57 protein-coding genes and 1 riboswitch (2 of these 58 cut by a window edge) are annotated in these 56,295 nt (G+C 59.6%); of the genes, 41 read left to right on the top strand and 16 right to left on the bottom strand.

The window, feature by feature from the left end:
* The 3 genes in view from polA to Q0899_RS11245 are tightly spaced (each overlapping or abutting the next) and all read left to right on the top strand, a layout consistent with a single transcriptional unit that may run on beyond the window.
* Positions 1-2,006, top strand: the 3' portion of a protein-coding gene (gene polA, locus Q0899_RS11255; RefSeq protein WP_299192874.1) for a DNA polymerase I. It extends 778 nt beyond the left edge of the window; only the last 2,006 of its 2,784 coding nucleotides appear in the window; its start codon lies beyond the left edge, outside the window; the stop codon is at positions 2,004-2,006.
* Entirely contained in the window at positions 2,006-2,185 is a 180-nt protein-coding gene (locus tag Q0899_RS11250) for a hypothetical protein (protein WP_299192872.1), read from the top strand. The genes polA and Q0899_RS11250 overlap by 1 nt, the downstream gene beginning before the upstream one ends.
* Positions 2,179-2,352: a hypothetical protein gene (locus Q0899_RS11245; protein ID WP_299192871.1), complete on the top strand. Its 174-nt coding sequence runs from the start codon at positions 2,179-2,181 to the stop codon at positions 2,350-2,352. The genes Q0899_RS11250 and Q0899_RS11245 overlap by 7 nt, the downstream gene beginning before the upstream one ends.
* A 7-nt stretch (positions 2,353-2,359) precedes the next feature.
* On the opposite strand, the gene Q0899_RS11240 is transcribed toward Q0899_RS11245, so the two are convergent.
* The 4 genes from Q0899_RS11240 to Q0899_RS11225 all read right to left on the bottom strand — a co-directional run bounded on the left by Q0899_RS11240 (position 2,360) and on the right by Q0899_RS11225 (position 4,553).
* Entirely contained in the window at positions 2,360-2,626 is a 267-nt protein-coding gene (locus tag Q0899_RS11240; RefSeq protein WP_298293812.1) for a DUF2798 domain-containing protein, read from the bottom strand.
* Positions 2,627-2,762: 136 nt separating this feature from the next.
* The gene (locus Q0899_RS11235) at positions 2,763-3,488 is read right to left on the bottom strand and encodes a YafY family protein (protein WP_299192868.1); all 726 of its coding nucleotides are present in this window, start codon (positions 3,486-3,488) and stop codon (positions 2,763-2,765) included.
* Positions 3,489-3,866 carry a VOC family protein gene (locus Q0899_RS11230; protein WP_298293807.1) on the bottom strand — a complete coding sequence of 126 codons (378 nt, stop codon included), beginning with the start codon at positions 3,864-3,866 and terminating at the stop codon, positions 3,489-3,491.
* Between the two features lie 90 nt (positions 3,867-3,956).
* A complete protein-coding gene (locus tag Q0899_RS11225; RefSeq protein WP_298293803.1) occupies positions 3,957-4,553 on the bottom strand; it encodes a DUF1285 domain-containing protein in 597 nt (198 codons plus the stop codon).
* Between the two features lie 61 nt (positions 4,554-4,614).
* On the opposite strand from Q0899_RS11225, the gene Q0899_RS11220 reads away from it, so the two are divergent.
* The 4 genes from Q0899_RS11220 to Q0899_RS11205 are packed head-to-tail and all read left to right on the top strand — an operon-like array spanning position 4,615 to position 11,321.
* Positions 4,615-5,622, top strand: coding sequence for a MoxR family ATPase (locus tag Q0899_RS11220; protein ID WP_299192864.1), 1,008 nt, complete (start codon positions 4,615-4,617; stop codon positions 5,620-5,622).
* Positions 5,619-6,509, top strand: a complete 891-nt coding sequence (locus tag Q0899_RS11215) for a DUF58 domain-containing protein (RefSeq protein ID WP_299192862.1) — start codon at positions 5,619-5,621, stop codon at positions 6,507-6,509. The genes Q0899_RS11220 and Q0899_RS11215 overlap by 4 nt, the downstream gene beginning before the upstream one ends.
* Positions 6,506-9,253 carry a DUF4159 domain-containing protein gene (locus Q0899_RS11210; RefSeq protein WP_299192860.1) on the top strand — a complete coding sequence of 916 codons (2,748 nt, stop codon included), beginning with the start codon at positions 6,506-6,508 and terminating at the stop codon, positions 9,251-9,253. The genes Q0899_RS11215 and Q0899_RS11210 overlap by 4 nt, the downstream gene beginning before the upstream one ends.
* A gap of 1 nt (position 9,254) precedes the next feature.
* Entirely contained in the window at positions 9,255-11,321 is a 2,067-nt protein-coding gene (locus Q0899_RS11205) for a hypothetical protein (protein ID WP_299192858.1), read from the top strand.
* Between the two features lie 120 nt (positions 11,322-11,441).
* Here the strand turns inward: Q0899_RS11205 and Q0899_RS11200 are convergent, their stop codons facing one another.
* Positions 11,442-11,798 carry a hypothetical protein gene (locus Q0899_RS11200; RefSeq protein WP_298293789.1) on the bottom strand — a complete coding sequence of 119 codons (357 nt, stop codon included), beginning with the start codon at positions 11,796-11,798 and terminating at the stop codon, positions 11,442-11,444.
* A gap of 1 nt (position 11,799) precedes the next feature.
* Entirely contained in the window at positions 11,800-12,501 is a 702-nt protein-coding gene (locus tag Q0899_RS11195; protein WP_366942104.1) for a DUF599 domain-containing protein, read from the bottom strand.
* A gap of 100 nt (positions 12,502-12,601) precedes the next feature.
* Here Q0899_RS11195 and Q0899_RS11190 point away from each other — a divergent pair, with 100 nt between their 5' ends.
* The 6 genes from Q0899_RS11190 to rsgA all read left to right on the top strand — a co-directional run bounded on the left by Q0899_RS11190 (position 12,602) and on the right by rsgA (position 19,345).
* A complete protein-coding gene (locus Q0899_RS11190) occupies positions 12,602-14,035 on the top strand; it encodes an FAD-linked oxidase C-terminal domain-containing protein (RefSeq protein WP_299192853.1) in 1,434 nt (477 codons plus the stop codon).
* Positions 14,036-14,056: 21 nt separating this feature from the next.
* Complete coding sequence (locus tag Q0899_RS11185) at positions 14,057-15,202, top strand: FAD-binding protein (RefSeq protein WP_366942103.1); 1,146 nt, start codon at positions 14,057-14,059, stop codon at positions 15,200-15,202.
* Between the two features lie 4 nt (positions 15,203-15,206).
* Positions 15,207-16,526 carry a glycolate oxidase subunit GlcF gene (glcF, locus tag Q0899_RS11180; RefSeq protein WP_299192851.1) on the top strand — a complete coding sequence of 440 codons (1,320 nt, stop codon included), beginning with the start codon at positions 15,207-15,209 and terminating at the stop codon, positions 16,524-16,526.
* Between the two features lie 68 nt (positions 16,527-16,594).
* Positions 16,595-17,422: a trypsin-like peptidase domain-containing protein gene (locus Q0899_RS11175; RefSeq protein ID WP_299192849.1), complete on the top strand. Its 828-nt coding sequence runs from the start codon at positions 16,595-16,597 to the stop codon at positions 17,420-17,422.
* A gap of 152 nt (positions 17,423-17,574) precedes the next feature.
* Positions 17,575-18,048 (top strand): Hsp20 family protein, encoded by a 474-nt coding sequence (locus Q0899_RS11170; protein WP_299192847.1) that lies wholly within the window; start codon positions 17,575-17,577, stop codon positions 18,046-18,048.
* Between the two features lie 223 nt (positions 18,049-18,271).
* Positions 18,272-19,345, top strand: coding sequence for a ribosome small subunit-dependent GTPase A (gene rsgA / locus Q0899_RS11165; protein WP_298293774.1), 1,074 nt, complete (start codon positions 18,272-18,274; stop codon positions 19,343-19,345).
* Positions 19,346-19,359: 14 nt separating this feature from the next.
* Here the strand turns inward: rsgA and Q0899_RS11160 are convergent, their stop codons facing one another.
* Positions 19,360-20,265, bottom strand: a complete 906-nt coding sequence (locus Q0899_RS11160; RefSeq protein ID WP_366941490.1) for a hypothetical protein — start codon at positions 20,263-20,265, stop codon at positions 19,360-19,362.
* Positions 20,266-20,334: 69 nt separating this feature from the next.
* On the opposite strand from Q0899_RS11160, the gene miaB reads away from it, so the two are divergent.
* The 14 genes from miaB (at position 20,335) to Q0899_RS11090 (ending at position 32,530) form a co-directional block, all read left to right on the top strand.
* On the top strand, positions 20,335-21,648 hold the full coding sequence (gene miaB / locus Q0899_RS11155; RefSeq protein WP_299192845.1) for a tRNA (N6-isopentenyl adenosine(37)-C2)-methylthiotransferase MiaB: 1,314 nt from the start codon (positions 20,335-20,337) through the stop codon (positions 21,646-21,648).
* 270 nt (positions 21,649-21,918) lie between these two features.
* The gene (locus tag Q0899_RS11150) at positions 21,919-22,506 is read left to right on the top strand and encodes an OmpA family protein (protein ID WP_299192843.1); all 588 of its coding nucleotides are present in this window, start codon (positions 21,919-21,921) and stop codon (positions 22,504-22,506) included.
* 20 nt (positions 22,507-22,526) lie between these two features.
* Positions 22,527-22,829 (top strand): hypothetical protein, encoded by a 303-nt coding sequence (locus Q0899_RS11145; RefSeq protein WP_298293768.1) that lies wholly within the window; start codon positions 22,527-22,529, stop codon positions 22,827-22,829.
* Positions 22,830-22,973: 144 nt separating this feature from the next.
* On the top strand, positions 22,974-23,987 hold the full coding sequence (locus Q0899_RS11140; RefSeq protein ID WP_298293766.1) for a PhoH family protein: 1,014 nt from the start codon (positions 22,974-22,976) through the stop codon (positions 23,985-23,987).
* 120 nt (positions 23,988-24,107) lie between these two features.
* The gene (locus tag Q0899_RS11135) at positions 24,108-24,242 is read left to right on the top strand and encodes a hypothetical protein (protein ID WP_298293764.1); all 135 of its coding nucleotides are present in this window, start codon (positions 24,108-24,110) and stop codon (positions 24,240-24,242) included.
* Between the two features lie 290 nt (positions 24,243-24,532).
* Complete coding sequence (gene ybeY / locus Q0899_RS11130; RefSeq protein WP_299195354.1) at positions 24,533-25,018, top strand: rRNA maturation RNase YbeY; 486 nt, start codon at positions 24,533-24,535, stop codon at positions 25,016-25,018.
* Positions 25,019-25,059: 41 nt separating this feature from the next.
* Positions 25,060-25,962: a transporter associated domain-containing protein gene (locus tag Q0899_RS11125; protein ID WP_299192840.1), complete on the top strand. Its 903-nt coding sequence runs from the start codon at positions 25,060-25,062 to the stop codon at positions 25,960-25,962.
* Positions 25,959-27,449, top strand: a complete 1,491-nt coding sequence (gene lnt / locus Q0899_RS11120) for an apolipoprotein N-acyltransferase (RefSeq protein WP_366941489.1) — start codon at positions 25,959-25,961, stop codon at positions 27,447-27,449. Before Q0899_RS11125 ends, lnt begins: the two co-directional genes overlap by 4 nt.
* Before the next feature lie 34 nt (positions 27,450-27,483).
* Positions 27,484-27,533, top strand: a riboswitch (SAM-SAH riboswitch).
* Between the two features lie 6 nt (positions 27,534-27,539).
* Positions 27,540-28,706, top strand: a complete 1,167-nt coding sequence (metK, locus tag Q0899_RS11115) for a methionine adenosyltransferase (protein ID WP_298361993.1) — start codon at positions 27,540-27,542, stop codon at positions 28,704-28,706.
* A gap of 66 nt (positions 28,707-28,772) precedes the next feature.
* A complete protein-coding gene (locus tag Q0899_RS11110) occupies positions 28,773-29,495 on the top strand; it encodes a tRNA (guanosine(46)-N(7))-methyltransferase TrmB (protein ID WP_299192837.1) in 723 nt (240 codons plus the stop codon).
* 181 nt (positions 29,496-29,676) lie between these two features.
* Positions 29,677-31,023 (top strand): 3-phosphoshikimate 1-carboxyvinyltransferase, encoded by a 1,347-nt coding sequence (aroA, locus tag Q0899_RS11105; RefSeq protein WP_299192833.1) that lies wholly within the window; start codon positions 29,677-29,679, stop codon positions 31,021-31,023.
* Positions 31,024-31,518 carry a hypothetical protein gene (locus Q0899_RS11100; RefSeq protein ID WP_299192830.1) on the top strand — a complete coding sequence of 165 codons (495 nt, stop codon included), beginning with the start codon at positions 31,024-31,026 and terminating at the stop codon, positions 31,516-31,518.
* Entirely contained in the window at positions 31,515-31,919 is a 405-nt protein-coding gene (locus Q0899_RS11095) for a GFA family protein (protein WP_299192828.1), read from the top strand. The genes Q0899_RS11100 and Q0899_RS11095 overlap by 4 nt, the downstream gene beginning before the upstream one ends.
* Positions 31,916-32,530: a (d)CMP kinase gene (locus Q0899_RS11090; protein WP_299192826.1), complete on the top strand. Its 615-nt coding sequence runs from the start codon at positions 31,916-31,918 to the stop codon at positions 32,528-32,530. The genes Q0899_RS11095 and Q0899_RS11090 overlap by 4 nt, the downstream gene beginning before the upstream one ends.
* Positions 32,531-32,585: 55 nt before the next feature.
* On the opposite strand, the gene katG is transcribed toward Q0899_RS11090, so the two are convergent.
* Together katG and Q0899_RS11080 are read right to left on the bottom strand one after the other, a co-directional pair.
* Positions 32,586-34,790 carry a catalase/peroxidase HPI gene (gene katG, locus Q0899_RS11085; RefSeq protein WP_299192824.1) on the bottom strand — a complete coding sequence of 735 codons (2,205 nt, stop codon included), beginning with the start codon at positions 34,788-34,790 and terminating at the stop codon, positions 32,586-32,588.
* Between the two features lie 161 nt (positions 34,791-34,951).
* A complete protein-coding gene (locus Q0899_RS11080; protein WP_299192822.1) occupies positions 34,952-36,316 on the bottom strand; it encodes a DUF3179 domain-containing protein in 1,365 nt (454 codons plus the stop codon).
* A gap of 235 nt (positions 36,317-36,551) precedes the next feature.
* Between Q0899_RS11080 and Q0899_RS11075 the strand changes: the two genes are divergently transcribed.
* The 4 genes from Q0899_RS11075 to Q0899_RS11060 all read left to right on the top strand — a co-directional run bounded on the left by Q0899_RS11075 (position 36,552) and on the right by Q0899_RS11060 (position 39,500).
* Positions 36,552-37,715, top strand: a complete 1,164-nt coding sequence (locus Q0899_RS11075) for a calcium-binding protein (protein WP_299192820.1) — start codon at positions 36,552-36,554, stop codon at positions 37,713-37,715.
* A gap of 18 nt (positions 37,716-37,733) precedes the next feature.
* On the top strand, positions 37,734-38,033 hold the full coding sequence (locus Q0899_RS11070; RefSeq protein ID WP_299192818.1) for a hypothetical protein: 300 nt from the start codon (positions 37,734-37,736) through the stop codon (positions 38,031-38,033).
* A 195-nt stretch (positions 38,034-38,228) separates the two neighbouring features.
* A complete protein-coding gene (locus Q0899_RS11065) occupies positions 38,229-38,963 on the top strand; it encodes a lysozyme inhibitor LprI family protein (protein ID WP_366942102.1) in 735 nt (244 codons plus the stop codon).
* 3 nt (positions 38,964-38,966) lie between these two features.
* Entirely contained in the window at positions 38,967-39,500 is a 534-nt protein-coding gene (locus tag Q0899_RS11060; RefSeq protein ID WP_299192816.1) for a hypothetical protein, read from the top strand.
* 55 nt (positions 39,501-39,555) lie between these two features.
* Here Q0899_RS11060 and Q0899_RS11055 read toward each other — a convergent pair whose 3' ends face one another.
* Complete coding sequence (locus Q0899_RS11055; protein ID WP_299192814.1) at positions 39,556-40,680, bottom strand: aromatic ring-hydroxylating dioxygenase subunit alpha; 1,125 nt, start codon at positions 40,678-40,680, stop codon at positions 39,556-39,558.
* Between the two features lie 118 nt (positions 40,681-40,798).
* On the opposite strand from Q0899_RS11055, the gene Q0899_RS11050 reads away from it, so the two are divergent.
* From Q0899_RS11050 to Q0899_RS11015, 8 genes are all read left to right on the top strand, one after another.
* Positions 40,799-41,404 (top strand): hypothetical protein, encoded by a 606-nt coding sequence (locus tag Q0899_RS11050; protein WP_298293733.1) that lies wholly within the window; start codon positions 40,799-40,801, stop codon positions 41,402-41,404.
* 482 nt (positions 41,405-41,886) lie between these two features.
* Positions 41,887-43,566, top strand: coding sequence for a 30S ribosomal protein S1 (gene rpsA, locus Q0899_RS11045; protein WP_298293731.1), 1,680 nt, complete (start codon positions 41,887-41,889; stop codon positions 43,564-43,566).
* Between the two features lie 92 nt (positions 43,567-43,658).
* Complete coding sequence (locus Q0899_RS11040) at positions 43,659-44,729, top strand: fatty acid desaturase (protein WP_299192811.1); 1,071 nt, start codon at positions 43,659-43,661, stop codon at positions 44,727-44,729.
* 250 nt (positions 44,730-44,979) lie between these two features.
* On the top strand, positions 44,980-45,267 hold the full coding sequence (ihfB, locus tag Q0899_RS11035) for an integration host factor subunit beta (RefSeq protein WP_298293727.1): 288 nt from the start codon (positions 44,980-44,982) through the stop codon (positions 45,265-45,267).
* Between the two features lie 6 nt (positions 45,268-45,273).
* On the top strand, positions 45,274-45,615 hold the full coding sequence (locus Q0899_RS11030; protein ID WP_298293725.1) for a LapA family protein: 342 nt from the start codon (positions 45,274-45,276) through the stop codon (positions 45,613-45,615).
* Between the two features lie 19 nt (positions 45,616-45,634).
* A complete protein-coding gene (locus Q0899_RS11025; protein WP_299192808.1) occupies positions 45,635-46,285 on the top strand; it encodes a phosphoribosylanthranilate isomerase in 651 nt (216 codons plus the stop codon).
* Entirely contained in the window at positions 46,282-47,511 is a 1,230-nt protein-coding gene (trpB, locus tag Q0899_RS11020) for a tryptophan synthase subunit beta (protein ID WP_299192806.1), read from the top strand. The genes Q0899_RS11025 and trpB overlap by 4 nt, the downstream gene beginning before the upstream one ends.
* Before the next feature lie 154 nt (positions 47,512-47,665).
* Entirely contained in the window at positions 47,666-48,319 is a 654-nt protein-coding gene (locus Q0899_RS11015; RefSeq protein WP_298293716.1) for a site-2 protease family protein, read from the top strand.
* Between the two features lie 96 nt (positions 48,320-48,415).
* Here the strand turns inward: Q0899_RS11015 and Q0899_RS11010 are convergent, their stop codons facing one another.
* From Q0899_RS11010 to pth, 3 genes are read right to left on the bottom strand one after another with little or no spacing between them, the layout of a single operon-like run.
* Positions 48,416-48,793: a DUF2237 domain-containing protein gene (locus tag Q0899_RS11010; RefSeq protein ID WP_298293714.1), complete on the bottom strand. Its 378-nt coding sequence runs from the start codon at positions 48,791-48,793 to the stop codon at positions 48,416-48,418.
* Complete coding sequence (locus Q0899_RS11005) at positions 48,790-49,959, bottom strand: serine hydrolase (protein ID WP_299192803.1); 1,170 nt, start codon at positions 49,957-49,959, stop codon at positions 48,790-48,792. Before Q0899_RS11005 ends, Q0899_RS11010 begins: the two co-directional genes overlap by 4 nt.
* Positions 49,956-50,633 carry an aminoacyl-tRNA hydrolase gene (gene pth / locus Q0899_RS11000; protein ID WP_299195351.1) on the bottom strand — a complete coding sequence of 226 codons (678 nt, stop codon included), beginning with the start codon at positions 50,631-50,633 and terminating at the stop codon, positions 49,956-49,958. Before pth ends, Q0899_RS11005 begins: the two co-directional genes overlap by 4 nt.
* 73 nt (positions 50,634-50,706) lie before the next feature.
* Here pth and Q0899_RS10995 point away from each other — a divergent pair, with 73 nt between their 5' ends.
* Entirely contained in the window at positions 50,707-51,396 is a 690-nt protein-coding gene (locus Q0899_RS10995) for an FkbM family methyltransferase (protein WP_298293710.1), read from the top strand.
* A 331-nt stretch (positions 51,397-51,727) separates the two neighbouring features.
* Here Q0899_RS10995 and Q0899_RS10990 read toward each other — a convergent pair whose 3' ends face one another.
* On the bottom strand, positions 51,728-52,810 hold the full coding sequence (locus Q0899_RS10990; RefSeq protein WP_299192801.1) for a Hint domain-containing protein: 1,083 nt from the start codon (positions 52,808-52,810) through the stop codon (positions 51,728-51,730).
* A 406-nt stretch (positions 52,811-53,216) separates the two neighbouring features.
* The gene (locus Q0899_RS10985) at positions 53,217-53,882 is read right to left on the bottom strand and encodes a 50S ribosomal protein L25/general stress protein Ctc (protein WP_298293706.1); all 666 of its coding nucleotides are present in this window, start codon (positions 53,880-53,882) and stop codon (positions 53,217-53,219) included.
* Between the two features lie 149 nt (positions 53,883-54,031).
* On the opposite strand from Q0899_RS10985, the gene Q0899_RS10980 reads away from it, so the two are divergent.
* Positions 54,032-55,168 carry an MFS transporter gene (locus tag Q0899_RS10980; RefSeq protein ID WP_299192798.1) on the top strand — a complete coding sequence of 379 codons (1,137 nt, stop codon included), beginning with the start codon at positions 54,032-54,034 and terminating at the stop codon, positions 55,166-55,168.
* Here Q0899_RS10980 and Q0899_RS10975 read toward each other — a convergent pair.
* Positions 55,165-56,295: the 3' portion of an alpha-hydroxy acid oxidase gene (locus tag Q0899_RS10975; protein ID WP_299192796.1), read on the bottom strand. 33 nt of this gene lie beyond the right edge of the window; the window shows 1,131 of its 1,164 coding nt (coding positions 34-1,164); its start codon lies off the right edge, out of view; its stop codon occupies positions 55,165-55,167. The two genes, Q0899_RS10980 and Q0899_RS10975, sit on opposite strands and share 4 nt — an antisense overlap.

The following is a 56,295-nucleotide window of genomic DNA, read 5'->3' as shown; positions in this document are numbered from 1 at the left end:
TGGACGATTTGGAGGTCCGGGACCCCGACCCCGAAAAGCTGCTCGCTTTCCTCGCGGAAATGGAATTCCGCACGCTTACCAAGCGCATCGCGGACAAGCTGGAGGTCGAGGCTCCCGTTATTGAGGACGCACCAGCCCCGGCAGCCGATGCCCCCGAGATGCTGGACCTGAAAGATGCCGTCTACACCACGGTGCGCGACGCGCAGACGCTGCAGAAATGGATCGACGCGGTCTATGCACGCGGCTACGTCGCCGTCGACACTGAAACCACGGGCCTGAATGAAATGGTGGTGGACCTGGTGGGTATCTGCCTTTGCGTGGAGGAGGGGGAGGCCTGCTACATCCCGCTCGCCCACAGGTCCGGCGGCGATGATCTGTTCGGGTCGGCGGAACTGGCCGAGGGCCAAATGCCGCTGCAAGAGGCGCTCGATTTGCTCAAGCCGATGCTGGAAGACGACAGCATCATCAAGATCGGCCAGAACATGAAGTATGACGCGAAGATTTTCGCGCGCTACGGTGTGCAGATTGCCCCGATCGACGACACGATGCTGCTCAGCTACGCGCTGCACGCAGGCCTGCATAACCACGGCATGGACGCGCTGTCAGAGCGCTACCTCGGCCACACGCCCATCCCGATCAAGCAGCTGCTGGGCACCGGCAAATCCGCGATCACCTTCGATATGGTGCCCATCGACGACGCCACGCCTTACGCGGCCGAAGACGCCGACATCACGCTGCGCCTGTGGAAGACCTTCAAGCCGCTTTTGCACACCAAACAGGTCACCACCGTCTATGAAACGATGGAGCGCCCGTTGATCCCGGTTCTCGCCAAGATGGAGATGAACGGCATCAAGGTCGACCGCGACACGCTTAGCCGCATGTCCAACGCATTTGCCCAGAAGATGGCGGGGCTGGAGGCCGAAATTCACGAACTCGCAGGCCAGGACTTCAATGTCGGCTCCCCCAAGCAACTAGGGGAAATCCTGTTCGACAAGCTGGAGCTGCCGGGCGGCAAGAAGGGCAAGACCGGGGCCTATTCCACGGGCGTGGATATCCTCGAAGACCTCGCGACCGAACATGAATTGCCGGGCCGCGTGTTGGACTGGCGCCAACTTAGCAAGCTGAAATCGACCTACACGGACGCGCTGCAAAACCACATCAATGCCGACACGGGCCGGGTGCATACCTCCTATTCCATTGCGGGGGCGAACACGGGCCGCTTGGCATCCACCGACCCTAACCTGCAGAACATCCCTGTCCGCTCGGAAGAAGGTCGCCGCATTCGGGAGGCGTTTGTTGCCGAAGAAGGCAACGTGCTGGTCTCCCTCGATTACTCGCAGATCGAGCTGCGCATCCTCGCCCATATCGCCGACATCCCCGCGCTGAAGCAGGCTTTCAAAGACGGCCATGACATCCACGCCATGACCGCGTCCGAGATGTTCGATGTGCCGTTGGACGAGATGACCCCCGACGTGCGACGGCAGGCCAAGGCGATCAACTTCGGGGTGATTTACGGTATTTCCGGCTTCGGCCTTGCACGTAACCTGCGCATCCCGCGGAGCGAAGCGCAGGGCTTCATTGACCGCTATTTCGAACGGTTCCCGGGCATCCGCGCCTATATGGACGAGACGGTGAAATTCGCCAAAGAGCATGAGTATGTGCAGACCCTCTTTGGCCGGAAAATCAACACGCCTGAAATCAATGCCAAGGGCCCGCATGCGGGCTTTTCCAAACGTGCGGCGATCAACGCTCCGATCCAAGGCACTGCCGCCGATGTCATCCGCCGCGCGATGATCCGAATGCCCGACGCGATCAAGGACCTGCCCGCGCGGATGCTGTTGCAGGTGCATGACGAGCTGATCTTTGAGGTGCCGGAAGACAGCGTCGACAAGACCATCGACGTGGTGCGCGACGTGATGGAAAACGCCTCCGACCCCGCTGTAAGGTTCGACGTGCAGCTGGTGGTGGACGCTGGGCAGGGCGCAAACTGGGCGGAGGCGCACTGATGATCCGCACCTGGGCAGAGCTGCGCGACTTTGCCCATAGCCTTGATCTGCCTGAGGTCACCGATGCGGTCAGCTGGGGCATCCAACCCTCAAGGCGCATGGCAAGCTGTGGTGCTGGTGGTCGCCCTACATTGAGGCCGGAATTTTCAAAGGCTCCATTGAGGAACGCGAAATGCTGATGTCAGCGGACCCCGAGACCTTTGTCCTCCATCCGCATTACGCCAAACATGGCTTGATCCTCGTCGCGGCGGGTCGGATTGACCCGGACTGGGCCAGTGCGCGATTGACGCAGTCATGGCGCGACATGGCGCCAAAGAAATTTCTGAAAGAGTGGGACGCCCGATAAATCGGGCTCAGTTGTCCACCATCGGCGAGGATTGCGTGATCGTCGCCTGCGGGCATTTGCACGCGCGGTACACGTATTTGCGGATGATTGGCCCCGCGATAAGGATCACTGTGAAAGCCACTGGCCAAGCCGTGACCCATCCACCGGCCCAGGTGTGCATGAAGGCGGCGGATAACCCGGCCATTTTGTAGGTCATCACACCGCACACGATCGCGGACATCACGGCAGAGGTGATGGCGCTGAACAGGATCAGTGCGAGAAGTGTACGTGGCATGACTTTGGCGTCTTTCCGTAAGTGAGACCCTACACCTACGATCCGCAACGGATAACAAACAGCCCACTCGCGAACGCCTATTGTGCATGAGCGCAGAGTGACGCGGCGTCCATGCCCGAAATGTCAATTAATGAGACTACCTCACGGTTTCGTGAGGGGCGCCCCCCCGCTCAAAATTGGGCATCTTGTCCACTTCGCAGGTCAGGAAGTCGCTCAGCGTTTTGCCTGATTCTGCGTCAAATCTTCCCTGAACGGACATTTCTTCGACACGGTCCACGCGGAACATGCGAAAATCGTTTCGCAGCTCGCACCACGCGACAAGGGTCCAAACCTGCCCCCAGAACCAAACGCCTAAGGGTCGAACAATCCGTTCGGTCGGGGCACCGGTTTTGTCTCGATAGCTCAGTTCCAACCGCTCGCTGGCGGCAATGTGTTCTTCCATGGCATCGAGGCGTCGGCGCAGGACGTCGTTCATGCCGTCAGGCGCAATTGCGTATACGTGCACCGACCGCGCTTTTTGTAACGCGTCTGCAGGGAGGATCGTTTCGATTTTGTCCAACGCGTTTTCCGCGCCCAGGGCCATGGCGGCCCCGCCCCAAGCCCGGATCAACCGCGCGCCCGCGACAAGGGCAGTGACCTCAGCGCGGGTAAACATAAGAGGCGGCAGGTCGTACCCGTCGCGCATCATGTAACCCAGTCCGGCCTCCCCATCGATCGGCACGCCGTTGGCCATCAAATCGGCGACGTCGCGGTAAATGGTGCGGGGCGACACTTCCAGCCGCTCCGCCAAATCCGCAGCCGTGGTCAGCCGACCACCCCTAAGATGTTGCACAATCTGAAAGAGGCGGTCGGCGCGGCGCATCTATGCAGCCTCAAACAGGCCGATGGAGTTGCCGTCAGGGTCGATGCAATAAGCAAACCGCCCAAACGGCATGGCCACGATGTCGCCGGTCGAGGTGCCACCCGCCTCAAACACCCGGTCCCGCGCGTCTTCCACGGTGCCCGAAACCGCCAAATGAACGGTTGCCCCGCCACCCTTGACGCCAGGCGTACCCTCATACAGATGGCCGGAGATGCTTGTCGCAAAGTCCTTGGCCACAAAGAAGGCGACCGGGTTTGGTCCCTGCTTTTCAATGGCCATCTCCTGCTGCAAGACGGCGGAATAGAATTTAACGGCGTTTGCGAGGTTTTTCACCGGGATTTCGGCCCAAACGACGGCGTGTTGTGGAACGGTACTCATAGTCATCTCCATTTGCTTAAGTGTTGATGACGCATTCCTGACATACCCATGCTGACAGCATACTGTCAGCAGTGTTGCTGGTTAGCAAATTTATGGCAAATCCGACCCGCGAATAATCGGGAAAAAGGCCCCACCGGACCACACGCCAAACCAATCTTCGCCCTCATGCTCGGCATGGGCGCCGATATCCACCAGCCGGTAGAAGCTCTTGCGGTCAATCAGCGCCTCAAGGTTGCGGCGGACCAGAACATACGGTGACGGCTCGCCGTCTTGCGAATATTCAACCCGTATCGGGTTCTCAGGCCCCGCAATGAACCGGTCTCCGACATGCGTCTCAAACCGCAGTTTCTGCGCGCTACCGTCCCCAACCGCGTCAAAGTCAATCGCCACAAACGGCGCATCTTCAACGGTGATTCCGACCTTCTCGACAGGGGTCACGAGAAAATAGTCGTCACCATCCTTGCGAATGATCGATGAAAATAGCTTCACCAGACCAGCTCGACCGATCGGCGTGCCTAGGTAAAACCACGTCCCGTCCCGCGCGATGCGCATGTCTAGATCGCCGCAAAAGGGCGGATTCCACTTTTCAACTGGCGGCAGGCCACCTTTCGCCACTTCAGACGCGCTAGCCGCGATGCTTTCCGCTGACGGCAAGTCAAGCTTTTGTGCGCCGTTGCCTTTTGCCATTTCTTCATCCCGCCATAGCTCTATAGTCATAGGTGTATATAGCGGATCACGAGGAACTGTCATGGCCGACGCGGAAGAAATGGTAAAAGAAATTGAAGCCTTGGGCGGCAAGCTCTCGGCGGCCCGCGAAAGTATTGGCGCCAAGATCATTGGCCAGGAACAGGTGGTTGATCTGGCGCTGACTGCGCTGCTGTCGGGCGGCCACGCGTTGTTGATGGGCCTGCCGGGGCTGGGCAAGACGCTTTTGGTCGATACACTGTCCACCGTGATGGGCCTGTCGACCAACCGCGTGCAATTCACCCCCGACCTGATGCCCGCTGATATCCTGGGTTCCGAGGTGCTGGACACCGCCAAAGACGGCACCCGCGCCTTCCGCTACATTGAAGGTCCTATTTTCGCGCAGTTGTTGATGGCTGACGAGATCAACCGCGCCTCGCCGCGGACCCAATCGGCGCTGCTGCAAGCGATGCAAGAACGGTCCGTGTCTATCGCGGGCAAGGATCGCCCGTTGCCCGCGCCCTTCCATGTGCTTGCCACCCAAAACCCGCTTGAACAAGAAGGCACCTATCCGTTGCCCGAGGCCCAGCTTGACCGTTTCCTGCTGCAAATCAACGTCCGCTACCCAGACCGCGACACCGAGCGCGACATTCTGATGGCGACCACCGGCAGCATCGAGGCCGAGGCGCAGACTGTGTTTTCGCCCGAAGAGCTGATCGCCGCGCAAGCTTTGGTCCGGCGGATGCCGGTGGGTGATGCGGTGGTGGAGCATATTCTTGATCTCGTGCGATCCTGCCGGCCTGAGGAAGATGATGCGTCTGATCTGATACGAAGCACTGTTTCATGGGGGCCAGGCCCGCGCGCCGCGCAGGCGCTGATGCTGACCGTGCGCGCCAAGGCGTTGCTGGATGGGCGGCTTGTGCCCTCTCTGGATGATGTCGCCGCGCTTGCCGAACCCGTGTTGACGCATCGGATGGCGCTCAGCTTTGCGGCCCGCGCCGAAGGGCGGGAGCTGAACGAGGTCATTGCCGAGACGCTGGACCATGTTTCTACGCGACAGCGTGCTGCTTGAACCAAGACCCCGCCATAAACCCTGCTGGCCTGCGCCACCGGGCTGAAGCGCATGCAAACGCCTTTCCTGCTTTGCTGGCCGAGGCCGAGCATCTGGCGGCAACGGTTCTGCTTGGCGACCACGGGCGTCGTCGTGCCGGCATGGGCGACGAGTTTTGGCAGTATCGCCCTGCCGTTGCGGGCGACCCGCACCGATTGATTGACTGGCGCCGATCCGCGCGCGGGGACGAGCAGTTCGTGCGCCAAAAGGAATGGCAGGCGGCGCAATCGGTGATGTTCTGGGTTGATGATGCGCTCTCGATGACGTTTGCCGGTGGTGACGACCGCCCCACGAAAGGGCATCGCGCCCGCGTTTTGGCCCTGGCGCTTTGCGTCCTGTTGAACCGTGGCGGAGAGCGTTTCGGGTTGGCCAATCGCGGCACCCCGCCGCGACGTGGTGAAGGGCAGCTAAGCCGCATCGCAGGCCATCTTATGGCCCTGCCCGGTGAAAGTGACTATGGCACGCCCAATGCCCGGGTCTTACCCGCCGGTTCACGCGCCGTGTTCCTGTCAGATTTCTTTGGTGACCCTCAGCCGGTCTCAGATGCGCTGACCCGCGCCACGGATCGAGGGGTTAAGGGGGCGTTAATTCAGATCCTCGACCCAGACGAGGAAGCCTTCCCTTATGACGGCCGCACCGTGTTCGAAACCATGTCCGGCAAAACCCGTTTCGAAACCCTCAAGGCCGGGAACTTGAGAGACGCCTATCTCAAACGCCTCGCTGACCGCAAAGCGCATCTGCAAGACCTTTGCCGGGCGACGGGGTGGCGTTATCTGTGCCACCACACCGACGCTGGCGCGCTCAGAGCATTGATGTGGGCCTACCGCGCATTGGATCACGCCCTATGATATCCAACCTCGCTTTCACAACACCGCTTTTGCTTGTCGCATTGGTTGCCCTGCCCATCTTGTGGTGGCTGCTGCGGGCCGTACCGCCCGCGCCGATCAAGCGCCGGTTTCCGGGCATTGCGCTGCTGCTGGGGCTGAAGGATGACGAAAGCCAGACGGATACAACCCCCTGGTGGTTGCTGCTGCTGCGTATGTTGGCTATCGCCGGGCTGATCGTGGGATTTGCCGGGCCGATCCTGAACCCGGAGAACCGCCAGCCCGGCGACGGCCCGCTGTTGGTGGTGATGGATGCGTCTTGGGCCTCGGCCCGCGATTGGCCCGCCAGAACCGCCCGTGTGGAAACCGTGCTGGCAGAAGCATCGCGCGACGGTCGGCCCGCTGCGTTGATGAAATTGTCCGACCCACAAGCCGACGCGCTGAACTTTGTGGCCGCCGATGCGCTGATCCCCCAAATAGCGGGTCTCACCCCCGACGCATGGTTCCCCGCGGGGAACCTTATGGAGCAGATAGAGCAAGTCACTGAGGGCGCGACTTTTGACACAGTCTGGTTCTCGGATGGTTTGGATCACCCGGCCCGTGCAGACGTGGCCGCCTTGTTTGAAGGCAAAGGCACACTGAAAGTCATCCAGTCTGCCCGCCCCGCCTACGCTTTGCGCCCAGCGCGGTTTGAAGGCAGCGACGTGGCAATCACCGCGATCCGCGCAAACAGCGATGACGCGCGAGAACTGACCTTGACCGCCCGTGGCCCCGACCCGGGCGGGGTGGAGCAGGACTTGGCCCGCGCAACTGCAACCTTTGCGGCGGGCGAGACCGAGGCGGAGGTCGTGCTTGCCCTGCCGACGGAGCTGCGCAACCGTATTCGCCGGTTTGAAATTTCGGGCGTGCGGTCCGCCGGTGCCGTCAGCCTGACGGATGATGCGTTGAAGCGACGCGAGGTGGGCCTGTTGGCCAGCAATGACGGACAAGAAGCGCAGGATCTGTTGTCGCCGCTCTACTATCTGCGCCGCGCCCTGGTTCCCACCGCCGACCTGATCGACGGCACGTTGGAGGATATGCTTCTGGCAAGCCCGGATGTTCTGATCATGGCAGACATTGCGACGCTGAGCCCCGAGGAAACCGGCGCCTTGACCGACTGGATTGATGAAGGTGGTTTGCTGGTCCGATTTGCCGGTCCGCGTACCGCTGCATCCGATGTGGAAAGCGACGCCCTGATCCCGGTGCGGCTACGCGCGGGCGGGCGGTCCGTGGGCGGTGCGATGTCGTGGGGGGAGCCCAAAGCGTTGCGCGCCTTTACCCGCGATAGCCCGTTCTTCGGGTTGGCGTTGCCCGATGATGTGACCGTGACCAGCCAGGTTGTCGCTCAGCCGGACCCCGATCTGGCGGAGCGCACGATTGCATCCCTCGCCGATGGCACGCCGCTGGTCACCCGCAAGCAATTGGGGGACGGACAGATTGTGCTGTTCCACGTGACCGCCAATGCGGAATGGTCGACCTTGCCGCTGTCGGGCCTGTTTGTGCAGATGCTGGAGCGGCTGGCTATTTCGACCCGACCGGCGGAACTGGCGATTGGCGACCTGGCGGGGACCACATGGGAGCCGGAAGATGTGCTCGACGGGTTCGGACGGGTGCGCAACGCCGACGCTTTGCCGGGCGTTTCGGGCGAGGCAATGGCCGACCAGGTGCTCGGCCCTGATTTGCGTCCGGGCCTCTACAGCAACGACGACCGGCGGGTGGCATTGAACGTGATTTCGTCAGGGCAATCCATCGCTCCCGCGATATGGCCCGCATCCGTCACGGTGGAAGGCATCGTGACTGCCGAGGAAACGCCGCTGGCAGGGCTGCTCCTGACAGCCGCAATGGCGTTGCTGCTGCTGGATATCCTTGCCTCCCTCTGGCTGGGGGGGCGGTTGAGCTTTAAGAAACCGTTAACTGCGATGGTGGCCGTCTTGGCACTGGGCTTGCCGCACCACGCGGATGCGCAAGTCGAAGAAACCCGCGCGCTCGAGGCGACGTCAGAGGTGGTTCTGGCCTATGTCAAAACCGGCGATGACACGCTGGACCGCGTGTCGCGGCAAGGGTTGGAAGGGCTGTCTTTCAGCTTGTTCCGCCGCACCTCGGTGGAGCCGTCCTCGCCCATTCAAGTTGACTTGGAAACGGACGAGCTGTCCTTTTTCCCAATTCTATATTGGCCGATTACCGAGGATCAGCCGACGCCGTCCTCGGCGGCCTATGCCAAGTTGAACCGCTATCTTCGGACTGGCGGCATGATCGTATTTGACACCCGTGACGGCAATATTGGCGGGTTTGGCAGCTCGACCCCGATGGGGCGCAAGCTGCAGTCGCTGGCGCGCCCGCTGGATATTCCGGCTTTGGAACCGGTGCCGGCTGACCATGTGCTGACACGCACCTTCTATCTATTGCAGGATTTCCCGGGGCGGCATGCCAATAACAGTGTCTGGGTCGAAAGCGCGCCTGCGGATGCCGAACAGGTGGACGGGCTGCCGTTCCGCAACCTCAATGACGGTGTGACCCCGGTTCTTATTGGCGGCAATGATTGGGCGAGCGCGTGGGCCCGCGACGAAAATGGGCGGCCACTTTATCCTGTCGGGCGTGGCTTTGGCGGGGAGCGGCAGCGCGAGATGGCCGTGCGCTTTGGCGTCAATCTGGTGATGCATGTGCTGACGGGCAATTACAAATCGGATCAGGTCCATGTGCCTGCACTGCTGGACCGGTTGGGGAATTGAGATGAATATCATCCTTGATCCCCTGATACCCCTGATGCCCGTCGCCGTGCTGGCGGTGTTTCTGGTGCTGTTGGTTGGGTTTGCCATCTGGCGCGGGCTTCCCGGCTGGTGGTTGCGGGCTTTGGCGGGTGTTACCGTGTTGGTCGCATTGGCCAACCCCGCCTTGCAAGATGAGGACCGGGAACCGTTGTCGGACATCGTCATGATGGTCGTCGACCGTTCCGCCAGCCAAGAGCTGTCTGACCGGGGTAGCCAGACTGCCGCCGCCGTGGACGCGCTGACGCGCGATATTGAAGGCCGTGGCATGGAAGTGCGGGCCGTTGATGTGCCTGATGGCATTGGCGATGCGGGCACCGAATTGATGACCGTTTTGTCCGAGGCTCAGGCCGAGGAACCGCAGTCAAGGATTGCAGGCACGATTCTGGTGACGGACGGGCAGTTGCACGACCCGCAACGCGCCCCTGAGCTGCAAGCGCCGCTGCACACGTTGCTGACCGGGCGCAGCACCGATTGGGACCGCCGATTGATCATCAAGAACGCGCCGGCCTTTGCCATTCTGGACGAAGAGATCGTGCTGACGTTGAAGATCGAAGATCAGGGCGCCGTGCCCGCCGATGCAGGCGAGACGGTGGATCTTGCAATTGCCATCGATGGGGAGGCGCCCGAGACCTACAACGTACCGGTGGGTGAGGACCTGAACCTGCCTATCACGCTAACCCATGGCGGGCGCAACGTGCTGCAATTTCAGCTGGCCACAATGGATACCGAGCTCACCGACCGCAACAATGCCGCCGTGGTGCAAATCAACGGCGTGCGCGACCGGCTGCGCGTGCTGCTGGTGTCGGGCGAGCCGCATGCGGGTGAGCGCACCTGGCGCAACCTTCTGAAATCGGATTCGGCCGTTGATCTGGTGCATTTCACCATCCTGCGCCCCCCTGAGAAGCAGGACGGTGTGCCCGTATCCGAATTGTCGCTGATTGCCTTCCCCACCCGCGAGTTGTTCCTCGAGAAGGTCAACGAGTTCGATCTGATCATCTTCGACCGCTACAAACGGCGGGGCATCCTTCCCGCCCTCTACTTTGATTCCATCCGGCAATATGTCGAGACCGGCGGAGCGGTGTTGATCGCGGCGGGCCCGGATTTTGCGTCGGCGGATTCCATCTACCGTTCCTCGCTGGGGGACATTCTGCCCGCCGCGCCGACGGCGCGGGTGTTTGAGGAGGGGTACAAGCCGGCCATTTCAGAGATTGGCGCGCGCCACCCCGTGACCGAGTCGCTGGAGAAATTTGCACCCAACGCAGAGGCCGAGGACGGCACGCCAGGCTGGGGCCGCTGGATGCGACATGTCGAGGTGACAGAGACCTCTGGTCACACCGTTATGACAGGTATCAACGAGACGCCGCTCCTGACGTTGGATCGGGTTGGCGAAGGCCGTGTGGCCTTGCTTGCATCCGATCACGCGTGGCTGTGGCATCGCGGCTACGAGGGCGGCGGCCCGCAATTGGAACTGCTGCGCCGGTTGGGGCATTGGATGATGCGGGAACCTGATCTGGAAGAAGAAGCGCTGACCGCCAGCGTGGAAGGCCAAACCGTTACGTTGACCCGCCGCACATTGGCTGCGGGGGTCGGTGAGGTGACGGTGACGGACCCCGACGGCTCTGAACGGGCGATCACGTTGGATGAGGTGCGGCCCGGCCGCTTCGTGGCCAGCTTTGAGGGCACCTCGCAGGGGCTTTACCGGGTGAAAGAGGGAGAGATCGAGACCGTCTTCGCCCTGGGCCCGGCGGCCCCGCGCGAGTTTGTGGAGACCGTGGCGTCAGGTGACAAGCTTGAGCCAATTGTCGCGCCTTTGCGGGGCGGCATCCTGAATATCGAAGATGGCATCCCGAATGTGCGAATGGTCAGCGAGGGACGAAATGCTGCCGGACGTGGCTGGATCGGCCTGACGCCGCGCAACGCCTATGTAACGACGAACATTACCGTTACGCCGCTGGTATCCAGCTGGCTGTTCTTGTTGCTGGCCGCGCTTTTGAGCGTTGGTGCGTGGCTGCGCGAAGGGCGGCGGTAGCGCGACCATATTGGGCGCCTGCGGCGCGCAAGAGGTTTTGCGCTCTTGAAGGGGTTTCACCCCTTCGCCGCGCGGGCAAATCCCGAGCATATTTTCAGCAGAAAGAAGCTCCGGCGCGTATTACTTCAGCCGCACTGTGTAGGTGGCGTCTGACCAGCCATGAACGGAATCATGTGCGCGGATCTGTACTTCGCTCACGCCCGCGGGGATACGCACATCGGACAGGGATCGGGTGAACGGCTGCTCGTTCTCATGTGGGTGATGCAGGGTACGATAGCCGAGCTGCGTGCCGTCAGGGGCGAGCACCGCCCAGCCATCGGCATAGTGATCCCAGCCTGTATCGGCGTGGCGGATGGTGACCTCGAATGTCCAGGTTCCGCCCGACTGGCGCGCGGTCGCGCCTTCAACCTTCGCCTGATCGGCGAAGGCGGGCAGGGTTGTCAGGATCAGCGCGGTCGTCGCAAAAATCCGTTTCATATCAGCTCTCCTTGGTGGGGATATCCACCAGCAAAATCTCTCTCGGGCGGGACGCGAATTCGCGTTGCCAGATCAGGAAGGCCACCAGCGACGTGGAGACCAACAGGGCATAGGGACCCAGCAGCCAGGCCAGCGTGCCCAAAGCATAATATATAGACCGCAAACCGCGATTAAAGTTCCACGCGGCACGAATATTGATCTCTGCGGCCTGCAAAGCACGGCTTTGCGCTGACGAATGCGTGATATCGTTGGGGACCGCGGCCATGACAACCGCGCAGTAGCCAAACAGGCGATTGGCCCACACGAATTTCAGGAACCCATGGGTCAGAAACGCGACCACCACCAGCAATTTGAGCTGCCAGATCAGGGTAGGGCCCCCCTCGATGGTCAGGTCCATCGCCACCCCTTGCAGCGCCTCTGTGTTGCCGATGACAGCCAGAACACCGCCAATGGCGATCATGCAGCCCGAGCCGAAAAAAGCTGTACCTTGTCGGAGGTTAGACAAAATGGAAGCATCAAAGATGCGCGGATCGCGGGTGATCATCTGGCGCATCCATTCGCGCCGGTAGTCGGTCATGATGATGGTCACGGATGGGTGTTTGGCGCTGGGATGTTCAATCCGCCAGTCGATGACCAGCCAACTGCCCCACAAGAGCAAAAGCGCTGCGCCATCAAGAGGGGTCAACTGGGTGAGGCGGTTCATCAAATCCATAGGACGCAAGCTATAGTGCAGGTTGGATGCTTGTCATTGGTCAAAATTGGTAATATGTTTTTACCAATTATCGAATTTTGGGAGAGTCGCAATGGAAATGCCTGCCCCCGATGCCTCTGTATTGGCCAAAAAAGCGCGGCTGGTTGAGCGCTTGAGCGGCGTTTTGCCGGATGACGCGGTGATCCATGAAGAGCGCGAGATCAAAGCCTATGAATGCGACGCGCTGACCGCTTACAAATGCCCGCCACTTTGCGCCGTTCTGCCCGCCTCGACGGAGGAGGTGGCGGCTGTGTTGGAGATCTGCCATGACATGAATGTGCCGGTTGTCCCGCGCGGGTCTGGAACGTCATTGGCGGGCGGGGCGTTGCCGACGGCGGATTGCGTGATCCTGGGCGTGGCGCGGATGAACGACGTGCTGGAGACGAATTACGAGGATCGCTACATCCGGGTTCAGTCAGGCCGGACAAATCTCAGCGTCACCGGCGCGGTAGAGGAGCAGGATTTTTTCTACGCCCCCGACCCGTCATCGCAATTGGCCTGCGCCATTGCGGGCAACATCGCAATGAACAGCGGCGGGGCGCATTGCCTGAAATACGGGGTGACGACCAACAATCTGTTGGGTGTAAAAATGGTGCAGATGGACGGTACCGTCGTTGATATCGGCGGCGCGCATTTGGATGCGGCTGGCTATGATCTGCTGGGCATTATTTGCGGCTCAGAAGGTCAGATGGGCGTGGTGACGGAGGCGACATTGCGCATCTTGCGCAAGCCCGAAGGCGCACGGCCGGTGTTGATGGGCTTTGACAGCAACGAAGTGGCGGGCGCCTGCGTCTCTGACATCATCAAAGCGGGTGTGCTCCCCGTGGCGATTGAGTTCATGGACCGCCCCGTCATTCGCGCGACGGAAGCTTTCGCAGGCGCGGGTTATCCCGATTGCGAGGCGCTGCTGATCGTAGAGGTCGAAGGTTCCGACAAGGAGATCGACGAACAGCTTGGCCTTATCCTGCAGATCGCACGCAAACATAACCCCGTTGAGCTGCGCGAAAGCACCAGCGCTGACGAAAGCGCCCGCATCTGGTTGGGCCGCAAATCGGCTTTTGGGGCTATGGGCCAGATCAACGACTATATGTGTCTAGATGGAACGATTCCGGTGTCGTCGTTGCCAATGGTGCTGAAGCGCATTGGCGAATTGTCCAAGCAATACGGGTTGGATGTGGGTAATGTGTTCCACGCAGGCGACGGCAATATGCACCCGCTGATCTTGTTTGATGCCAACAAGGAAGGCGACCTTGAGCTGTGCGAGGCGATGGGGGCCGACATCCTGCGGCTATGCGTTGAGGCAGGCGGCTGCCTGACCGGCGAGCACGGCGTAGGTATTGAGAAGCGCGACCTGATGACGGCGCAGTTCACCCCGGAGGATTTGGAAATTCAGATGAAGGTGAAGGACGTGTTTGACCCCAACTGGCTGCTGAACCCGGCCAAGGTGTTCCCACTGTCCTCCAGCGCGGCGCGGCGCGCGGCCTGATTTGTTTCAAGGAATAGCGATATGATGCAGCCAATCACCGAGGCGCAGCTGGCAGAGGCGGTGCGCGACGCCACTGGCCCATTGAGTATCCGGGGCGGCGGCACCCGCCACCTCGGCAACCCGGTGACGGGAGAGGTTTTGTCGACCACCAAGCTGTCAGGCATTTCGCTTTATGAACCGGGCGCGTTGACCATCGTGGCCCAGGCGGGCACGCCTCTGGTGGAGATAGAGGCGGCCTTGACCAAGGAAAACCAGCGACTGCCGTTCGAGCCGATGGACCACCGTGCCCTGTTGGGCACGAAAGGGGAGCCGACGATCGGCGGGATTGTGGCAGCGAACGTGTCCGGCCCACGCCGCATTCAGGCCGGGGCCTGCCGTGACTCCCTCATCGGGCTGCGCTTCGTTGACGGGCTGGGGACCGCCGTCAAGAACGGCGGGCGGGTGATGAAGAACGTCACGGGCTACGATCTGGTCAAGCTCTTGGCGGGGTCCTACGGCACCTTGGGTGTGCTCAGCGAAGTGTCGTTTAAGTTGCTGCCGGGGATCGCGACGCAAGCGACGTTGATTTATTATGGAATGGGATGGACCGGGACAACCGCTCTCATGTCGGCTGCCATGGGGTCGCCGTTTGAAGTGTCGGGGGCGGGGCGATTGCCTGCCGGAACGCTAGGACCAGATGGCGCTGTTGTGCTCCGTTTGGAAGGATTCGCGGATTCGGTTGCGTACCGAACCAAGGCGCTGTCAGATCTGCTTTCCGAGACCGTCGGCGCTCCCGACGAAACCGTTACTGATAAAGATCAAAGCCTAGGCATTTGGGCCAAACTGCGCGACGTGGAGCCGTTTTCAAACAAAGAAGGTGACGTTTGGCGCATTTCCGTGAAGCCGTCGGGTTTGGCGCGCGTCGGTGAAGCGCTCGGTCTCGGTCATGAAGACATCGTAGTTGATTGGGCAGGAGGGCTGATTTGGGTTTGTGTGCCAGATGGCACGGACTTGCGCCCCAAGCTTGCCAACATTGGAGGGCATGCAACCCTGATCCGCGCCTCTGACGCCACCAAATCCAAGCTGGGGGCGTTCCACCCCGAAGTGGCTCCGATCCAGGCGATCAACGCGGGGCTGCGATCCAAATTCGACCCGCGCGGCATCCTCAACCCCGGCTTGATGGGATAACTTCATGCAGACCACATTTACCCCCGAGCAGTTGAAAGACCCCGCAATTGAGCGGTCGAACCAGATATTGCGGTCTTGCGTGCATTGCGGCTTTTGCACCGCGACCTGCCCGACATATCAGGTGTTGGGAGACGAATTGGACAGCCCGCGCGGTCGGATTTACCTGATCAAGGACATGCTGGAAAATGAGCGGGTGCCGGACGAGAAGACCGTCAAACACATTGACCGCTGCCTGAGCTGTCTGGCCTGCATGACCACCTGCCCGTCAGGTGTGCATTACATGCATCTGGTGGACCATGCGCGGGAATACATCGAGAACAATTACAAGCGGCCCCTATCGGACCGCGCGTTGCGCTGGATCCTGGCGAAGATCCTGCCCTATCCCGGCCGGTTCCGGTTGGCGCTACTCGGGGCCAAGATCGGCAGGCCCTTCGCCTTCCTGATGCCCGACGCGCGGCTGAAGGCGATGCTGGAGATGGCGCCCAAGACCATCCCGCCGGTGTCGCGCAATGACGACCCGCAAACCTTCCAAGCTGAGGGCGCAAAGAAGCTGCGCGTGGTGTTGATGACAGGCTGCGCGCAAAAGGCGCTCAACACGGACATCAATGACGCCACGATCAGGCTGCTAAGGCGTCTTGGCGCGGAGGTTGTAATACCCGAAGGCCAAGGATGTTGCGGGGCGCTCACCCATCACATGGGCAAGTCGGACGAAAGCCATGCGACCGCGGCCAAAAACATCGAAGCCTGGCATGCCGAGATGGAAAGTGGCGGCTTGGACGCCATTGTGATCAATACCTCCGGCTGCGGCACCACCGTGAAGGATTACGCGCACATGTTCCGTAACTCGCATTTGGCAGAGAAGGCAAAGGCGGTCAGCGCGATTGCCAAAGATGTGTCCGAAGTCCTGATGGGATTAGACATCGAGGCAAAGGCGGCAGAGCCCCTGACCGTTGCCTATCATGCCGCGTGCTCCCTACAACATGGGCAGCAAATCAAGACTTACCCGAAGGACCTGCTCAAGGCCGCTGGGTTCACCGTTGTCGAGCCGGCCGATCCCCATTTGTGTTGCGGCAGCGCGGGGACGTACAATCTGATGCAGCCCGAAATTTCCGGGCAGCTGAAGGACCGCAAGGTCAAAACGCTTGAGGCCAAAAATCCAGACGTGATCGCCGCGGGCAACATTGGGTGCATGATGCAGATCGGGTCCGCGACGCAGACGCCCATCGTTCATACGGTGGAGCTGCTTGACTGGGCGACAGGCGGGCCAAAGCCAAAGGCTATGACCGATCAGCCACACATTTCCGACATTCCGGTGCTACGCTAAGAAACCAGCCGCATTTTTGCCGCACCTTCGCGTTATGGTGGTCGCCCGATCATACGCTGGAACCATCAATGGGCCGTCTAACCGCATTTCTGTTCGCTGCCTTTGCCGCCGCCGGCATAACGTCGTCGGCGCATGCTCAAGACGCGACCGGATTGCAAAAACTTGCTACGCTGGACCAGTCCAAGGCCTGGCAAGGCGTTGGACGTTTGAACCTGGGCGGGACGGGTTTCTGCACCGGCACCTTGATTGCGCCTGACCAGGTTCTAACGGCAGCGCATTGCCTTTTTGACGCATCAACCGGCATTCGGATGGATGACGCGGATATTGAATTCCTCGCGGGCTGGCGTGCGGGCCGTGCCGCCGCATATCGCGGTGTACGCCAATCGGTGGTCCACGCCGGATACGTCTACAAAGGGCGTGAAAACGTTGATCGGGTATCATCGGACATAGCGTTGATTCAACTGGACCAGCCTATTCGTCACCCGTCGATCACCCCATTTGAAACGGGTAACCAAGTGCGGCAGGGGCAGGAATTGCAGGTCGTGTCCTATGCCAAGGACCGGGCAGAGGCACCTTCCATACAGCAAACTTGCCATGTGTTGGCCAAAGATCCGGGCGTCTACGTCACCTCGTGCGATGTCGACTTCGGGGCGTCCGGAGCGCCGGTTTTTGTCATGGAAGATGGTAAGGCCCGCATCATGTCGGTGGTCTCTGCAAAGGCGGAATGGAACACGCGCAAAGTGTCCCTGACCGTCGGTGTGGAAGACCGGCTGAGCGAACTGCTGGACCAGATGGAGCGATCAGACGGCGTATTTACCCGGGCCACGCCGCAAACAAACCGGCTGACCTTCAAAAGCGGTTTGCAGCCGTCGGGCGCCCGTTTCGTCAAGCCCTAAAAACGCCCCATATACCCCTTGAAAGGGGAAAAACGCCTTCCCACATTTACAGCATCGGATGCCAAAGCTGGGTTCGATGACAAGCTAATGCGGCCTGTCCGACGTGGAAGGCCGCGCCCACATAACATTGCTTTTTCGAAAGGATGACTACTATGCGAGCCTATGATTTCGCCCCTCTTTACCGCGCCACTGTCGGTTTTGACCGTGTCGCTGACCTTATGGACCGTGTGCTGACCTCTGAGGTCAACCACACCACCTACCCGCCCTACAATATCGAGAAGACCGATGAGGATGCGTACCGCATCTCGGTGGCAGTTGCCGGTTTTGCTGATGCCGACCTCAATGTCGAGCAGCGCGAAAACGCGTTGATCGTTTCGGCCAAAAAGGGCGAAGACGAGTCTGAGCGTACATATCTGCACCGCGGTATTGCGACCCGCGCGTTCGAAAAACGTTTCCATCTTGCTGACCACGTTCGGGTGACCGGTGCGTCCCACACCGACGGCATGCTGCATGTCGACCTGGTGCGCGAAGTTCCCGAAGCCCTGAAACCTCGCACGATCGAGATCGCAAATGGGGGCACTAAGGCAATCGAAGGCAAGAAATCAAAGAAACCTGTCGGGGCTTAAGTCCCTTTAAAGCCTGACTGATAGGAGCGCGGCCTTTTTCTCCCGAAGGCCGCGCTTTTTTTTTCGACGTGCTGCGCACGCCGAGACGCGGGGCTCTGCCCCACACCCCGGCATATTTTGCCAAGATGAAACCAAGGCGCGCCAATCTTTCGTTGCCCATTTGCCCAAGGGGCGGAACCTGTTAGCTGTGCGGCACACGCTCCTGATAGGACAATTGCTTGAGATGACGCGGGACTATTCCCAATTCATGCCGACCGCCGCCGCATCGGCTACGTCGCGGACGCTGTCTGCGTTGGAAGTCTTGGGGTGGCAGTCCTTTTTTGCGCAGCAGACGGATGTTGACGCACTTGAGCAGACGCCGCCGGTGCGGGTGACAGAAGTACATCGCAGCGGATTGCGGGTCAAAGGGGACGGCATTGACGCGACGCTTCCGCCAAGCGTAGAGGCGACCGTCGGCGACTGGGTGCTGTTGGATCAGGTTTTGCCACAAGACAGCGTTGTGCTTGAACGCAAAAGCCTGATTAAGCGACGCGCTCCCGGGCATGATCGCTCCGTTCAGCTGATTGGGGCCAATATTGATACCGTTTTTGTGGTCACGTCCTGCAATGCGGACTTCAACGTCGCGCGGTTGGAGCGGTTCGTCGCATTGGCTTTTGAGGCGGAAGTGGCGCCGGTCATCGTGCTGACCAAGGCGGATCTATGTGACGACCCCAGCGGATATGTTGAGCAGGCCGAGCAGGTATCGTCAGACGTACCAGTCTTGCTTCTTGATGCACGTGGCGGCGACCCGGCCGAGAAGCTTGCGCCCTGGTGCAAACCCGGCCAAACCGTTGCCTTTCTGGGGACATCTGGGGTGGGTAAGTCGACGATGGTCAACGCATTGTCCGGCAACCAAAAGGTGGAGACACAAGGCATTCGGGAAGATGATGCGCGCGGGCGGCATACGACGACCTACCGGCATTTGCATATCTTGCCAGACGGCGCATGCGTCCTTGATACCCCCGGCATGCGGGAGCTTCAGCTGACCGACGCGGCGACCGGTCTGGGAGAGGTGTTCGCCGACCTTGAAGAGCTGGCAGCGCAGTGCAAATTTAACGACTGCGCCCACGATACCGAACCCGGATGCGCGGTGACTGCCGCCATTGAAGCAGGACAGATCGACGCCGCGCGACTGGCCAGATGGCAAAAACTGGTGGCAGAAGACAAGTTCAACTCGACAACGCTTGCCGAGCGTAAGGCCAGCGACAAGAGCCTTGGCAAGTTGATCAAGGGGATCCAGAAAAAGAACCGCAAGTAGCGGCAATACTTATCTCAGAACCATTGCCCCGGCTCCATCAACCCAAGCTGCATAAGCTGGTTTGAATTCCACTCGAACCTTTCGGATCCTTTCCACCAAAAATGCGGGATCGCGTACATTGATCCCGGATTGCTCATCAGGGCCTTGGCCGTTCTGAAGGAGCAGACCGTGGCGGAAATGTTGTGATGCCACGGGCAGGAATAGGTGTTGTATTCTTCGTCGTTGAAGGTGTGATTGCCGCTCAGCGTCAGGCCTTTGTAAGCTCGGAACAGGCTGACCCGGTCAATCCGGCGCTTCAGCCATGGGACATGCTCTTCATACCGCCAGCGAAGCCCACCGAAAAAGTCCAACTGTCGTTCAAGCGCGTGGCCGTCCTGGGTGAAGCGTTGCAGCGCATAGTAGCCGGCCTTGTCGAAATAGGCCTCATCCACCGATACTGCGTTGGAGTATTTGCCCAAATCCTTTGAATAGAGGTCAATCACATAGGTCATGATCGTGTCGCGGCGTTCTTCGGTGTTGAAAGTTACCAGTTCCTTCACATTTCTGGTCTCGCAGAACGGGAAGTACAGGTACTCTGAATTGTAGCAGTAATGCAGCCACTGGCCCGGACACGCTTCGATCACCGCATTCACGACCTCAGGCATCGCATTGCTGGCATGCATATCCTGAGCCACCAGATGCGCTGCGCCCCGATCCTCAGGCAGCAGGTCCCGATTGCCAAATACCAACACTTCGGAGAAGCCCAGGCTGTGGCAATGGTCAATTGTGCTGTCAACCTCAACGGCGTCCTCCAGCAAGACAATTGCGAAAGGCCCTTTGGGCTTGAGCACGGTGGGTGCCTTGCTGATAAATGCACTGAGGGATGCGTGCTGCATAACTGGGGTGTGACCTGCTTCTTTGTTGCGGCTAAAATCAATCATCGGCCCTTCAATTGCAAGACTGCCGGACCTGATGTACATCCGCCCCGAAACCCCCATGACAGGTGCCCCATGGCCGACGCCAAGAAGCTCTACATCAAAACCTATGGATGTCAGATGAACGTCTACGACAGCGAGCGCATGGCCGAAGCGCTAGAAGGCGATGGTTACGAGCAAACGCAAGACATGGATGAGGCTGACATGATCTTGCTGAACACCTGCCATATCCGCGAGAAGGCGGCCGAGAAAGTGTATTCCGACCTGGGCCGGTTGAAGCCGCTGCATGACAAAAAGCCGGATCTGAAGATCGGGGTGGCGGGGTGTGTGGCGCAGGCCGAAGGCCCGGAAATCATGCGGCGCCAGCCGATGGTCGATTTGGTCGTTGGGCCGCAGACCTATCACCGCCTGCCGGAGATGATGAAGAAAGTTGATGCCGGGCGATCTGCCCTCGACACCGATTTTCCCGAAGAAGACAAGTTTGACCATTTGCCCAAACGGGTGCTTCCGGCGCGCAATCCGTCGGCGTTCCTTACGGTTCAGGAAGGGTGTGACAAGTTCTGTGCCTTCTGCGTGGTGCCCTATACGAGGGGCGCCGAAGTCTCCCGCCCTGCAAAGCGCATCCTGTCGGAGGCGCAGGCTCTGGTCGAACGCGGCGTGCGGGAGATCACCCTTCTTGGCCAAAACGTCAACGCCTATCACGGCCACGAACGCGGCCTGGCCGGACTGATCTGGGACCTTGCTGAAATTGATGACCTGAAGCGCATCCGGTTTACCACGTCACACCCCAACGATATGGATGACGCGCTGATCCACGCGCATGGCACCTGCGAGAAGCTGATGCCGTATTTGCACCTGCCAGTGCAGTCCGGTTCAGACCGAATTCTGAAGGCCATGAACCGCAAACACACGGCGAACCAGTACCGTGACATCATCGCGCGCATCCGGGACGCCCGTCCTGACCTCATGTTCTCAGGCGATTTCATTGTGGGTTTCCCCGGCGAAACGGACGAGGATTTTGAGGCGACGATGCAGCTGGTTCGGGACGTGCATTACGGGCAGGCCTATTCATTCAAGTATTCTGCGCGCCCGGGCACGCCCGCCGCGGAGAAAGAAGATGTGCCGGCCGATGTGGCGACAGACCGTCTGCACCGGCTGCAGGCGCTTTTGACGGAACAGCAATATCAGACACAGGCCGACATGGTTGGTCGGCAAGTCAACGTGCTGTTCGAGAAAACGGGTCGGCAGGATGGCCAGCTTATTGGCAAATCTGAATATCTACATGCTGTACATGCTGAGGCATCCGCCGAATTGATTGGCACCGTGCAGCCCGTCGAAGTCACAAAGAACATGACGAATTCATTGACTGGGCAACTGGTTTCCAACTGAATTTCCGGTGCCGGGAGCAGGGCTGACTGCCGCCAGACGCATCGGGCTGCCGTGGCAATGCGCGGCCGTGCCGCCAATTAGGCAACTATATATAGTAGATTTCACTTTAATTTGTGTCCAACTTTGATAGGTTCAGGTAGATATAGAGCAAAACTGCCGCCTTAGGGGCAAGGAGGCAGCAATAAGAAACGTTAGTTCATCAGGCGAAGGACGAGGGCTGTGACATTTACATTGTCAAAAACTCTGCACTCCGTCTTGGCAGGGGGAGCCGTGGCATTCGCGTCACTGGTTTTCTCAATGTCCGAGGCGAATGCGCAGCAACAATACATCTACACGGAAGACGGGTTTACCCAAGGCACAATACAGAGCGGCCGCATCGCGCGCCGGACGACAGTGATTGCCGAACGGTACATTCCGACAATCTGGGTCGACCCGGACGGGTGCGAGCACTGGGTTATGGATGACGGCATCGAGGGTTTCATGACACCCCATGTGACCCGTGACGGCATACCTGTTTGTCGCCGCGGCAACACCTGCGCAGTGATGAATTCGGATCAGCTGTTTGCAACCAACCAGCACTCCATCAACAGCGCAAACCGCCAGCGTCTGCTGCAATTCTTCCAGTCGGCTGGCGCCACTGCCTATATCATTGAAGGTCACACCGACAGTCGGGCTTCAGACGAATACAATTTGGCGTTGTCGGATCGGCGCGCACGTGCTGTTGCGCAAGTTGCCCGCCAAGCTGGCGTCCGCGTCGCAGGCGTCCGGGGCTACGGCGAGCGAGTGCCGAAAGCATCCAACCGAACATCGCGCGGCAAAGCGGCAAACCGCCGTGTCGAAATTCAATGTATCCGCTAGTTGGGAACGGGAGAGGTATGATGAGAGCATTCAAAACCGTCGCGGCCCTTGGTATTGTGGCGGCCGTAACAACCGCTTGCGAACACAACGGTGGTGACAAAACCCGCGACTATGGGCGCGGAAACGGTGATCTATCAGAGTTGCAAGCTGGCATTTGGGTTGACCCACGCGGGTGTGACCACTGGATTATCGATGACGGCGTGGAGGGCTATCTGTCGGCTCGTCTGGATCGAAATGGTAAGCCCGTTTGTTCTGGCGCGGCGCCTCCGGGCTATGCGACCGGCAACTACAAAGGCGGTACCGATATCGGAGACTCGATCTAGAGTGCGTTATCCCGTCAATTTTTCAGAAAGGTCGCAGCGTTTGCTGCGGCCTTTTTTGTTTCAGAATAGTGAAACTTGCCGGGATACGCTTGCACCGCTGCGACGGACCCGTCACCATAAGATCAGCCAACATAGGAGACCCGATTGACCTTCAGCGCCCTTAATCCGCCAGATGCGGATGCCCCGGATCACGAATTGCTACTCGAATATCCAGACAACAGGCTGCTGATTGATCTTTGCGGAGAATTCGACAGCCATCTTACGCAGATTGAATCCACCCTCGGCGTGCAGATCGTTCGCCGGGGCAACCAGCTTGCCGTCATGGGCGACGCGCGAGAGGAGGCCGCACGGGTGCTGAATGCACTCTACGTCCGGTTGGAGTCTGGCAAAGAAGTGTCGCCCGCCGAAATCACCGCCGAAATCCGGATGGGCGGGTCGGATGCTGATACCGGTACCCGCGACGGCGACCAAATCGAGATGTTCTCCGGCGCGGCCGTGGAAATAAAAACTCGCAAGAAGACGGTTGAACCCCGCACGCAGGCGCAAAAGGACTACGTGCTTTCATTGATGAACAATGAGCTGGGGTTCGGGATCGGGCCGGCAGGCACCGGGAAGACCTACCTTGCTGTTGCCGTTGGCGTTTCAAAATTTCTCAATGGGGAAGTGGACCGGATCATTCTGTCCCGCCCTGCGGTCGAGGCTGGCGAGAAGCTGGGGTATCTGCCGGGCGACATGAAAGACAAGGTCGATCCGTACATGCAGCCCCTGTACGACGCATTGAACGATTTCTTGCCTGGAAAGCAGTCCGCCAAACTGATCGAGGAGAAGCGCATCGAGATTGCGCCTCTGGCCTTCATGCGCGGCCGGACCTTGTCGAATGCGTTTGTGGTGCTGGATGAGGCTCAGAACGCCACCACTATGCAGATGAAGATGTTCCTGACCCGTTTGGGGCAGGGCTCTCGCATGGTCATCACCGGTGATCGTAGTCAGATTGACCTGCCCAGAGGGGTTAAATCCGGCCTGCGGGACGCGGAGGACCTTTTGAAGGGTGTTGATGGAGTGGCGTTCAACTACTTCACCTCCAAAGATGTGGTGCGGCACCCGTTGGTCGCGCGCATTATCGAAGCATACGAAGTGTTTGAGAATAAGCAGCAGTGATCTGAGCAATCTCGCCCAGATCACTGTGGGAGCGCCTCCCGGACGGTTTTCAGTCAAAAATGCGCCTTAATTTCCTATTAGGGACTTTTTCAGCGAAGACTGAGAAAGAAGGGAACAGGTATGTTCGACTACATTGCGGCCAATATTGTGCCAATGCTGATTGGCGCCTCATTTACGTGCGGCGTTGCTGTTTTTTATCTGGTGATGATGCGTACGATCAAACACCGTCAAGGCGACACCGCGCTGAACGGGTAACGTCACCGCCGGGGATACGTTGCAAAATGCCGCGTATCCCTGGATGGGTTTGACAAAGAATTGCCCAAATTCTCAACTATTGCCTACACATCTGCCACTTGGGACGTTTTAACGATGCAAGCTCCGTTCACATACATCGCCGCCAACTCAACCCCGATGTTCATTGGGGCAAGCTTTACCGGTGGCGTTGTGGTTTTCTACCTTGTCATTCAACGGACCCGCCGCAAGCGGCTCTCGTCGTAACGGCCTTGCACTAGCGCGACAGTTGCCGCACATGGGCACCTGTTATGATGCTGATTGACACCCTTATCGAAGACCAACGTTGGAATGACGCCAACCTGCATGCCTTTGCGCAGTCAGGGTTTGAGGCGACAGCCGCGACATTGGGGCTTGATCAGAATTTTGAAGTCAGCGTTTTGGGATGCAACGACGCGCGGATCGCTGCCTTAAATGCGGATTTTCGCGGCAAGGCTATGCCTACGAATGTTTTGAGCTGGCCGTCTGAAGATCTCGCCGCAACGGCGCCCGGGGCCGCCCCCCGTTTGCCCGGGGCGGGTAGCACCGAATTGGGTGACATAGCGATTTCTTATGACATCTGCGCGCGCGAGGCCCAGGCGCAGGACAAGCTATTTGAACACCACGTCACCCATTTGTTGGTCCATGGGCTGTTGCATTTGTTGGGTTATGACCACGAAACTGATGAAGATGCGGCGTTGATGGAGACGTTTGAGCGGCGCATACTTGCAAAACTGGGTATTGAAGACCCATACTTATAGAAAGGCAGCCCCGGTTTGGGGCAGTATTTGGAAAAGGATAGATGGGCCAAGATAACGACGCCTCGTCTAGCGCAGCGCTTGGCGCGCAAGACGGAACGAACGACGCCGCAACCCGCAGGCCAGGCCTGTTTGAGCGGCTCACCGGGGTACTTTCCCCGTCCCGAAACCATCCAGTCGGTGTGACAGCTGAAGAGGGCGATTTGGCGCGTGCCGCCACGCCCGGCGTGGGTCTGACAAATCTTCATTCGAAGCGGGTGGAAGATGTTGCAATTCCGCGTGCTGAGATGGTCTCAGTACCTGTGGATATTGCGCTGTCGGAACTGATCACCGTGTTCCGTGAGAGCGGCCTCACCCGGCTGCCTGTTTTCAAAGATACGCTTGATACCCCAATTGGCCTTGTCCACCTGAAGGACCTCGCCTTGAAGCATGGGTTTGTGGGCAAAGGCACCAGCCGCGCGAAGTTCAATCTCAAGCGCTTGGTGCGGGAGGTTTTGTTTGTCCCTCCGTCGATGCCCATCGGGGTGCTGCTGCAAAAGATGCAATCCGGGCGCAAACACATGGCGCTGGTGATTGACGAATATGGCGGGGTGGATGGTCTGGTGACGATCGAAGACCTGATCGAACAGGTGATCGGCGAGATCGAAGACGAGCACGACATCGAAGAGGCCGACACATTCAAGTTGGAGAAAGCCGGTGTGTATCTGGCGCAGTCCCGCGCCCCGCTGGACGAGTTTGAAAACGAGATTGGAATCCGGCTGTCGGATGACGAAATGGATGAAGAGATAGACACGCTTGGCGGGTTGGTTTTCATGCTGACGGGCCGGGTCCCCTCACGCGGCGAGGTTGTGAAGCATTCGTCTGGCGCGGAGTTTGAGATCGTGGACGCCGACCCGAGGCGTATCAAACGCATCCGCGTAAGGATGCCGGGCTACCCCGCAGAATGAATGTCACAATGCCGGAAGGCCGGTGGGCAACTGCCGGCCTCGCCGCATTGTTTGGCGCTTTCGCAGCATTGGGCCAGGCTCCTTGGGGGCTTTGGTATGTTTCTTTAGCAGCGTTTTCGGCGATCTTTTGGTTGCTGTCCCAAGCCCCAACCTGGAGGCGCGCGGCTTGGACCGGATGGTCGGCCGGGGCCGGCTATTTTGCTGTTGCGCTCTTTTGGATCGTGGAGCCATTTCTCGTGGATGTGGCCCGGCATGGCTGGATGGCTCCTTTTGCGCTGACATTCATGGCGGGGGGTTTCGCTCTGTTTTGGGGGTTGGCGTTTGGGGTGGCGCACAGGTTTGGCGGTCGGACGCAGCAGACAGCATTTGGAGTCCTTTTGCTTACGGGGGCCGAACTGCTACGCGGGGTCATTCTGACGGGGTTCCCATGGGCTACAATTGGCCACATATGGACGGACCATCCGATTTTGCAGCTTGCAGCCCTTGGCGGCGCGACCTTGCTGAGCGTCCTGACGCTGACGGTGAGCGCGCTGCCCATAATGTTGCCGAACAGGGTCGTTGGCCTCGTTGGCTCTGCAATTATCTTGGCTGGCGGTTGGGGGTACGGGGCAGCACGGCTGGAGACAGAACTTGATCCTAGCGGCAAGACAGCAAGGTTGATCCAACCGAATGCGACGCAGGAACTCAAATGGGACCCTGAATTTGCTGGCGTATTCTTTGCGCGTCAGCTCGCGATGACATCTGAGCCGTCAGACGAAGATCTGGACCTTATAGTTTGGCCAGAAACGGCGGTGTACACTTTGCTGGATCGCGCGGAGCTGGCCTTTGAGGCGATAGCCGGTGCGGCGGATGGCTCACCGGTCATCTTTGGCGGAAATGACGTGGTAGGCGACACCTACCGCAACAGCCTCGCTTTGATGAATGGCGACGGGGCGGTGATAGATACGTACCACAAGCACCATCTGGTGCCCTTTGGTGAATACGTGCCGCTCGGCGAATTGATGGCCAATCTGGGTATCCGCGGGATGGCGGCACGGGATGGCGGCGGCTTTGGGTCGGGGCCGGGCCCTCGTTTGCTGGAGGTGGACGGCGTCGGCCGCGTACTGCCGCTGATCTGCTACGAGCTGATATTTCCACGCCATCTGCAGACGGCGGAGCGGCCGGACATCATCGTTCAAATCACCAATGATGCGTGGTTTGGCAATATCTCAGGCCCGTACCAGCATCTCGCGCAGGCCCGTTTGAGAGCCGTTGAACAGGGGTTGGGCCTCATTCGTTCTGCAAATACTGGCATTACGGCAGCGATTGACCCATTGGGGCGGATTTTGCGGCAGACCCCTCTCAATGAAGCGGGATATCTGGACGTGGCTATGCCCTCCGCTCTGCCTCCGACGCTTTACGCGCGGACCGGGGACTGGCCGATCGCAATGGTTTTGGCTGCGTTGCTGGCTGGGCTGATTGCCGCACGCATCCGTGAGAGAGATTGACGCCGCGCAGTTGAGCCTTTAGGGCAGTCCAATCTCGCCGCCCCAACGGCTTCCTGACGGGGCGGGTTACATCATACCGGAGCGCTTTTCATGGCCCGCGACAGCTACCTTTTCACCTCGGAATCCGTTTCTGAAGGTCACCCCGACAAAATTTGCGACCGTATTTCGGACGCCATCCTCGATGCGTTCCTGGCAGAAGAAGCCATGGCGCGTGTCGCCTGCGAAACATTTGCGACGACTGATCGGGTAGTCGTCGGCGGCGAAGTGGGCTTGTCCACCCGCGACAAGTTGGACGCCTTCATGGGAGGCGTTGAAGAAATCGTACGCGGATGCGTGAAGGATATCGGCTACGAACAAGAGGGGTTCCATTGGGAAAACCTGAAATTCGAAAACCTTCTGCATCCACAGTCTGCCCATATCGCGCAAGGTGTGGACAATGATGGCGCGGGCGACCAAGGCATCATGTTTGGCTACGCTTGCACCGAGACGCCGGAGCTTATGCCGGCCCCGATCCAGTACTCGCACAAAATCCTGCGCACCCTTGCGGAGGCGCGCCACGCCGGCGAGGTCCCGCAATTGGGTCCAGACGCAAAATCACAGCTGTCCGTTCAGTACGAAGGTGGCAAACCGGTTGGCGTGACGTCGATCGTTCTGTCGACCCAGCATCTGGACGAAAGCATGTCATCTGACGATGTGCGCGCCGTCGTGGAACCCTACATCCGCAAGACCCTGCCGGAGGGCTGGATTTCTGCCGACACCGAGTGGCATGTGAACCCAACCGGCAAATTCGTTATTGGCGGCCCTGACGGCGACGCCGGTTTGACAGGCCGCAAGATTATCGTGGACACCTATGGCGGCGCAGCACCGCATGGCGGCGGCGCGTTCTCCGGCAAAGACCCAACCAAAGTTGACCGCTCGGCGGCTTATGCTGCGCGTTATCTGGCGAAGAACGTTGTTGCGGCCGGCCTGGCTGAGCGCTGCACGATCCAGCTGTCTTATGCGATTGGCGTGGCTAAACCTCTGTCGATCTATTGCAACGCGCATGGAACGGGCACTGTGGATGAGGCGGCCATCGAGGCGGCTGTCGCCGAATGCATGGACCTGACACCGCGCGGCATCATCGAGCATCTGAACCTGCGTCAGCCGATCTATCAGCGCACAGCGGCCTATGGCCACTTTGGCCGTAACCCGGCAGATGATGGCGGTTTCTCCTGGGAGAAGACCGACCTTGTCGATGGCCTCAAGAAGGCGGTCTGACACATCGGCGGGCGACGTCCGCGTAACGCATGAGGAAGGGCGGGGGAAACCCCGCCTTTTGACATTATGAGCGACAAACAAAATTATGGACCCCGGTCGCGTGAACTGAAACGCAACTTTTATGGGCGTCTCAAGGGGCACAATCTCAAGCCACATCAGGCCGCCTGGCTGGATGAAGACCTGCCTCAGCTTAGCCCGGGGCCGATAACCTTTGAGGACAATCCAGACCGCACATTGCTGGACTTGCAGGCGCGATTTGCAGGCAGGCCAATTTGGTTGGAAGTTGGCTTTGGCGCCGGTGAGCACATGCATCACATGGCTGGCCTCAACCCGGATGTCGCTTTCATTGGGTGCGAGCCATATCTCAACGGCGTAGCGATGTTGCTGGGCAAGCTGCGCCGGGATCCGCGCCCAAATGTGTCGGTGCATGCAGGAGACGCCCGCGACCTATTCGATGTGTTGCCTGACGGGTGCGTCGACAAGGCGTTTTTGCTGTATCCCGACCCGTGGCCCAAATCACGCCACCACCGAAGGCGGTTTGTCACGCCCGAACATCTAGGGCCGCTGCACCGGGTCATGAAACCTATGACCGAGTTTCGTGTGGCCACGGATATTCCCGACTACGTCCGCCAAACGATGGAAGAGGTCCCGCGCGCAGGGTTTGAGTGGCAAGGTGAACGACCCGAGGATTGGCGCGAGCACTGGTCCGACTGGGTGTCGACGCGCTATGAGCAAAAAGCACTGCGCGAGGGCAGAACGCCGCACTACATGACCTTCAAACGCAATTGACCTGATTGGGCGCCTTCGGCGCGCATGATGTTTTTGCGTTCGCCACGCAGGCTGGGGGCTCTGCCCCATCGTCGCTGACGCTCCTCCCCCCGGGATATTTAGGGAACATGGAAAGGAAGATGGACCCTTTTGGTGCACTGGTTTATCTGGTGGGCAACGCAGTTACGAAAGCTTTCTTACTATGTCCAGCCATGGCGTCCCCATCCCGATGACCTCGTCCAAGTGCGGCCCCCTGAAGGGCGTGGCCCATGTGCCGGGGGACAAGTCGATTTCGCATCGATCGTTGATCCTTGGGGCGATGAGCGTGGGGGAGACGCGGATCACCGGCTTGCTTGAAGGCCAGGACGTCCTGGACACAGGCAAAGCGATGCGCGCCTTTGGTGCGGGAGTGACCGATCTTGGTGGCGGAGAGTGGGCGGTGCAAGGGGTCGGTGTCGGCGGCTTTGCGGAACCCGAGGGCGTCATTGATTGCGGGAATTCCGGCACGGGTGTGCGGTTGATCATGGGGACGATGGCGACCACACCGATCACCGCGACATTCACCGGCGACGCGTCTTTGAATGGCCGACCGATGGGGCGGATCACCGACCCACTGGCCTTGTTTGGAACCCAGGCTTATGGGCGCAAGGGTGGGCGGTTGCCGCTGACACTGGTCGGTGCAGCGGACCCGGTGCCCGTGCGGTATACGGTGCCGATGCCGTCGGCGCAGGTGAAGTCCGCGGTGCTGCTAGCGGGGCTGAACGCCCCGGGCCAAACCGTGGTGATCGAGAAAGAAGCGACCCGCGACCATACGGAGCGGATGCTCAGCGGTTTTGGCGCAGATATCAGCGTTGAGGAGACAGAGGAAGGCCGCGTCATCACATTGAACGGCCAGCCAGAACTGAAACCACAGACCATTGTGGTGCCGCGTGATCCGTCCTCAGCCGCCTTCCCGGTATGCGCGGCCCTGATTGTCGAGGGCTCGGACGTGCTGGTCCCCAATATCGGTTTGAACCCCACCCGTGCCGGCCTGTTCACGACCTTGCGGGAAATGGGCGCGAACCTGACATATGAAAACGAGCGCGAAGAAGGTGGCGAACCCGTCGCTGACCTGCGGGCCAAGTTTTCCCCTGATATGAAGGGGATCGCGGTTCCGCCAGAGCGCGCCGCATCAATGATTGATGAGTACCCGATACTCTCTGTTGTGGCCTCCTTCGCGGAGGGCCGGACCTACATGGCAGGCGTCAAGGAGCTGCGGGTCAAAGAGAGTGACCGGATTGACGCTATGGCCGTCGGGTTGCGCGCGAACGGGGTTGATGTGGACGAAACGGAAGACAGCTGGACCGTGCATGGGATGGGACCCGGAGGGGTCAAGGGGGGCGCCACGTGTGCGACCCATCTGGATCACCGCATTGCCATGTCCTTCATGTGTCTGGGGATGGCGACGGACCACCCCGTCATGATTGACGATGGCGGGGCGATTGCGACGTCTTTCCCGATATTTGAAGACCTGGTGGGCGGCCTCGGTGCGGATGTGGCGCGACAATAAATGACCGAATGGGGCATCATCAAACGCCTTGCGGTGGTGACCGCCGCGTTGTTGTTGGCCCTGAATTACGTCGCTTTGGTGCGGCTTGGCTTTGCCGGGCAAGTGCCAGACCTAAACCCGCTGGGGGCATCTGTTGCTCAAATTGTGGAGTTCCGCGACGCGCTGGGTTTTGAAGGCAGAACGCTGTTCAATGGAACCTATCGCCCCTTGGACTTTGGGTTTCTACTGTGTCTGACGCTTCTTCTTGTCCTGATTGCGAGGGCGCTTCGCCCTAGACGGTATTGGTGGGTCATCGTCGTTTTCGCGCTCATTTTCGGTGTTGCCGACTTCGTCGAGAACTACTTCTTGGCGGAAATCGTCAACGCAGTGACGCATCAGTTAGACGGAGACTTAGCAAAACACGTCAATCTGGCGACACGGGTAAAGTTTGCCGCGCTGTTGTTGGCCGCGGCAGCTTTGATAACTTGCTGGCGACAAGAAGGAACCCAGGCATGAACAAGTCAGGTAGCTGCCTATGTGGCGCAATAACATACGAGACCAGCGGGGCGCTGCGGCCGGTGGTCGCCTGCCATTGCGCCCAGTGTCGCAAGACCAGCGGAAATTATGTCACCGCAACATCAGTGGCCCGGGATCGCATCACCATAAAGGGGGAACCTGTTTGGTTTGCTTCCTCCGACACCGCGCGGCGGGGGTTTTGCGGCACCTGCGGGTCAAACCTGTTTTGGGACGGCGCAGGGAAGAATATCTCGATCTTCGCGGGGACAATTGATGGGGAGAGCGGCCTGAAGCTGAAAGGGCACATTTTCTGCGCCGATAAGGGAGACTATTACGACATCGCAGATGGGCTGCCGCGTGCCGAACAGGCAGACGCGGATCTGACAACGAAGGTGGAGTGATGTTTACCGTAGCAATCGATGGGCCGGCCGCCGCGGGGAAGGGTACGCTTTCCAAGCGCGTTGCGGCGCATTTCGGGTTTGCGCATCTGGACACCGGATTGATCTACCGGGCGACGGGCGCGCGGGTATTGGGCGGCGAGGACCCGGTCGATGCGGCAAAGACATTGCGGGCTGAGGATTTGGCGCGGGATGATTTGCGCACAACCGAGGTGGCGCAAGCTGCGTCGAAATGTGCGGCCATTGCCGAGGTCCGCGCAGCGCTGGTTGCCTTTCAGAAGGAGTTCGCGGCGCGAGACGGCGGGGCCGTCTTGGACGGGCGCGATATTGGCACGGTCATTTGCCCGCAAGCCAATGTGAAGCTGTTTGTCACGGCCAGCGACGAAATCCGAGCCGAGCGACGGTTTTTAGAGCTGTCTGGCAAGGGGCAAGAGGTGACGCGGGAGGGGGTTTTGAAGGACCTTCGGATCAGGGATCAAAGGGACCGGGACCGGGAGGCGGCGCCATTGGCGGCGGCGGCGGACGCAGTTTTGATTGATACGTCTGATATGGACATTGATGAGGCTGTGGCCGTGGCTATTTCGACGGTTGGAAAGGTCTTCAGACGTCGCTAAGGTATGCGGCGCGCCCAGGTGACTAGGCGCGCCGCTTGTTTTTGGTTTGACCGGCTTAGGCCAGATCGAAGCGATCGAGGTCCATCACCTTGGTCCATGCGGCCACGAAGTCAGTGACGAATTTCTCGCCTGCATCAGAGGACGCGTAGACCTCGGAGATAGCGCGCAGCACCGAGTTGGAGCCGAAGACCAAATCAACGCCCGTTGCTTTCCATTTGGCAGAGCCGTTCTGGTGGCCTTCGTAGACGCCGTTGCCAGCCTCTTTCCACGAGGTGGCCGGGTCGGTCAGGTTGGTGAAGAACGCGTTGTTCAGCACCTCTGGCGTGTCGGTCAGAACGCCGTGGGAGTTGTCACCCGCATTGGCGTTCAGCGCCCGCATGCCGCCGACGAGCACGGTCATTTCCGGCGCGGTCAGTGTCAGAAGTTGCGCGCGGTCGACCAGCACCTCGGCCTCGGGACGTGGGTAGCCCGGCTTGACCCAGTTGCGGAAACCGTCTGCCTTTGGCTCCAGCGCACTGAAAGAATGTGCGTCGGTCATCTCGTCGGTCGCATCAGTGCGGCCGGCGGAGAAGGGCACCGTCACGTCGTGGCCGCCCGCCTTGGCCGCCGCTTCGACCGCCGCCGCACCACCAAGCACGATGAGGTCTGCCATGGAGACCTTCTTGCCGCCGGAGGCCGCGTCGTTGAACGCCACTTGCACAGCTTCGATTTTGGTCAGCGCGTCGGTCAGAGCGGCCGGGTTGTTGACGTCCCAATCCTTTTGCGGGGCCAGACGAAGCCGCCCGCCATTGGCGCCGCCGCGTTTGTCGGAACCACGGAAGGTGGAGGCGGACGCCCAGGCGGTGGTAACCAGCTGGCCGATGGACAGACCGCAATTCAGCAGGTCGGCTTTCAACGATGCCACATCCGCGTCATCGATCAACGGGTGATCCACAGCGGGGATCGGGTCTTGCCACAACTGTGGCTCTGACGGGACCAGCTTGCCCAGGCCCAGCTCGTAGGGGCCCATGTCGCGGTGGGTCAGCTTGTACCATGCTTTGGCGAAGGCATCCGCGAACTCGTCGGGGTTCTCGTGGAACCGTTTGGAGATTTTGTAGTATTCAGGGTCTTCTTTCAAAGCGACGTCAGCGGTGAACATGGTCGGCTTGTGGCGGCGGTTCGGGTCATGCGCGTCCGGTACGGTGCCGTCTGCCGCTGCTTCTTTCGGATACCACTGGTGGCCGCCACCGGAGCCTTTGCCAAGCTCCCATTCGTAGCCCATCAGGTTGTCGAAATAGCCGTTGTCCCATTTGATCGGGTTGTTGGTCCACGCGCCTTCCATGCCGGAGCCGATGGCGTCGACGCCCTTGCCGGAATTGTAGCTGTTGGTCCAGCCGAGACCCATCTGTTCGACCGGTGCACCTTCGGGTTCCGGCCCCATATATTCGTCAGGTACCGTTGCGCCGTGACCTTTGCCGAAAGTGTGGCCGCCAGCGGCGAGCGCCACGGTTTCTTCGTCATTCATCGCCATGCGGGCGAAGGTTTCGCGGATGTCGCGGGCTGATCCAAGCGGGTCAGGCGTGCCGTTTGGTCCTTCGGGGTTCACGTAGATCAGGCCCATCTGCACCGCACCAAGGCCTTCGGCCAGCTCACGGTCGCCGCTGTAGCGCTGGTCGTCCAGCCACTCGGTCTCTGGCCCCCAATAGGTGTCTTCCTCTGGCTCCCAGATGTCCTCGCGGCCACCGGCGAAGCCCATGGTTTTGAAGCCCATGGATTCCAGCGCCACGTTGCCGGTCAGGATGATCAGGTCCGCCCACGAAATTTTGCGGCCATATTTCTGCTTGATCGGCCAAAGCAGGCGCACGGCCTTGTCGAGGTTGACGTTGTCGGGCCAGCTGTTCAGCGGGGCAAAACGGATGTTCCCCGCGCCCGCGCCGCCACGGCCATCCCCGATGCGGTAGGTGCCGGCGCTGTGCCACGCCATGCGGATGAAGAAGGGACCGTAATGGCCATAGTCAGCGGGCCACCAGTCCTGGCTGTCGGTCATCAGCGCATGCAAGTCGGCGATAACGGCATCCAGATCAAGGGTTTTGAATTCTTCCGCATAGTTGAAATCTTCGCCCATCGGGTCGGCAGTAGCGGGGTTCTGGTTCAAAACCTTCAGGTTCAGCTGGTTCGGCCACCAGCCCTGGTTGGCGATGGTGCCTTTTGTTTTCTGGCTATGGGCGCCGCCCATTACTGGGCATTTGCCCGCTGCTTTGTCGTCAAAAGCGCCGTCCATGTAGTTCTCCGATCCTGGCTAGATGTGTTGCTGGTTGCAGCCTTAGATAACGCGACGGTTGCCGCGTCCCCCCAATGGCTGCGCTGAGGCTTGGATATCAAGATATAGCCATTAGATGAAGTTACATTTTCCGATAGTATGTATCGGGTTTTCTAATGAATTTACCCGTTGTAAAGTTCACTTTCTGCCCCGAGATATCCGTTCCATGCGAACCAGTAAGCGACGTGGCCAGCGACCCTTGGCAACCTGGTATCTCCTGAGATCAACGCATCTTCGGTGGCCCTCCAAACGCGGCTATCGTCTGAGGTTAGTTTGCCTGATTTGACTGCGAAGGTGAGGTTCCCGCGCTCATAGGCGCGTACGCTGCGCGCCTTTTCGTCGCCAATGAGTAGCAGGTTGGTGTTACCCATTCCGTCGTTCAGCACCCTGCCACCCATGAAGGATTTCAGCGGCCACGCTTTGGCGCCGCCGAATTGCCGGATGCCGAAGACGTAGTCCTTTTGCTTGTGGCGGCGCTGGTCCACGTTGGTGGGGAACATCAGGTCGTTGGAGCCGAAATATTCGGAATAGACCACGCCCGACCCGTAGTCGCGGCGATGACCGGTATCCAAGGACAGGATCTTGGTGGATGGGTTGCGGTCGCGCCATGCTTTCCACGTGGTGATAACCACCGGACGTTGTTTCAGGGTAATGCCGCTGTCCACCAATGGGCCCACGACCGGCCTGCCCGTGAATTGGTTCCACAACGAGTTGGTTTGGCGATCAAACATCAGCTTGTTGGAGCGGTACAGGAAGCCGGAGGAACCGAAGACCAGCGGCCGCGCGAGGCCTTTGACCTTGGTTTCAAACAAGATGCCCGACCCGCAGAGAGTGCAATAGGCGAGCGCCACTGGCACCCCGCCGATGGTCTCGTTGAACATTTCGTGCCAGCCCATGATCCGCAAAGGGTAGGCGCGCGCGTCGCCGTTGATGGACACTCCGAACACCAGATCGTCGTCGCGCATATAGGTGGCTTGCGCAGCGGCGGTCAGCTTGGGGTTGTCGAGGCTCGGGATGCCATCCTTGCGCACTCCACCCCAGGTGATTTCTTCCAGCCGGATGCGCATCTTGTCCGGGGCGATATAGCGGCGTTTCAGGAAGTCGTCGAAATTGGGGTCGATGCGCAGCATGGTTTCGCGCTTGAAGTTGATGAAGGACGGGTGCGGTCTGACCTGCGGGTTTGCCTCCTGCCAGAGCATCCAATCGAACCAATCGTCACCAGGGTTAGCACCGGTGATGGCCTTCAAGGTCTCGACAATGTCTGCGTTGGACCCATTGGAAAACCGCATTGATTGGATCAATCCCGCCGCCATGTCGGGGTTGCCGCGTTGCTTGATATGCTCAAGTGCGGGGAAAAACAGGCCGGGATCGCCAGACAGGATGTCCAGCATCATCAACCGGTAATCGGGCGCTTGCGCAACGGCCATGCCGGGCAAAACAGTGATCGAGGCCGCGAGGGCCGCGAATTGGCGGCGGGTGAGGGACATGGCGCTCTCCAAACTTGTGAGGATCGCCTCAGTTTGGACCATGCGAACGGGTTTGGCATGTAAACCTTCGGTGAGCCGTGCAGAGGACTTGGGCTGAGCCCCGCTTTTTTCTGCATCTGCGCGGAGCGGCGCCTCGCCGTCGGCAAAACCCCGCCCTCGTCAGCGGCCACCCCGGTTTGTTAGGGGCGGACTGCAGATCATCACATTTTGAAACCAGCAAGCAAAGAGGTGACACATGCCAGCCAACCCACAAACGCTAGACGCAATTGTAGATTTCGTCCGCAACGACCCCGGTTTGCCAGCGAACATTGTGAGCGAGGATATCAACGGCGGCGCAGCTGCGGCGATTTTGATGAACGAGGTCATCATGACCGCCATCGAAGCAACCGGCGTCAATGAAGACGGCCGTTTGACCCCCGATGATCTGCGGGCGATCAGCGACTACATTCGGGCCACCCCGGACCTCTACGCTCGGTTTGTCGAGGGCCACGGCGACGACGAGGGCAACGAGGAAACCGGGTTCCACCTGGTGCAAGGTGACGGCGGAGCTTACCGGTTTCAGGGACGCGACTTCATAGATACAGTGGCGGACGCCATCTACCATGTGGGGTTCGCCTATCAAGACGGACGGTTCCGCAACGAAGACGGCAACGCCAATGAGACGGTGGATGATGTTGCAGGTTGGATGAACTACTTCGTCAATGGCCAAAACGTTGTTTACGGAACCTCCGCCGGAGAAACGCTGCATAGCGGCCATTACAGCTTTGATCTGGCCGCCGCCGCCAACGAGATTTTTGAGGCAGGTGCGGGCAACGACAAAATCTGGGCCGGGGATGGCAATGACACCGTTCATGGTGGCGCGGGCAATGACACCGCAGGTGGCGGCACCGGCAATGACAGGCTGATCGGTGATGGCGGCGATGACCGGCTGTGGGGAGAGGAGGGAAATGACCTTCTGGTCGGCGGGGACGGTAATGACCGGCTTGGCGGCGGTGATGGCAACGACCTTATGTTTGGCGGCACCGGCGTCGACAAAATGAGCGGCGACGCAGGCGATGACCGGATGAGTGGCCAGGGCGGCGCTGATGAGATTTGGGGCAATGATGGCGACGACATAATGTCCGGTGGTGACGGGGCCGATCGCATGGGCGGCGGGGCCGGTGACGACGTTGTCAGGGGCGACGCCGGTAACGACACTCTTTTTGGGAACGAAGGCAAGGACCATATGGTCGGCGGCGTGGGCAATGACACGCTGCACGGCAACGAGGATGATGACGTGCTTCTTGGTCAAAGCGGCGATGACAAGCTTCTTGGCGGCGATGGCACCGACCGGCTGTTGGGCGGACAAGGTCAAGACGAGCTGGTTGGCGGGAACGGGGTCGACGTTTTCATCGGGTGAGCCGGGGCCGACCGGCTTTTGGACTGGGAGGACACCGACAGCGGCGATATTTTCCTGTTCCGCGCCGGCGATAGCGGTGTGGCCGCAGACCAGATGGACGTGATTGAGGGCTTCGATAGCGGGATCGACAAGATCCATTTGAAAGCCTTTGGCGGGCTGGACTTCATCGAGGGCGACACCTTCTCGGGCAATGGGTCGGGTGAGGTGCTGTTCGACGGCGACTTTGTGCAGATTGACGCGAATGGGGACGGCACGGTTGATGCGATGATCGAAGTGAAATGGGTTAACGAACTAGCTGGGAGCGACTTTATCCTGTGACACCCGCCTGCTCACCCCTGCCGCGCGATGTCTGCGGCAGGGGTGAGACTGGCAAGGCCATTCCTTGCGCCGCAAGTGTCGATTTGTTCAGCCATTCCGATCCACATTTGCCAGCTAAGGCGGTTCCATGATACCATGGCCACATTGATTTGACGTGGCAGCTATTGGCCGCCCATATTTTTAGGAATTGATGTGATGGCTTATTTTTACCGCCTGTTACTTGCATTATTGCTGTTTGCCTTGCCGCAAATGTCGTGGGCGCAACCAAGTTTTCGGTGCAGCGGCGACCTCAACCGATCTGAAAAAGCAATCTGTCGCAGCGACGTTGTTTCGGCGATGGACCGGACAATGGCGAAGGCGTTTCGCGACCAGTTTCGTCGGCTGAGCCAGGGCAACCAACGCCGATTGCGGGCGGAACAGGGAGCTTGGCTGAAGTGGCGCAACAGCTGCGGCAGCGACGAAAAATGCCTGCAAAGGCGATACACGCAGCGGATCGCCGACTTGAAACCTCGTGGGGGCCAGCAGGTGCTGCTGCAGGCGCAGGCTGTGACCTTGGCGACGCCTTCGGGCGGCAATGTTCCAGCTGACGTAGTGGTCGACCGGCGCATCCGCAACAACCGCTTTGAGGTTGAATACGGGGATGGCCGCGTGAAGTGGCGCAATCTGAATGGGTCCGGCCAAGGCACTGATTTTCCTGACGGAACTTCGACGCAGCAGCTGCCGTATCAGGTTGAGGCTGACCCGCTGCCGCCTTTTAGCGGGGCGACGGCAGCTTGGGGGGAGCGGGTCGAGGATGATATCCTGCGCGCGATTGATCTGATGCTGCCCGAGGCCGATCGCGGGCCGTATCGTGACCTGTTTGCCGATCAGCCCTATTCCAAACGCATGCTGTCGCATCTGTCGGTGATCATTCACATGGTGGGGAAGTAGGCGATGCGGGTTCTTTTGTTGGTGCTCATGTTGCTGCCGGGTCTGGCATGGGCTGACGGCCATGCGCAGGTGGAGAAACAGCCGGTGCCCGCCACCCAAGCCGGGTCCACCTTGGCGGAACTGACCGAGTTGTTCGGGGAGGGTGGGTCCCAGGCTGTCACTGCAGGTGACGCCTTGGTCGGCATCGAGCCGATACCGGAAGTGGCGAAGGCGGTGAACACCTATGCCGTTGGATACTATACGAATTTGACCGAAGGGCTGGTGCATCGGCGCAAGGTGTTTGAGTGGCAATACACCTCGTCCCTGATCATCTTTTTTGTGGTGATCGGCATCGTTTTGATCGGGCTCTACTTCTCATGGATGCAGTTCCACGCGGCCAAGGACGGGCAGGTGGGGGAGACGACGATGGAGGCCTCGAAAGACGGGTTCAAGCTGTCCTCGCCGGTGTTGGGGGTGGTCATTCTGGTGCTGTCTCTGGCGTTCTTCTACCTGTACCTGGTTCACGTCTACCCGATTTCGGAAATTGGGGGCGGATAAGAGGAAAACCCCTTGTTTTGCTGGCCCATTGGGCATGTAGAAAACGTATAGACGATTATGCGGTTTGCCCCAGATGACGGGCCATGTAGTGGACGAAATCCCAGATGGTGCCCTCCATGTCATCGGGCGCCAGAGGGCCGCCGTGGTAGTGCTTGGTTTTGAGGGCCTGCTGCAGGATTTCCAGTTTCTCTTTGTCCTCGATATTGAAGTCGCGGCAAAGCTGGACGTAGTCCTTCACCGCTTGCGCCTCAGGGTCGTTTTCCAGCCCCGTTACGCCCCATCGGATTTTGACCTGATCCACGCCATGCGGGCGCAGGCACATGAACAGGGTGAAGTTGGTGGCCATGCCGACGACCAGATTGGGGTAGATGCCGAACATCGGCGAATTGATCTTCTCGTCCTCAGTCAGGTCTTCGTGGAACGGCCCGCGCGGCGGGTAGTCGGGGTTGTAATAGGCGTGGTAGCCGGTCCAAGCGGGGCCGGAGGTCATCTTCTTGCACAGCTTGGTCGGCGTGATTGGGTGCAGGGTGTCCAGATGGGTGGCCGACAGGTGGTAGCTCTCCATGAAATTCTCGAACAGGCATTTCCAATTACAGTGCCAGATGTCTTCTTCGATGAAATTCAGGAAGCGGTCCGCGGGGTGGTAGTTCTGCACGATCTTTTGCAGGCCGCCCAGTTGCGGGCCCAGCGGGTCGGCGGTGCCAGAGAGGTTCACAAACAGCCAGCCGTTCCACTGCGCGGACGGGAACTCTGGCAAGCTGCATTTGGCGGGGTCAAAGCCCGCTTGCCCCTTCATATGCGGGGCGGAAATCAGCGCGCCGTCGGTATCGTAGCGCCATGTGTGATAGGCGCAGATGAAGCGTTTGGCGTTGCCTTTACCTTCGGCCACGCGGTTGCCACGGTGGCGGCAGACGTTGGAGAGCACCCGGATCTTGCCGTCCTGCCCGTGGGCGATCAGCAGTTGTTCATCCAGCATGTCGGTGGTGAAGAAATCGCCCTTGTTGGGGACCTCGCCGATATGGCCGAGGCAAAGCCATTCGTTGCGCAGGACCTGTTCGGTTTCGAGGTCGAGGAACTCGGGCGAGGTGTAATAGGCGGCGGGCATCGCGCGCGCTTGCTCGGGCGGCAGGGTGGCAAGGTGGGCGAGTGTTTGTCGGAGGGATTGGGCGGTGTCGGTCATGTAGGGAGTATTTGAGGGGGAGGTGGTGGTTGGCAAGGGTGGTATTGATTGGTGGTTCTCTCGTGAGTCATTCTATGACTGCGCGCCTGATTGAGCATTGAAAGAAGGGGCAGACCAGATGCGGGTTCGTTTGTTGGGGGTCCTGTGTGCCTTGTTCGCAAATGTCGACATAGCTACGGCTGCGCCGTCAATTGATCGCAAGTTGTATGACGGAATTTCCAATTGCTGGAACGCCCTTGCGGAGCAGGACTTCGCGTATTTCGCCGACTATGACATGCAATTCGAGAAAGAAGAGCGGCCCAGCGAGACGGTCTTGAACGAAATATGGCTGGGGCATGTTAAGACCGATTTGGGCGAGATCGAGCTGCGAGCGTTGATACGCGACAACATCCTGATTGATTGTACGATGTTCACCTTCCCAGAGGAGGAGGGAGTGGACCTGATTGAGTTTCAGGCAGCGGTTCCAACACTGGACGCATGGTACAGTGCGAAGTTGGAGACTGAAGGCTATTTCGACACTTTTCCTAAGATGCGCCTTTTTGCCACTGTGCGATGTCAAAGAGGCCAATTTACCATGGCGTCTCATACGACAAGTTTTGGCAACTTTGACGTTGAAATTGAGCTGAAAGGGCGAACGGAACCTATTCCAGGATCGCTTCGGTTTGTTGTCCATCTCGGAAATCCGTCGAACTATGAGGTCTGTTCGGGGACTGGGGCCCTTTAAACTTAAGCGGTCAACGGTGGGTAAGCCCTTGACCGGAGGTCTCGGACCCACTCACCCTACGATCTCCGTGCCGGGGATTGCCAGACCGGGGGATGGCGGCCAACAGTAGTTCTAAAGCTTTTTATGGCGGCAAAGTCATCTTCCGTTCAAACGACGCACTAAGACCAACCAAATCGCCAGCCCGATGGGCCGGTCTGGCGATGCCCGGGCGCTACGCGCTGTTAACCGGGCTGGCGCACTGCGGAACCGGCAGCCTCTTCCGCCTAGCTACAATTCCTCTCCGCCCCACACACCACTTGCCCTTTCCCCCCACCTCCGCTATACGCGCGCCTGTCTGAGGGGCGGGAACAGTCTCAAGGCGGGCAGGGTCGGTTTTCCGGCCCTTTCTGTTTTGAATGCCCTTAGGACCAAACAGCAACCCAAAGACCAGCGGAGACAACCGCTTGGCCCACATAAACCACTGATTAGGAAACCCACGCCTCATGGCTACAAACGCATCTATGGAGGAATTCGAAGCCCTCTTGAATGAAAGCTTCGAAATGGACACACCCGACGAAGGGTCTGTCGTTAAAGGCAAAGTACTGGCGATCGAAGCTGGTCAGGCCATCATCGACATCGGCTACAAAATGGAAGGCCGTATCGATCTTAAAGAATTTGCGAACCCCGGCGAAGCGCCTGACCTGTCGGTCGGCGACGAAGTTGAAGTGTTCCTCGACCGCGTTGAAAACGCACGCGGCGAAGCCTCGATCAGCCGCGACAAAGCGCGCCGCGAGGAAGCCTGGGACCGTCTGGAGAAAGCCTACGCAGACGAAGAGCGCGTCGAAGGCGCCATCTTTGGCCGCGTCAAAGGCGGGTTCACCGTGGATCTGGGCGGCGCTGTTGCGTTCCTTCCCGGCTCCCAAGTCGATGTGCGCCCTGTGCGCGACGCAGGGCCTTTGATGGGTCTGAAGCAGCCGTTCCAAATCCTGAAAATGGACCGCCGCCGTGGCAACATCGTTGTGTCGCGTCGTGCCATTCTGGAAGAGTCGCGTGCTGAACAGCGTGCCGAAGTTATCGGCAACCTCACCGAGGGCCAAGCGGTCGACGGCGTGGTCAAAAACATCACCGAGTACGGCGCATTTGTCGATCTTGGCGGCGTGGACGGCCTGCTGCACGTCACCGACATGGCATGGCGCCGCGTGAACGATCCACGCGAAATCCTGACCATCGGCGAGACGATCAAGGTGCAGGTCATCAAGATCAACAAAGAGACGCACCGCATCTCATTGGGCATGAAGCAGCTGCAAGACGACCCATGGGGCGAAGTTGCTGCGAAATACGCTCTGGAATCGAGCCACACTGGCCGCGTGACCAACATCACCGATTACGGCGCATTTGTTGAGCTGGAGCCGGGCGTTGAAGGTCTGGTTCACGTCTCGGAAATGTCCTGGACGAAGAAGAACGTGCATCCGGGCAAAATCGTGTCGACCTCGCAAGAAGTGGAAGTCATGGTTCTGGAAATCGACAGCGCCAAGCGTCGCGTTTCCCTTGGTCTCAAGCAGACCATGCGCAACCCATGGGAAGTGTTCGCCGAGAACAACCCTGTCGGCAAAGAGATCGAAGGCGAAGTCAAAAACATCACCGAGTTTGGTCTGTTTGTTGGCCTCGAGAACGACATCGACGGCATGGTGCACCTGTCCGACATCACCTGGGAAGGCCGCGGCGAAGATGCGCTGGGCGACTTCCGCAAAGGCGACATGGTCAAGGCCGTTGTCACCGAGGTGGACGTGGAGAAAGAGCGTATCTCGCTTTCCATCAAAGCGCTGGATGGTGATCCGTTTGAGGGTGCGACCGATGGCGTCAAGCGCGGCTCGATCATCACAGTTGAGGTCACTTCGATCGAAGACGGCGGCATCGAGGTCGAGTATGAGGGCATGAAATCCTTCATCCGTCGCTCCGACCTGTCGCGTGACCGTGCCGAGCAGCGCCCCGAGCGTTTCGGCGTCGGCGACAAGATCGACGTGCGCGTCACCAACGTGGATGCCAAGACCCGCAAGCTGGGTCTGTCGATCAAAGCGCGCGAGATTGCTGAAGAGAAAGAGGCTGTTGAGCAGTATGGCTCCTCTGACTCCGGCGCATCGCTGGGCGACATCCTGGGCGCGGCTTTGAAAACCGACGACTAAGGTCTGACGTTTGTAGAATTGAGGAAGGCCCTGCCGGCAGCGGCGGGGCCTTTTTCGTTGGCAGAGTGCGTTTCGGGTGGCTAGCATCAGGCATGGCACGCGATTATTCACTCTCCGGTGATGCCGGGGCCGCCGCTGTTGCAAGCGGCCTGGCCAGCCCAAACTGGTATCGTCCAGACATTCCACCCGCCGAAATCCGCGCCCTAATGACAAAATCGGACGCGATTGCGTTGCGGGATACAGGCCTTTGGATCGGCGCACTTTTGGGCTTTGCTGCCGCCGCTGTTGCCTTGTGGCCTTCGTGGTGGTCCGCGCCGTTCTGGCTTGGCTACGGCGTCTTGTATGGCTCTGCGGCGGATTCGCGATGGCACGAATGCGGGCACAAGACGGCGTTCCGCACGGCGTGGATGAACAGTGTTGTCTACCATATTGCCAGCTTCATGATGATGAGAAACCCGGTCATCTGGCGGGCGAGCCATGTGAGGCATCACACCGACACGATCATTGTGGGAAGGGATCCTGAAATTGTAGCAATGCGCCCGCCGGATCTTGGTCGTATCGCGCTTAACATGATCGGGCTCATTGATGTCCCGGTTTTGCTTGGTCGCATGGTGATGCATTCAGTGGGGCGTATTCAACCGGATGAGGCCATGTATCTGCGTGATGCCGACCGGTCCGCCGCCATGTGGGCGGCGCGGGTACATTTGGCGATCTACATTTGCGTGGCGGTTGCTGCGGTGGTCACCTGGTCGATCCTGCCGCTGATGCTGATCGGTTTGCCGCGCTTCTATGGGGCTTGGCACCATGTGATGACAGGCGTCTTGCAGCATCTGGGGCTTGCCGAAAATGTCACCGACCACCGGCTGAACACCAGAACCGTGCTCATGAACCCGGTCAGCAGGTTTATCTATCTCAACATGAACTACCACCTGGAACATCATGTGTTCACGATGGTGCCGTATTACCGGCTGCCACAGTTGCATGAACTGGTGAAGCACGACTTTCCTGCGCCGGACCAATCTATCGCGGCGGCGTTTCGGCGATTGATGCCGGTGCTGTGGCGCCAACTCAGATATGAGGATGCGGTCATCCTTCCTGACCTCCCCGCGGGGGCCACGCCGTATCGCGACGAGGTTGAGAGGTTGAGACCCTTTGCTGCCTAGCGTGCTCCGTTATGCACCAATCCCTGTCCGAATCGGTTCAGACAGCGGTCATCTGAGCGTCATAGATTGTTTGCAGTCGGCTTCAATCCGCTGCGAAACTGACAAAATACAGCTGCGAAACTGCAGATTCAGCAAGCGATAGGGGGAGTTACTGCCACCTAATCCCTTTCCACATCACGTTTATTCGGCCTATAGTCTGTCTTTAAGTGGGGCCAACCCCAAGCTGCATTCATCCTGGGGAGGATATTTAATGATACGTTCCGAGCTGATCCAAAAGATCGCTGACGAAAACCCGCATCTGTACCAGCGTGACGTCGAACGCATCGTGAATACCGTCTTTGAAGAAGTGATCGATGCTGTCGCTGACGGTAACAGAGTAGAGCTGCGCGGATTTGGCGCGTTTTCTGTGAAGAAAAGAGAGCCCCGGATTGGCCGCAACCCTCGCACCGGAGAGGCGGTTCATGTAGAAGAGAAGCACGTCCCCTTCTTCAAAACCGGCAAGCTGCTGCGTGACCGGTTGAACGGCAAAGAAAGCTAAACAACCATGCGGTACCTGCGTTACGCCTTTTTAGCGGCTGTCGGATTCTGCCTTCTGATTGTGGCCCTGGCCAACCGCGGGACCGTTTCCATCCAGCTTTTGCCTGACGAGATGGCCGCCTATCTGGGCCAGCCCTTCAGCTTCGAATTGCCGCTGTTCATCATCATATTCGGCGGCATCGTCGTGGGCCTTCTGATCGGTTTCGTCTGGGAATGGTTCCGCGAGCACAAGCACCGGGCCGACGCCCGCGCGCAACGGCGCGAGAAGGAAATGCTGCAGCGGCAGGTCAAGGGCATGAAGGCCGAGAAGGCCAAAGGCCAAGACGAGGTTCTGGCGCTGCTTGAGTAAGCAGGGTAGGGCTACACCCATGTCCGACATCCGAGTGAAAATCTGCGGTCTTGGGACCGCCGCTGACGTCGCCGCCTGCGTTGACGCGGGGGCGGCCTATGTTGGGTTCGTGTTTTTCCCGAAGTCGCCACGCCACCTGACATTGGGGGCCGCCAAGGCAATGGCCATGGAGGTGCCCCCGGGCGTCGCAAAGGTCGCCCTGACAGTAAATGCGACGGACGCCGACCTGGACGAGCTGGTCGCGGCGGTGCCATTGGACATGCTTCAGCTGCATGGGACCGAAAGCCCGGACCGCGTGGCCGATGTGCGCGCCCGCTTCGGCCTGCCGGTGATGAAGGCCGTGGGCGTGGCGGATGAGGGTGACCTGTCCGCGTTGAACGACCACGCGCTTGCCGCCGACCAGCTGCTGATCGACGCCAAGCCGCCGAAAGACGCCGACCTGCCGGGCGGCAATGGGCTGACTTTTGACTGGCGTCTGATCGCCGGGCGCCGCTGGCCCGTGCCTTGGATGCTGGCGGGCGGGCTGACGCCCGAAAACGTTGCCGAAGCGGTGCGTCTAACGGGCGCACAGCAGGTGGACGTGTCCTCTGGCGTTGAAAGCGCGCCGGGCGTAAAAGATGCACAACTGATCCACGACTTCGCGCGCGCCGCGATGGGAGAGAACCGATGAACGATCTATTTAACAGCTTCATGACCGGCCCCGACGAGAATGGCCGCTTTGGCGATTTTGGCGGGCGCTTTGTGTCTGAGACCCTGATGCCGCTGATCCTCGAGCTGGAGGAACAGTACGAGCACGCAAAGACCGACAAGACGTTCTGGGACGAGATGGATTTCCTGTGGAAGCATTACGTCGGCCGCCCTTCGCCGCTTTATCATGCCGAGCGGCTGACCGAGCATCTGGGCGGTGCTAAGATTTACATGAAACGCGACGAGCTGAACCACACCGGTGCGCACAAGATCAACAACGTGCTTGGCCAGATCATTCTGGCACGCCGCATGGGCAAGACCCGCATCATCGCGGAAACCGGCGCGGGGCAGCATGGGGTGGCCACGGCCACCGTCTGTGCAAAATTTGGCTTGAAATGTGTGGTCTATATGGGCGCGCATGACGTTGAACGTCAGGCCCCCAACGTGTTCCGCATGCGCCTGTTGGGCGCGGAGGTGGTGCCGGTGACCTCGGGCCGTGGCACGCTGAAGGACGCTATGAACGACGCGCTGCGCGACTGGGTGACCAATGTGCGCGACACGTTTTACTGCATCGGCACGGTTGCTGGTCCCCACCCATATCCGGCCATGGTGCGCGACTTTCAGGCGATCATCGGCAAGGAGGCCAAGGAACAGATGCAGGGGGCCGAAGGCCGCCTGCCTGACACGATCATCGCGGCCATTGGCGGCGGCTCCAACGCGATGGGGCTGTTTTTCCCATTCCTTGACGACAAGGACGTTAACATCATCGGCGTGGAGGCTGGCGGCAAGGGCGTGAACGCGAAGATGGAACATTGCGCGTCTTTGACGGGCGGGCGCCCGGGGGTATTGCATGGCAACCGCACGTATCTGCTGCAAGATGATGACGGGCAAATCCTTGAAGGGTTCTCGATCTCGGCCGGTCTGGATTACCCCGGCATTGGGCCAGAGCATTCCTGGCTGCATGAGATTGGCCGCGCGCAATACGTCTCGATCACCGACGTGGAAGCGCTGGAAGCGTTCCAGCTGTGCTGCGAGCAAGAAGGGATCATCCCCGCGTTGGAGCCGTCCCACGCGCTCGCCCATGTCATGAAGATCGCGCCAACCCTGCCACCAGATCACATCATCTGCATGAATATGTGCGGGCGGGGTGACAAAGACATCTTCACCGTGGCCAAGGCGCTGGGATTTGAGATGGGTGAATTCGCGTAATGCAAATCGGCTCATAGAGTCCAAATGAACACGCAGGCCCGCCAAAATTGGCGGGCCTTTCGTCTTTTGCGTACCGCCTTCGGCAAATATCTGCCAAAACTGCACAAAGCCCTGCGACCAACGCGGGTGGGACAGTGAACCCGAGGCGGTGCAGATGTTTGGTAACGAGAACCCCATATTCGAATTCCGCGGCCCATGGGGCGTCCCGATCCAATTTGGCGGCAGCATCTTGCTGATCTTGCTGATTTTTGTGCCGTTGGGCGGCTCCACCCAGGGTATGATGTACGGTGCGTTGTTGGCCCTGATGCTGATCGGCTCGATCCTGCTGCACGAGTTGGGCCACGCTTGGGGATCGCTGATCCAGGGCGTGCGGGTGCGCCGGATCATGATCTACGGCGGGGGCGGGTTTTGTGAGCGCTCGGTCTCGGCCACGCGGCAACAGGATGAACTGATTGTCGCGATGGGGCCGATTGTGAACCTGGTGATCTGGGCCCTGGCGTCATTGGCCGCGCCCAATGTGGACGGAATGGCGGCCTGGGCTTTGTATTGGCTGGCCGACCTGAACCTGTTTCTGGCGATTTTCAACCTGATGCCGTTGATGCCGCTGGATGGCGGCAAGCTGTTCCAGCTGTTTTTGATGCGGCTCTTGCCGTCGGTGACCGCCACGCGTGTGTGCGGGTGGATCGGCGTTGCCGCCTGCGTGTTGTGGATCCCGGGGATGATTTTGGTCTATTACACCTACGGCTTCGTGCTGTTTTTCATCCCGTCGATCAAGCTGCATTGGCAGATGGCGAACGCTTCGCGGTGATTGGGCCTGCGGCACAGGATGCTTTGCGTTCTTTGGGGGTTTCACCCCCAGCCACGCGGGCAGACCCCCAGGATATTTCTGAACATGGAAAGGGGGCTAGCCCTCGTCCAGGGCGTATTGCGCGAGGATGTCCAGCGACACGATGTCGAGCGCGCGTTGGTGGGTGGCGCGCAGGTTGACCTTGGGGGCCGCGCCCTCGTCATGGGCCTGCAGGAACCGCGCGGCGCAGAGGCACCATTGATCGCCAGGCTTCAGCCCGGGGAAGCCGAATTCCGGGCGCGGGGTGGACAGGTCATTGCCGAGATACTTGGACAGGGCCAGGAATTCCGCGGTCATCACGGCACAGACCGTGTGGCTGCCCTGATCCATCGGGCCGGTGTCGCAGCAGCCGTTGCGGAAGAAGCCGGTGACCGGGTTTTGCGAACAGCTGGCCAGCTCTTCGCCGAGCACATTGAGGGACGGGTCCATGTTCATTGGCTGAGCTCCTGCGTGATGGCGCGAAACATCGCTATGTTGCCGTCAGATACACCGGCTTCGCGGAACTTTCGGTCCGCGCTGTTTACGGCGATCACGATACCGGCCTCCCGGTTAATATAGACATACTGCCCGTAAATGCCCTGTGCCTGAAACTCGCCCTCGACTGAGCCTGTGGGGATCCACCATTGGTAGCCGTAGCCGATCTTGCCGGGCGCTGTCTTGGCAGAGGGGGCGGTGCTTTGGCGCACCCAGTCGGCGGGGACGATCTGTGTGCCGCCCAAGGCGCCGTCTTGCAGAAACATCAGCCCCATCCGGGCATAATCGCGCGTGGTCAGGTTCAACCCGCCCAGCACGAAGGCGACCCCGACCCCGTCGGTCAGGTAATAGGGGGACGCTTCCAGCCCCATGGGTTGGATCAATTTCTCCTCCATCAGCTCTACCACGCTGCGCCCTGTGGCGGCGCGCAGCACCATGCCCAGCACATGGGTGTCGATGGAGGTGTATTCCATCGCCTCCCCCGCCGGGCGGTCCTTGTCTTTAATTGCGGCCGCGAAATCGTCCATTGTGCCGCCCAGCGCCAGCACCCGGCCCATGCGGTTGATGTCGCTGTCATAGTCCAGGTAATCCTCGTCAAAGGTGACGCCGGACGACATTTGCAGCACGTTTTTGATGGTCGCGTCGGCGTAGCCGGTGTCTTTGAGTTGCGGCACGTAGTTGGTGACCAGTGCGTCCATATCGGGGATCTTGCCTTCGGCCTCAGCTATTCCAAACAGCGCGGAAAGGAAGCTTTTGGCCACCGACCAGCTGATGCGGCGGTCCTCGGGCTTGGTGCCCAAATAGTAATTCTCGGACACGATTTGCCCGTCTTTGAGTACCACTAGGGCAGTGACGTTGCGTTCCTCAATCCATTGGGCTGTCTCGGCGGGGAGGGTGGCCGGCTCGCCCTTGGGCAGCGGCGTGACAGGCGCATCGCCGCGGTCCATCTCGGCCCAGAGGAAGGCGGAGTTCATATTGGAGAAGTTGTTCACGATCTTCTCTTCGGTGAAGAGCGAGTTCACCGCCATTAACCGCATTATCTGTTCGCGCTTCCAGATGCCCGCAACGATGGCAATCGCTGCCAAGACCAGCACGACGCGCAGCGCCCATTTCAGAAACGATCTCATTTGAACTTATCCAACAGCTTTTGCATCGGAGAACGCGTGTCCTCTGGTGGGGTCTCCACAGGTTTGACGCTTGGCTTCGACTTTTCCTTGGTCGTTGACGAACGCGGCGGCGCCACGCGCAGGGACACTGCGTTCAGGAAACGCCCGGTGTCGCCGTCTGCCAGATGGGGCGCCCCGTCGCTGACCCCGCGCAGCACGTCGTCCAGCCAGTCTTGGTCCGCCTTGGCGAAGTCGCGCAGCACGTATCCGGGCACCTTGTCTTTGTGGCCGGGGTGGCCGACGCCCATGCGCACCCGGTCGTAATGCGGGCCGATATGCTGGTGGATGGAGCGCAACCCGTTATGGCCCGCATGCCCGCCGCCAGCCTTGCAGCGCAGTTTGGCGGGGGCGAGGTCGATCTCGTCATGGAAGACGATAATGTCGGTGCTGTCGAGTTTGTAAAACCGCATCGCCTCCCCCACGGATCGGCCGGACAGGTTCATGAAGGTGGTGGGTTTCAACAGCACGACCTTTTCTGAACCCAAACGGCCCTCGCTGATCTGGCCCTGAAACTTGGATTTCCACGGGGTGAAGCCGTGGTCATCCGCGATACGGTCCAGCGCCATGAAGCCGATATTGTGCCGGTTGCCCGCGTATTTCGCGCCGGGGTTGCCCAAGCCTGCAAAGAGTTTCATCGCCCAATCGCCCGTGTTGTGATCGCCCAGCGGCGCGCCTATGATTTTGCGCATCTTATCAGGGATAAAGCCAGTGGCACAATTCGAACTGAGCGGCGTAACGTTGGAGGTGCCGGAGGCATTTCTGACCAAACGCATCCGTATGAAGCTTAAGAATGGCGGCTACGAGGGGCACGAGTCCCGCGCGGCCCAGCTGGTGGTGGATTACGGGGACAGGGTGCTGGATCTGGGGTCTGGCGTGGGATACGTCGCCACGCTTTGCGCAATGCTGGCCGGCGCGGAAAATGTGGTGACGGTGGAGGCCAACCCGGACCTTTTGCCGGTGATCCGTGGGAACTTGGAGCTCAATGACTGCGAGGAGGCCACGGTGTTGCATGGCGCCGCCGTGGGCGCGCCGGTTACGGGGGGCACCTTGGCCTTGAAGCAGGCGCGGGCGTTTTGGGCCTCTTCGGTCAGCGACGCCGGCGGGGCGGAGACAATCGACGTGCCCGCCTTGGTGCTGCGCGATTTGATTGCGGAACACAAACCGACCGTGGTGATGATGGATGTCGAAGGGGCGGAGGCCACGATGTTTGACGCGCCCTGGCCAGACCACGTGCGGGTCTTGGTGATGGAGCTGCACCCCAAGCGCTACCCTGACACGGTGATCAAACGCATCTTCGACTGTATGTCGGCCTCTGGGCTTATTTATGCGCCCGCGTTGTCACGGGGGCAGATGATTGGGTTCTGCCGGGAAGGTGTAGCGTTGGATGCAGAAGGGTGATCCTCAAGTCGAGCGTGCCGTTTTTTCAACGCACCGACCCGCCCGGAATTACGCCGTAGGCGCCGGGCGAGCGCAAGACCGTCTCGGCGGGCTGGCGCTTTTGATGCAAATGCGCGCCGCATATTCCGAAGATGTATTTGGCTGCCATAAAGTACTGTCGAATGGGCGTTGCAGCGCCACTCCACGGACAGACGCGGGCCCGGCTAAGGTGGTTTTCTATGCGGACAAAGCTGCAGTTTGCCGCCGCGCAGAGTTCAGAGGGTAGAGCGTCAACAGCGCATGGCAAAGCGGACATTGCTCATTAAGCACAAGTAATGGGTCGGGCCTCAGATCAGAAAGCCGGGCAATCCGGTGGCTTGATTTTTTTAGGTCGGATATTTTTCCGGTCAAGTCGGGCGCGTCGCCCTTTGTATAGTTGCTCCGCTGTTCCGCGTTTTGTCAGACACGGGCGGGCAATTGGCCCATTGAGAGCGCCATCTTCCCTGAGAGAGTCTCCAAGAACTGTTGTCAGCGCGTCGCGAGTACCATCTTCAATCATGCTGAGACTGTACTCGGTCAGGAGCATAGACTCGGACCAACTGCCATTCACTTGAACTATCTCGTGGTTTAGGCAAACCACATGAACCCACCTGATGTTTCGTTTTCCGGACATATGCCGAATTCCCGGGCAAGCAATCAGTGCCTTTGCAGGAACGAAGCACTCATTCTCGAAAGCGTCTTCGAACTGCCCCGAGCCGCCGACCAAGATGCGGTGTTGCGGGGATACAATTAGGTCCTTTTGTGGCCTGTTCTTACCAAGCGATCCTGCGCCGATCAGAACAGGTCGCTCATCTTCTTCTGACTTTTCAAGTGTCTGGTCGCCGATGTACAGCCAGGTGATTGAAACTGGGCCGTGGTCCAACGTGGATACCTGATCACCAACGTCCAATGTCTCAATGCGTCTTGGGCCGTTCGGAGTATCAATGACGGATCCGAATGCGAAGCAGGCATATTGGAAGTCATCTGCGGACCGATCTGTTGTATAAAACGCATTGGGAGATGAAGGCCCACCGCCATTGTCCCAATACCAGGCTTCAAGATCAAAGTTCGGCGACCATACGACTTGATAGAGCTCACCAGTGTTCGAATTGATGCCTTCAAAAACAATCGCGCCTTCACCAGGCCCAAGGTAGTCCGACCTCAATACGACTGCGTCTTCCATGGCACCGCCACCATGTCCCTGCCAGGCAAGGTCGTAGGTTTCTCCAACTTCGAAGAGTCGGGGATCTGCATCCCCCTCATTGGATGTGATTGATAGGTTGCTCGTCGAGTTCGGTGGGTGGTCAAAGTAACTCCAATTGGGGTCCGCGTTCACATTGTCGCCACTGGCAGCAGCAAATTCTTCATCCGGCGGTGTGAAAGTGAACGTTGACATCTGATGCTCGACGAGAGGGAAGATGTCGTTGTTGTGACCCCAAAAAAGTTCAATTTACGTTTATCTGCGTGGTGTAGTTAAAACTCTAGCTAGAATTCCCAACGACCTTTGTCTGTAGCTACACGCAACGAATTGCTGCGTGTCCTTTGAGGCAAGCGGCGGTCACGGGACCGACAATGCAAAGCAGCCGGTTGGTTACGCTTCGTGGTCAAGTTCAGCTTAGGGGATGCAAGCGGCCAATTCAAAACACAGCCAATAGGAACCGGAACGGCGGAGGTTTGGGCTCAAAGCGGACAACTAGCCCCCCATCCTCAACGCACCGATCGTGATTTCTCTTGCGCCCTCAAACGCAAAACGCGAGGGCCAAGGCCCTCGCGTTTCGATTTTGTCAAAGGGGTGAAGAAGATTACTCCTCGCCGCCCTCGGATGCTTCTGCTTCTGGCGCTGCTTCGCCCTCTGCACCTTCTTCGCCATCCTCGTCCTCGTCATCTGCCGATTTCAGGCCGGATGGGGCTTGGATGTTTGCAATCACGAAGTCACGGTCGATGGTTGGCTTGGAGCCTTCCGGCAGGGTCACCGCCGAGATCGACACGTTTTCGCCAATCTCGATTTCCGAGACGTCGATTGTGATGCTGTCCGGGATGTCGGACGCGGTCACGACCAGCTCGACCTCGGGACGTACCAGCGACAGCACTCCGCCCTTTTTCAGGCCGGGGGATTCTTCCTCGCCCACAACCTCAACCGGGATGAACAGCGCGATTTTGGTGGTGCGCTTCAGGCGCAGCAGGTCGATATGTGTGGGCAAATCCTTGACCACGTCGCGTTGCACGTTCCGGCAGATGACGCGGACGTCTTCCTGGCCTTCGATCTTCAGATTGAAAAGCGTCGCCAGAAAGCGGCCGTCTTTCAGCTTTTTGAAGAGCACGTTGAAGGGGAGCTGGATTGGTTGTGGGTCGGCACCGCCGCCATACACAATACCTGGCACCATGCCGTTACGGCGTGCTGCGCGAGCGGCCCCCTTGCCTGTCCCCGCGCGTGCCTCGACTTCAAGATCTGGGATCCCTTTAGCCATGACTGAATTCCTTTATGTTGATGCGGCTGCCTCCAAGGGTGTCGGGCCGCTGTGAAGCGCTTGCTATAGGAGGGAATCGGACCCTTGGAAAGAGGTTTTTGCGCATTGCGCATTGAGTGTCGCTTGGCTTGTGACTAACGGTTGGCACTATGTCCGTATTGTCCGCCATCCGTATTTCCCACGCGCCTGTCGCAGCCTTCGCGGCGGTCGGTTTGTGCTGGGGCGCATTTGCAGCGCTTGCGCCGCAGCTCAAGACGCAGCTTGGGGCGGATGATGCGACGTTTGGGCTACTGCTCTTGGGCACGTCCATTGGCCTGATGACAACCATGTTTTTCGCGCCATGGCTCGACCGACGGCTGGGGCAATGGGCGATGCCGGTTGGTGCGGTTCTTCTGGCCACGGCCTTCCTGTTCCCCGGCCTTATCACGTCGCCCTGGCTGTTTTTCTGCGCAATGGCCTTCGCCGGTATGGCGTCGGGGATGCTGGACGTGATCATGAATGCCCGCGTGTCCGAGCTGGAAACAGCGCATGGCCGCCCCTTGATGAACGCCAACCACGGCATGTTCTCTGTGGCCTATGCAATCGGCGCGTTCGGCACCGGGTTGGGGCGTGAGGCGCAGCTGCCGCCCGTTGCCATATTCGCCATTACCGCAGCAATTTTGCTGCTCCTGACCACCCGGATGCGAATGCAGGTCGCGGCCCCCGACGACACGGAAGAGACGCCAGCCCGCTTTCCCTACGCAATCGTGCTTATCTGCGGCGCGGTGGTGATGATCGCTTTCATGGCCGAGGCCGCGGTTGAGGCCTGGTCGGCGCTGCATGTGGAGCGCACTTTGGGCGGACGCGCGGCAGAGGGCGCTTTGGGCCCAACCATGCTGGGGCTGACCATGGCGGTGGGTCGGCTCAGCGGACAGGCTGTGTCGGAAAAATTCAGCGACCTGACCGTCATATTCTGGGCGGCTTGTCTGGCCGCAACAGGCGCGGTGGTTGTGGCGACCGCGCCCACACCGTTGGTCGCTTATGTCGGGTTTGGCACAATCGGGCTGGGGGTCTCGGTGATCGGGCCGCTGGGGCTGGCGCTGGTGGGCCGTTTGGTGCCGGCGCGGGTCAGAACCACAGCGATTTCCCGCGCGGCGGTGATCGGGTTTGTCGGCTTCTTCCTGGCGCCCGCCGTGATGGGGTTGATCAGCCAAGGCTTCGGGTTGCGCGTCGCCTTTGGATGCGTTGCGCTGCTGGTGGGCGTCTTGTTTCCGCTATTGGTGGTGCTCAGAAGGCGCGGGGGCTAAACCCACTCGCCCTCAAACCCTTTGGGGATCAGCAAATTGTGCGCGCCAAGGTTGTTGATGTCGCGTTCTCCGCAGAGCGCCATGGTGGTGTCCAGTTCTTTGTGGATCACGTTCAGTGCCTCGGTCACGCCCTGTTCGCCCATTGCGCCCAGCCCATAGATGAACGCCCGGCCGATATAGGTGCCGTTGGCCCCCATCGCCAAAGCCTTCAACACGTCCTGACCTGACCGGATGCCGCCATCCATATGGACTTCAACCTTGTCGCCAACGGCGTCCACGATCTGGCGCAGCATCTTGATCGAGCTTAACGCCCCGTCCAACTGCCGGCCGCCATGGTTGGAGACGATGATCGCGTCCGCCCCGATCTTTGCGGCCATCTTGGCGTCATCCACATCCAGGATGCCTTTCAGGATCATCTTGCCGTCCCACTTCTTGCGGTATTCCTTCACGGTGTCCCAGTTCAGGCGCGGGTCAAATTGCTGCGCGGTCCAGGAATGCAGGGACGAGATATCGTCCACATCCTTGGCATGCCCCACAATGTTGCCAAAGGTGCGACGCTTGGTCTGCAGCATCTTCAAACCCCAACCCCATTTCGTCATCAGGTCCGCAATGACGGGAGGCGTCAGCTTGGGCGGGGCGGATAGCCCGTTCTTGATGTCCATGTGCCGCTGGCCCAGCAGTTGCAGGTCAAGTGTCAGCACCATCGCGTCACAGCCCGCATCCTTGGCGCGGCCCAGCAGGTTGTCGATAAACTCAGCGTCGCGCATTACATAAAGCTGGAACCAGAACGGGGCGCTGGTGTGCTCCGCAATGTCCTCGATCGAGCAGATCGACATGGTGGACAGGGTAAATGGCACGCCAAACTTTTCAGCCGCCTTGGCCGCGAGAATTTCGCCATCCGCGTGCTGCATCCCGGTCATGCCCACTGGTGCAAGGGCAACGGGCATCGCGACCTCGCGGCCAATCATCTCGCCCTTGGTGGTGCGGTTGGTCATGTCGACGGCTACACGCTGGCGTAGGCGGATCTGGTCAAAGTCCGAGACGTTTTCGCGAAAGGTCTGCTCCGTCCAGCTGCCACTTTCGCAATAGTCGTAAAACATCTTCGGCACGCGCCGCTTGTAGATGCG

The sequence above is a fragment of the uncultured Litoreibacter sp. genome, assembly GCF_947501785.1.
In the GTDB taxonomy this organism is placed as follows: Bacteria; Pseudomonadota; Alphaproteobacteria; order Rhodobacterales; family Rhodobacteraceae; genus Litoreibacter.
This window is presented reverse-complemented; position numbering and strand designations above follow the sequence as displayed.

Bases quoted from the DNA above. Each gene is read 5' to 3' on its own strand.
- Q0899_RS11235 (WP_299192868.1), bottom strand. From the start codon at position 3,488: ATGCGCCGCGCCGACCGCCTCTTTCAGATTGTGCAACATCTTAGGGGT.
- ybeY (WP_299195354.1), top strand. From the start codon at position 24,533: ATGCTGATTGACACCCTTATCGAAGACCAACGTTGGAATGACGCCAAC.
- Q0899_RS11210 (WP_299192860.1), top strand. From the start codon at position 6,506: ATGATATCCAACCTCGCTTTCACAACACCGCTTTTGCTTGTCGCATTG.
- lnt (WP_366941489.1), top strand. From the start codon at position 25,959: ATGAATGTCACAATGCCGGAAGGCCGGTGGGCAACTGCCGGCCTCGCC.
- Q0899_RS11170 (WP_299192847.1), top strand. From the start codon at position 17,575: ATGCGAGCCTATGATTTCGCCCCTCTTTACCGCGCCACTGTCGGTTTT.
- pth (WP_299195351.1), bottom strand. From the start codon at position 50,633: ATGAAACTCTTTGCAGGCTTGGGCAACCCCGGCGCGAAATACGCGGGC.
- Q0899_RS11200 (WP_298293789.1), bottom strand. From the start codon at position 11,798: ATGAAACGGATTTTTGCGACGACCGCGCTGATCCTGACAACCCTGCCC.
- Q0899_RS11025 (WP_299192808.1), top strand. From the start codon at position 45,635: ATGTCCGACATCCGAGTGAAAATCTGCGGTCTTGGGACCGCCGCTGAC.
- Q0899_RS11065 (WP_366942102.1), top strand. From the start codon at position 38,229: ATGGCTTATTTTTACCGCCTGTTACTTGCATTATTGCTGTTTGCCTTG.
- trpB (WP_299192806.1), top strand. From the start codon at position 46,282: ATGAACGATCTATTTAACAGCTTCATGACCGGCCCCGACGAGAATGGC.
- Q0899_RS11135 (WP_298293764.1), top strand. From the start codon at position 24,108: ATGTTCGACTACATTGCGGCCAATATTGTGCCAATGCTGATTGGCGCC.
- Q0899_RS11060 (WP_299192816.1), top strand. From the start codon at position 38,967: ATGCGGGTTCTTTTGTTGGTGCTCATGTTGCTGCCGGGTCTGGCATGG.
- Q0899_RS10990 (WP_299192801.1), bottom strand. From the start codon at position 52,810: ATGTCAACGTTCACTTTCACACCGCCGGATGAAGAATTTGCTGCTGCC.
- Q0899_RS11100 (WP_299192830.1), top strand. From the start codon at position 31,024: ATGACCGAATGGGGCATCATCAAACGCCTTGCGGTGGTGACCGCCGCG.
- Q0899_RS11095 (WP_299192828.1), top strand. From the start codon at position 31,515: ATGAACAAGTCAGGTAGCTGCCTATGTGGCGCAATAACATACGAGACC.
- Q0899_RS11250 (WP_299192872.1), top strand. From the start codon at position 2,006: ATGATCCGCACCTGGGCAGAGCTGCGCGACTTTGCCCATAGCCTTGAT.
- Q0899_RS11160 (WP_366941490.1), bottom strand. From the start codon at position 20,265: ATGATTGATTTTAGCCGCAACAAAGAAGCAGGTCACACCCCAGTTATG.
- Q0899_RS11110 (WP_299192837.1), top strand. From the start codon at position 28,773: ATGAGCGACAAACAAAATTATGGACCCCGGTCGCGTGAACTGAAACGC.
- Q0899_RS11145 (WP_298293768.1), top strand. From the start codon at position 22,527: ATGAGAGCATTCAAAACCGTCGCGGCCCTTGGTATTGTGGCGGCCGTA.
- rpsA (WP_298293731.1), top strand. From the start codon at position 41,887: ATGGCTACAAACGCATCTATGGAGGAATTCGAAGCCCTCTTGAATGAA.
- metK (WP_298361993.1), top strand. From the start codon at position 27,540: ATGGCCCGCGACAGCTACCTTTTCACCTCGGAATCCGTTTCTGAAGGT.
- Q0899_RS11185 (WP_366942103.1), top strand. From the start codon at position 14,057: ATGATGCAGCCAATCACCGAGGCGCAGCTGGCAGAGGCGGTGCGCGAC.
- Q0899_RS11010 (WP_298293714.1), bottom strand. From the start codon at position 48,793: ATGAACATGGACCCGTCCCTCAATGTGCTCGGCGAAGAGCTGGCCAGC.
- Q0899_RS11005 (WP_299192803.1), bottom strand. From the start codon at position 49,959: ATGAGATCGTTTCTGAAATGGGCGCTGCGCGTCGTGCTGGTCTTGGCA.
- Q0899_RS11125 (WP_299192840.1), top strand. From the start codon at position 25,060: ATGGGCCAAGATAACGACGCCTCGTCTAGCGCAGCGCTTGGCGCGCAA.
- Q0899_RS11240 (WP_298293812.1), bottom strand. From the start codon at position 2,626: ATGCCACGTACACTTCTCGCACTGATCCTGTTCAGCGCCATCACCTCT.
- Q0899_RS11175 (WP_299192849.1), top strand. From the start codon at position 16,595: ATGGGCCGTCTAACCGCATTTCTGTTCGCTGCCTTTGCCGCCGCCGGC.
- Q0899_RS11015 (WP_298293716.1), top strand. From the start codon at position 47,666: ATGTTTGGTAACGAGAACCCCATATTCGAATTCCGCGGCCCATGGGGC.
- rsgA (WP_298293774.1), top strand. From the start codon at position 18,272: ATGACGCGGGACTATTCCCAATTCATGCCGACCGCCGCCGCATCGGCT.
- katG (WP_299192824.1), bottom strand. From the start codon at position 34,790: ATGGACGGCGCTTTTGACGACAAAGCAGCGGGCAAATGCCCAGTAATG.
- ihfB (WP_298293727.1), top strand. From the start codon at position 44,980: ATGATACGTTCCGAGCTGATCCAAAAGATCGCTGACGAAAACCCGCAT.
- Q0899_RS11030 (WP_298293725.1), top strand. From the start codon at position 45,274: ATGCGGTACCTGCGTTACGCCTTTTTAGCGGCTGTCGGATTCTGCCTT.
- Q0899_RS11225 (WP_298293803.1), bottom strand. From the start codon at position 4,553: ATGGCAAAAGGCAACGGCGCACAAAAGCTTGACTTGCCGTCAGCGGAA.
- Q0899_RS11075 (WP_299192820.1), top strand. From the start codon at position 36,552: ATGCCAGCCAACCCACAAACGCTAGACGCAATTGTAGATTTCGTCCGC.
- Q0899_RS11055 (WP_299192814.1), bottom strand. From the start codon at position 40,680: ATGACCGACACCGCCCAATCCCTCCGACAAACACTCGCCCACCTTGCC.
- Q0899_RS10985 (WP_298293706.1), bottom strand. From the start codon at position 53,882: ATGGCTAAAGGGATCCCAGATCTTGAAGTCGAGGCACGCGCGGGGACA.
- Q0899_RS11245 (WP_299192871.1), top strand. From the start codon at position 2,179: ATGCTGATGTCAGCGGACCCCGAGACCTTTGTCCTCCATCCGCATTAC.
- Q0899_RS11040 (WP_299192811.1), top strand. From the start codon at position 43,659: ATGGCACGCGATTATTCACTCTCCGGTGATGCCGGGGCCGCCGCTGTT.
- Q0899_RS11080 (WP_299192822.1), bottom strand. From the start codon at position 36,316: ATGTCCCTCACCCGCCGCCAATTCGCGGCCCTCGCGGCCTCGATCACT.
- Q0899_RS11050 (WP_298293733.1), top strand. From the start codon at position 40,799: ATGCGGGTTCGTTTGTTGGGGGTCCTGTGTGCCTTGTTCGCAAATGTC.
- Q0899_RS11230 (WP_298293807.1), bottom strand. From the start codon at position 3,866: ATGAGTACCGTTCCACAACACGCCGTCGTTTGGGCCGAAATCCCGGTG.
- Q0899_RS11195 (WP_366942104.1), bottom strand. From the start codon at position 12,501: ATGAACCGCCTCACCCAGTTGACCCCTCTTGATGGCGCAGCGCTTTTG.
- miaB (WP_299192845.1), top strand. From the start codon at position 20,335: ATGGCCGACGCCAAGAAGCTCTACATCAAAACCTATGGATGTCAGATG.
- Q0899_RS11220 (WP_299192864.1), top strand. From the start codon at position 4,615: ATGGCCGACGCGGAAGAAATGGTAAAAGAAATTGAAGCCTTGGGCGGC.
- aroA (WP_299192833.1), top strand. From the start codon at position 29,677: ATGTCCAGCCATGGCGTCCCCATCCCGATGACCTCGTCCAAGTGCGGC.
- Q0899_RS10980 (WP_299192798.1), top strand. From the start codon at position 54,032: ATGTCCGTATTGTCCGCCATCCGTATTTCCCACGCGCCTGTCGCAGCC.
- glcF (WP_299192851.1), top strand. From the start codon at position 15,207: ATGCAGACCACATTTACCCCCGAGCAGTTGAAAGACCCCGCAATTGAG.
- Q0899_RS11205 (WP_299192858.1), top strand. From the start codon at position 9,255: ATGAATATCATCCTTGATCCCCTGATACCCCTGATGCCCGTCGCCGTG.
- Q0899_RS11190 (WP_299192853.1), top strand. From the start codon at position 12,602: ATGGAAATGCCTGCCCCCGATGCCTCTGTATTGGCCAAAAAAGCGCGG.